The sequence below is a fragment of the Pedobacter sp. N36a genome (assembly GCF_014472395.1).
GTDB lineage: Bacteria > Bacteroidota > Bacteroidia > Sphingobacteriales > Sphingobacteriaceae > Pedobacter.
Genome location: NZ_JACSZW010000010.1, coordinates 1 through 57,671, shown reverse-complemented (window position 1 = coordinate 57,671; position 57,671 = coordinate 1). Strand labels below are relative to the sequence as shown.

48 protein-coding genes, 1 tRNA gene and 1 rRNA gene (1 of these 50 running past the window's edge) are annotated in these 57,671 nt (G+C 38.6%); 21 read left to right on the top strand and 29 right to left on the bottom strand.

Annotation, left to right across the window (positions count from 1 at the left end; translation table 11 throughout):
- The 7 genes from bshC to H9X96_RS18255 all read right to left on the bottom strand — a co-directional run.
- Window positions 1-1,077: the 5' portion of a bacillithiol biosynthesis cysteine-adding enzyme BshC gene (gene bshC, locus H9X96_RS18285; RefSeq protein WP_187667665.1), read on the bottom strand. 513 nt of this gene lie to the left of the window's left edge; 1,077 of the gene's 1,590 nt are visible here — the first part of the coding sequence; the start codon lies at window positions 1,075-1,077; its stop codon lies beyond the left edge, outside the window.
- 46 nt (window positions 1,078-1,123) lie between these two features.
- Window positions 1,124-2,458, bottom strand: a complete 1,335-nt coding sequence (rimO, locus tag H9X96_RS18280; RefSeq protein WP_187667664.1) for a 30S ribosomal protein S12 methylthiotransferase RimO — start codon at window positions 2,456-2,458, stop codon at window positions 1,124-1,126.
- Between the two features lie 41 nt (window positions 2,459-2,499).
- Complete coding sequence (gene ftsY, locus H9X96_RS18275) at window positions 2,500-3,462, bottom strand: signal recognition particle-docking protein FtsY (protein ID WP_187667663.1); 963 nt, start codon at window positions 3,460-3,462, stop codon at window positions 2,500-2,502.
- Window positions 3,463-3,533: 71 nt separating this feature from the next.
- A complete protein-coding gene (locus tag H9X96_RS18270; protein WP_082461406.1) occupies window positions 3,534-3,692 on the bottom strand; it encodes a DUF4295 domain-containing protein in 159 nt (52 codons plus the stop codon).
- A gap of 38 nt (window positions 3,693-3,730) precedes the next feature.
- A complete protein-coding gene (gene rpmG / locus H9X96_RS18265) occupies window positions 3,731-3,913 on the bottom strand; it encodes a 50S ribosomal protein L33 (RefSeq protein ID WP_008242799.1) in 183 nt (60 codons plus the stop codon).
- 40 nt (window positions 3,914-3,953) lie between these two features.
- The gene (rpmB, locus tag H9X96_RS18260) at window positions 3,954-4,187 is read right to left on the bottom strand and encodes a 50S ribosomal protein L28 (RefSeq protein WP_039866682.1); all 234 of its coding nucleotides are present in this window, start codon (window positions 4,185-4,187) and stop codon (window positions 3,954-3,956) included.
- Window positions 4,188-4,373: 186 nt separating this feature from the next.
- A complete protein-coding gene (locus H9X96_RS18255; protein WP_187667662.1) occupies window positions 4,374-4,811 on the bottom strand; it encodes a hypothetical protein in 438 nt (145 codons plus the stop codon).
- Between the two features lie 413 nt (window positions 4,812-5,224).
- Between H9X96_RS18255 and acs the strand changes: the two genes are divergently transcribed.
- Window positions 5,225-7,117: an acetate--CoA ligase gene (gene acs / locus H9X96_RS18250; RefSeq protein ID WP_187667661.1), complete on the top strand. Its 1,893-nt coding sequence runs from the start codon at window positions 5,225-5,227 to the stop codon at window positions 7,115-7,117.
- Between the two features lie 82 nt (window positions 7,118-7,199).
- On the opposite strand, the gene H9X96_RS18245 is transcribed toward acs, so the two are convergent.
- Window positions 7,200-7,886: a hypothetical protein gene (locus tag H9X96_RS18245; protein ID WP_187667660.1), complete on the bottom strand. Its 687-nt coding sequence runs from the start codon at window positions 7,884-7,886 to the stop codon at window positions 7,200-7,202.
- Between the two features lie 141 nt (window positions 7,887-8,027).
- Here H9X96_RS18245 and H9X96_RS18240 point away from each other — a divergent pair, with 141 nt between their 5' ends.
- Complete coding sequence (locus H9X96_RS18240) at window positions 8,028-8,213, top strand: CsbD family protein (protein ID WP_062546955.1); 186 nt, start codon at window positions 8,028-8,030, stop codon at window positions 8,211-8,213.
- A gap of 70 nt (window positions 8,214-8,283) precedes the next feature.
- On the opposite strand, the gene H9X96_RS18235 is transcribed toward H9X96_RS18240, so the two are convergent.
- The 8 genes from H9X96_RS18235 to H9X96_RS18200 form a co-directional block, all read right to left on the bottom strand.
- On the bottom strand, window positions 8,284-10,164 hold the full coding sequence (locus tag H9X96_RS18235) for a SusD/RagB family nutrient-binding outer membrane lipoprotein (RefSeq protein WP_255431169.1): 1,881 nt from the start codon (window positions 10,162-10,164) through the stop codon (window positions 8,284-8,286).
- A gap of 68 nt (window positions 10,165-10,232) precedes the next feature.
- A complete protein-coding gene (locus H9X96_RS18230; RefSeq protein WP_187667658.1) occupies window positions 10,233-13,346 on the bottom strand; it encodes a SusC/RagA family TonB-linked outer membrane protein in 3,114 nt (1,037 codons plus the stop codon).
- 100 nt (window positions 13,347-13,446) lie between these two features.
- Complete coding sequence (locus tag H9X96_RS18225) at window positions 13,447-14,637, bottom strand: ROK family protein (RefSeq protein ID WP_255431168.1); 1,191 nt, start codon at window positions 14,635-14,637, stop codon at window positions 13,447-13,449.
- 210 nt (window positions 14,638-14,847) lie between these two features.
- A complete protein-coding gene (lepB, locus tag H9X96_RS18220; protein ID WP_187667657.1) occupies window positions 14,848-16,044 on the bottom strand; it encodes a signal peptidase I in 1,197 nt (398 codons plus the stop codon).
- A 6-nt stretch (window positions 16,045-16,050) separates the two neighbouring features.
- On the bottom strand, window positions 16,051-16,791 hold the full coding sequence (dapB, locus tag H9X96_RS18215; protein WP_187667656.1) for a 4-hydroxy-tetrahydrodipicolinate reductase: 741 nt from the start codon (window positions 16,789-16,791) through the stop codon (window positions 16,051-16,053).
- A gap of 48 nt (window positions 16,792-16,839) precedes the next feature.
- Window positions 16,840-17,547 (bottom strand): DUF5683 domain-containing protein, encoded by a 708-nt coding sequence (locus tag H9X96_RS18210; protein WP_187667655.1) that lies wholly within the window; start codon window positions 17,545-17,547, stop codon window positions 16,840-16,842.
- The gene (locus H9X96_RS18205; protein ID WP_062546948.1) at window positions 17,547-18,467 is read right to left on the bottom strand and encodes a ParB/RepB/Spo0J family partition protein; all 921 of its coding nucleotides are present in this window, start codon (window positions 18,465-18,467) and stop codon (window positions 17,547-17,549) included. Before H9X96_RS18205 ends, H9X96_RS18210 begins: the two co-directional genes overlap by 1 nt.
- 10 nt (window positions 18,468-18,477) lie before the next feature.
- Window positions 18,478-19,281 (bottom strand): ParA family protein, encoded by an 804-nt coding sequence (locus tag H9X96_RS18200; protein WP_062546947.1) that lies wholly within the window; start codon window positions 19,279-19,281, stop codon window positions 18,478-18,480.
- 184 nt (window positions 19,282-19,465) lie between these two features.
- Between H9X96_RS18200 and H9X96_RS18195 the strand changes: the two genes are divergently transcribed.
- Window positions 19,466-19,987 carry an NADPH-dependent FMN reductase gene (locus H9X96_RS18195; RefSeq protein WP_187667654.1) on the top strand — a complete coding sequence of 174 codons (522 nt, stop codon included), beginning with the start codon at window positions 19,466-19,468 and terminating at the stop codon, window positions 19,985-19,987.
- A gap of 5 nt (window positions 19,988-19,992) precedes the next feature.
- Here the strand turns inward: H9X96_RS18195 and H9X96_RS18190 are convergent, their stop codons facing one another.
- Window positions 19,993-20,448 carry a hypothetical protein gene (locus tag H9X96_RS18190; protein WP_187667653.1) on the bottom strand — a complete coding sequence of 152 codons (456 nt, stop codon included), beginning with the start codon at window positions 20,446-20,448 and terminating at the stop codon, window positions 19,993-19,995.
- Window positions 20,449-20,493: 45 nt separating this feature from the next.
- On the opposite strand from H9X96_RS18190, the gene H9X96_RS18185 reads away from it, so the two are divergent.
- Window positions 20,494-22,125: an ABC transporter substrate-binding protein gene (locus H9X96_RS18185; protein ID WP_187667652.1), complete on the top strand. Its 1,632-nt coding sequence runs from the start codon at window positions 20,494-20,496 to the stop codon at window positions 22,123-22,125.
- Between the two features lie 61 nt (window positions 22,126-22,186).
- Here H9X96_RS18185 and H9X96_RS18180 read toward each other — a convergent pair whose 3' ends face one another.
- From H9X96_RS18180 to H9X96_RS18165, 4 genes are all read right to left on the bottom strand, one after another.
- Complete coding sequence (locus H9X96_RS18180) at window positions 22,187-24,640, bottom strand: TonB-dependent receptor domain-containing protein (RefSeq protein WP_255431167.1); 2,454 nt, start codon at window positions 24,638-24,640, stop codon at window positions 22,187-22,189.
- 427 nt (window positions 24,641-25,067) lie between these two features.
- Window positions 25,068-27,875 carry a leucine--tRNA ligase gene (leuS, locus tag H9X96_RS18175; protein ID WP_187667651.1) on the bottom strand — a complete coding sequence of 936 codons (2,808 nt, stop codon included), beginning with the start codon at window positions 27,873-27,875 and terminating at the stop codon, window positions 25,068-25,070.
- 128 nt (window positions 27,876-28,003) lie between these two features.
- On the bottom strand, window positions 28,004-29,275 hold the full coding sequence (locus H9X96_RS18170; RefSeq protein ID WP_187667650.1) for a chloride channel protein: 1,272 nt from the start codon (window positions 29,273-29,275) through the stop codon (window positions 28,004-28,006).
- A 121-nt stretch (window positions 29,276-29,396) separates the two neighbouring features.
- Window positions 29,397-29,813: a lipocalin family protein gene (locus tag H9X96_RS18165; protein ID WP_187667649.1), complete on the bottom strand. Its 417-nt coding sequence runs from the start codon at window positions 29,811-29,813 to the stop codon at window positions 29,397-29,399.
- A gap of 340 nt (window positions 29,814-30,153) precedes the next feature.
- Here H9X96_RS18165 and H9X96_RS18160 point away from each other — a divergent pair, with 340 nt between their 5' ends.
- The 8 genes from H9X96_RS18160 to H9X96_RS22970 all read left to right on the top strand — a co-directional run bounded on the left by H9X96_RS18160 (window position 30,154) and on the right by H9X96_RS22970 (window position 39,105).
- On the top strand, window positions 30,154-31,032 hold the full coding sequence (locus H9X96_RS18160; protein ID WP_062546940.1) for an ABC transporter permease: 879 nt from the start codon (window positions 30,154-30,156) through the stop codon (window positions 31,030-31,032).
- The gene (locus tag H9X96_RS18155) at window positions 31,032-31,256 is read left to right on the top strand and encodes a DUF3098 domain-containing protein (protein WP_187667648.1); all 225 of its coding nucleotides are present in this window, start codon (window positions 31,032-31,034) and stop codon (window positions 31,254-31,256) included. Before H9X96_RS18160 ends, H9X96_RS18155 begins: the two co-directional genes overlap by 1 nt.
- A 9-nt stretch (window positions 31,257-31,265) precedes the next feature.
- Entirely contained in the window at window positions 31,266-32,057 is a 792-nt protein-coding gene (locus H9X96_RS18150; protein ID WP_187667647.1) for an undecaprenyl-diphosphate phosphatase, read from the top strand.
- 156 nt (window positions 32,058-32,213) lie between these two features.
- On the top strand, window positions 32,214-32,966 hold the full coding sequence (truB, locus tag H9X96_RS18145; protein ID WP_187667646.1) for a tRNA pseudouridine(55) synthase TruB: 753 nt from the start codon (window positions 32,214-32,216) through the stop codon (window positions 32,964-32,966).
- Between the two features lie 6 nt (window positions 32,967-32,972).
- Window positions 32,973-33,839 (top strand): YitT family protein, encoded by an 867-nt coding sequence (locus tag H9X96_RS18140; protein ID WP_187667645.1) that lies wholly within the window; start codon window positions 32,973-32,975, stop codon window positions 33,837-33,839.
- Window positions 33,840-33,977: 138 nt separating this feature from the next.
- Window positions 33,978-34,913: a bifunctional riboflavin kinase/FAD synthetase gene (locus H9X96_RS18135; protein WP_187667644.1), complete on the top strand. Its 936-nt coding sequence runs from the start codon at window positions 33,978-33,980 to the stop codon at window positions 34,911-34,913.
- Window positions 34,914-35,394: 481 nt separating this feature from the next.
- Complete coding sequence (locus H9X96_RS18130) at window positions 35,395-37,620, top strand: cation:proton antiporter (RefSeq protein ID WP_187667643.1); 2,226 nt, start codon at window positions 35,395-35,397, stop codon at window positions 37,618-37,620.
- 327 nt (window positions 37,621-37,947) lie between these two features.
- Window positions 37,948-39,105, top strand: a complete 1,158-nt coding sequence (locus H9X96_RS22970) for a DUF2157 domain-containing protein (RefSeq protein ID WP_255431166.1) — start codon at window positions 37,948-37,950, stop codon at window positions 39,103-39,105.
- Between the two features lie 77 nt (window positions 39,106-39,182).
- Here the strand turns inward: H9X96_RS22970 and H9X96_RS18115 are convergent, their stop codons facing one another.
- Window positions 39,183-39,767, bottom strand: a complete 585-nt coding sequence (locus H9X96_RS18115) for a lysine transporter LysE (protein ID WP_255431165.1) — start codon at window positions 39,765-39,767, stop codon at window positions 39,183-39,185.
- 53 nt (window positions 39,768-39,820) lie between these two features.
- A complete protein-coding gene (uvrA, locus tag H9X96_RS18110) occupies window positions 39,821-42,622 on the bottom strand; it encodes an excinuclease ABC subunit UvrA (RefSeq protein WP_187667641.1) in 2,802 nt (933 codons plus the stop codon).
- A gap of 257 nt (window positions 42,623-42,879) precedes the next feature.
- Between uvrA and H9X96_RS18105 the strand changes: the two genes are divergently transcribed.
- The 4 genes from H9X96_RS18105 (at window position 42,880) to recA (ending at window position 45,860) form a co-directional block, all read left to right on the top strand.
- Window positions 42,880-43,455, top strand: a complete 576-nt coding sequence (locus H9X96_RS18105; protein WP_187667640.1) for an RNA polymerase sigma factor — start codon at window positions 42,880-42,882, stop codon at window positions 43,453-43,455.
- A gap of 287 nt (window positions 43,456-43,742) precedes the next feature.
- On the top strand, window positions 43,743-43,892 hold the full coding sequence (locus H9X96_RS18100; RefSeq protein ID WP_187667639.1) for a hypothetical protein: 150 nt from the start codon (window positions 43,743-43,745) through the stop codon (window positions 43,890-43,892).
- Between the two features lie 145 nt (window positions 43,893-44,037).
- The gene (gene nth / locus H9X96_RS18095) at window positions 44,038-44,706 is read left to right on the top strand and encodes an endonuclease III (protein WP_187667638.1); all 669 of its coding nucleotides are present in this window, start codon (window positions 44,038-44,040) and stop codon (window positions 44,704-44,706) included.
- 131 nt (window positions 44,707-44,837) lie between these two features.
- Window positions 44,838-45,860 (top strand): recombinase RecA, encoded by a 1,023-nt coding sequence (recA, locus tag H9X96_RS18090; RefSeq protein WP_062546926.1) that lies wholly within the window; start codon window positions 44,838-44,840, stop codon window positions 45,858-45,860.
- A 102-nt stretch (window positions 45,861-45,962) separates the two neighbouring features.
- Here recA and H9X96_RS18085 read toward each other — a convergent pair whose 3' ends face one another.
- Window positions 45,963-46,145 carry a hypothetical protein gene (locus H9X96_RS18085; protein ID WP_062546925.1) on the bottom strand — a complete coding sequence of 61 codons (183 nt, stop codon included), beginning with the start codon at window positions 46,143-46,145 and terminating at the stop codon, window positions 45,963-45,965.
- Window positions 46,146-46,162: 17 nt separating this feature from the next.
- A complete protein-coding gene (gene tsaD, locus H9X96_RS18080; RefSeq protein WP_187667637.1) occupies window positions 46,163-47,164 on the bottom strand; it encodes a tRNA (adenosine(37)-N6)-threonylcarbamoyltransferase complex transferase subunit TsaD in 1,002 nt (333 codons plus the stop codon).
- 119 nt (window positions 47,165-47,283) lie between these two features.
- Between tsaD and H9X96_RS23130 the strand changes: the two genes are divergently transcribed.
- The gene (locus H9X96_RS23130) at window positions 47,284-51,660 is read left to right on the top strand and encodes a translocation/assembly module TamB domain-containing protein (RefSeq protein WP_370576756.1); all 4,377 of its coding nucleotides are present in this window, start codon (window positions 47,284-47,286) and stop codon (window positions 51,658-51,660) included.
- 4 nt (window positions 51,661-51,664) lie between these two features.
- Here the strand turns inward: H9X96_RS23130 and H9X96_RS18070 are convergent, their stop codons facing one another.
- The 3 genes from H9X96_RS18070 to H9X96_RS18060 form a co-directional block, all read right to left on the bottom strand.
- Window positions 51,665-52,876, bottom strand: coding sequence for a bifunctional 3,4-dihydroxy-2-butanone-4-phosphate synthase/GTP cyclohydrolase II (locus H9X96_RS18070; protein ID WP_187667635.1), 1,212 nt, complete (start codon window positions 52,874-52,876; stop codon window positions 51,665-51,667).
- A gap of 156 nt (window positions 52,877-53,032) precedes the next feature.
- Window positions 53,033-54,472: an LptF/LptG family permease gene (locus tag H9X96_RS18065; protein ID WP_187667634.1), complete on the bottom strand. Its 1,440-nt coding sequence runs from the start codon at window positions 54,470-54,472 to the stop codon at window positions 53,033-53,035.
- 30 nt (window positions 54,473-54,502) lie between these two features.
- The gene (locus tag H9X96_RS18060; protein ID WP_187667633.1) at window positions 54,503-54,883 is read right to left on the bottom strand and encodes an START-like domain-containing protein; all 381 of its coding nucleotides are present in this window, start codon (window positions 54,881-54,883) and stop codon (window positions 54,503-54,505) included.
- Window positions 54,884-54,988: 105 nt separating this feature from the next.
- Between H9X96_RS18060 and H9X96_RS18055 the strand changes: the two genes are divergently transcribed.
- The 4 genes from H9X96_RS18055 to H9X96_RS22945 all read left to right on the top strand — a co-directional run bounded on the left by H9X96_RS18055 (window position 54,989) and on the right by H9X96_RS22945 (window position 57,549).
- A tRNA-Met gene (locus H9X96_RS18055) sits at window positions 54,989-55,062 on the top strand.
- Window positions 55,063-56,710: 1,648 nt separating this feature from the next.
- Window positions 56,711-56,953 carry a transposase gene (locus tag H9X96_RS22960; RefSeq protein WP_370576758.1) on the top strand — a complete coding sequence of 81 codons (243 nt, stop codon included), beginning with the start codon at window positions 56,711-56,713 and terminating at the stop codon, window positions 56,951-56,953.
- Window positions 56,937-57,110, top strand: coding sequence for a hypothetical protein (locus H9X96_RS22955; RefSeq protein ID WP_255431164.1), 174 nt, complete (start codon window positions 56,937-56,939; stop codon window positions 57,108-57,110). Before H9X96_RS22960 ends, H9X96_RS22955 begins: the two co-directional genes overlap by 17 nt.
- Before the next feature lie 154 nt (window positions 57,111-57,264).
- Entirely contained in the window at window positions 57,265-57,549 is a 285-nt protein-coding gene (locus H9X96_RS22945) for a transposase (protein WP_370576755.1), read from the top strand.
- Between the two features lies 1 nt (window position 57,550).
- Here H9X96_RS22945 and rrf read toward each other — a convergent pair.
- Window positions 57,551-57,662, bottom strand: a 5S ribosomal RNA gene (rrf, locus tag H9X96_RS18040).
- Window positions 57,663-57,671: the final 9 nt, after the last annotated feature.

Here is a 57,671-nt window from a genome sequence, read left to right as displayed (position 1 = left end):
ATAATAATCGAAATTTGATTTTAGCTGTAACCAGTAGGTCAGCTCTGCACCTCCGCCAATATAAGCCAGATTTGGCAGAATCACTTCCTGATATACCGGGCGCATCACTACATTCGGACTAAAGCGTTCAGGAAAGTCATTGATTTCTTTTTTTAATTCATCAAGGCTGAACTGGATGTCAGTATTCATGACTTTAAACACTTCCTCTTCTTCTACAATACGTTCCCTTAACTGGTCTGTCATGTAAAAGAAGTTAATTTCTCTAGGGTTTACCTGAGTTTTATAACCCTTGCTTTCTAAAGCGGCATTGCTTTCAGAAATATGTTTAAAGCTATGCTGACCAATAATATCGGCTTCGATAATAAGCGCGAATTGCTTTTTAAGCGCAGGTTCATCCGCATCTACGCAAACCAATCCATACTTTCCAAATAAGCCATTGACCAGTTCTCTGGTGGCATCAGAAAGTTTTTCATGTGTTCCATATGCCTTTTCTACCAATTCAGCCAATTGCAAGCCATTCTCGGTAATGCCGAGGTAACCTTTATAAGCCAATAAGGTTTCTGTGATGTCTTTGGTACTTAATCTTCCCGTTGCTCCGGCTGCATTTTTATTCCAGCTGAGCTTCCTATCCTCGATTTTCACATGGTTGATCTCTTCAAAATCATGGTCTTCGGTAGCCATCCAATAAACGGGTACGAAGTTTTCATTCGGAAACTTCTCCTTTAACTCTTTTGCAAGGTTAATGGCCGTTACGATCTTATAAATGAAATAAAGAGGACCGGTAAAGATATTAAGCTGATGACCGGTGGTAATGGTATAAGTCCGGTCATCAGCTAGAAGTTGTATATTTTCTTCCACTAAAGCGGGTGCTTCAATGGTGGTATATTGCTTTTTCAGAACCTCAGTCAATACAGACCTATTTCCTTTAAAATCGCGATTAGCGATGGCTTTAGCAAAGCCTTCGAAATCTGGCGTGTACTTATAAAAAGCACTTAACTGGTCCTTTCCGTCGATGTAATCCAGTACAGCGGTGGAGAAGGCATTGGTTTCCTGGTAAGAGATGTATTTGGCCTGCATTGCTACGAATTTAAGTTAATAAACCAGAAGTCAATACATCACAAATTTATTTTACAATTTGTCCATATAGATCGAAATCCTCAGCTCTGTCAATCTTCACATTTACGAAGCTTCCATTAGCAGCATAACCTGTTTTAGCATCAATTAAAACCTCATTATCAACCTCAGGAGAGTCAAATTCAGTTCTTCCAATAAAGAAATCACCTTCTTTTCTATCTACCAATACTTTATAGGTATGACCGATTTTTTCCTGATTGATTTCATAAGAAATCCCTTGCTGTAATTCCATGATGGCATCTACACGCTCCTGTTTTACTTCTGCAGGTACATCATCAACCAGGTCATGGGCATGAGTTTTTTCTTCATGAGAATAAGTGAAACAACCTAATCTATCGAATCTGGTATCTTCCACCCAGCTTAGCATCTCTTCGAAATCTGCTTCTGTTTCGCCTGGATAACCACAAATTAAAGTAGTACGCATAGCGATATTAGGCACTTTATCTCTGATTTGGTTCACAATATCAATGGTTTTTTGTTTCGTAATACCACGACGCATAGATTTCAGCATGTTATCTGTGATGTGCTGTAAAGGCATATCCAGGTATTTACAGATGTTATCACGTTCGTTCATTGCATCTAAAATCTCCATTGGGAAACCTGAAGGATAAGCATATTGCAGCCTGATCCATTCGATTCCATTGACATCAGAAAGACGTCTTAACAATTCATCCAGATTACGTTTTCCGTAAATGTCTAAACCGTAATAAGTCAGATCCTGTGCAATCAGAATTAATTCTTTTGTCCCATTAGCTGCTAAAATTTTTGCTTCATTTACCAGTTCATTCATATCTCTGGAAACGTGTTTTCCACGCATCAAAGGAATGGCACAGAAAGAGCATGGGCGGTTACAGCCTTCTGCAATTTTAAAATAAGCGAAATGAGAAGGAGTGGTCAATAACCTTTCTCCAATCAGTTCATGCTTATAATTTGCACCTAATGAATGTAAGATATTGTTTAGATCGTTGGTACCAAAGAAAGCATCTACATTGGTGATTTCTGATTCCAGCTCTGGTTTGTACCTTTCAGATAGACATCCGGTTACAATCACCTTGGAAATCTTACCAGCCTCTTTCAGCTCACTATATTGTAAAATCGTATCAATAGATTCTTGCTTGGCATTATCGATAAAACCGCAGGTATTGATGACTACAATATCATCTTTCCCCATTTTATCGGATTCATGGACCACATCCATGCTATTGCCACGAAGCTGCCCCATCAAAACTTCTGAATCGTAAAGGTTTTTAGAACAACCCAAAGTAATTACATTGATTTTAGGTTTTTTAACGGGAATGATTTTAGATGTGGTTTTTGTATTCATGATTTTTTATTTGGAGTAGAATTCTTCTGCTGAACTAAAAACTAGTTAAACAAGCTGTCTACAAATGCTTTTTTGTCAAATAATTGCAGGTCATTTACGCTTTCGCCAACGCCTATATATTTTACTGGGATTTTAAACTGATCAGAAATCCCAATCACGACACCACCTTTAGCGGTACCATCCAGTTTGGTAATGGCCAATGCATTTACGTCGGTCGCCTCAGTAAACTGTTTGCATTGTTCAAAGGCATTTTGTCCTGTTGAACCATCCAATACCAATAATATTTCATGCGGTGCATTAGGAATTACCTTTTCCATCACATGTTTGATTTTGCCCAATTCATTCATCAGGCCGATTTTATTGTGTAAACGTCCGGCAGTATCAATGATCACTACATCTTCGCCATTGGCAACTGCCGACTGCAAAGTATCGTAAGCTACAGAGGCAGGATCGGAACCCATTGCCTGTGCCACTACTCTTACGCCAACACGTTCTCCCCAAAGTTTGATCTGTTCTACTGCGGCTGCTCTGAAGGTATCGGCTGCACCTAAAACTACACTTAGCCCTTCAGCTTTCAGTTTATGGGCGAGTTTGCCAATAGTCGTAGTTTTACCTACCCCATTTACACCAACTACCATGATCACATAAGGCTTATGCTGTCCATATTCAAACTTACGGAAGTCATTGCTGTTGTTTTCAGAAAGCATCAATTGTATCTCATCGCGTAGCAAACGGTGCAGTTCTGAGGTGGATAAATACTTGTCTTTAGCTACACGAGCTTGAATACGGTCAATAATTTTTAGGGTGGTGGTTACACCAACATCGGAAGTCACTAAAACTTCCTCAAGACTATCGAGCACATCATCATCTACTGTCGACTTCCCCGCAACGGCCTTCGTGATTTTACTCAAAAAGCCCTCTTTAGTTTTCTCTAAACCCTTGTCTAGAGCTTCCTGCGCTTCGGGAGCAGTTTCCTTTTTCTTGAAAAAATCGAATAAACCCATACAATGTCTAATTAAACAAAAAAAGCCCTCCCATTTAAAAGGGACGGCTTTAATATAATTAAATATTAAAATTATTTTTTGGATGCAATAGCATCTTGAACGTGATCGTTGTGAACAATAACTTCTTTGAAAGAATATGCACCTGTTCTAGGTGATTTAGTCATCGTAATAACTTTCGAATATTCTTTACCTTTTCCCGTTTTAAGGGTTGCAACTACCTTTTTTGCCATGATCTAAATAGATTGTATTTAGTTAAATACTAAATGTATTACTTAATTTCTTTATGTACAGTTACCTTTTTCAAAACTGGATTGAATTTTTTCAATTCTAATCTCTCAGTAGTGTTTTTACGGTTTTTAGTAGAGATATATCTAGACATACCAGGCATGCCACTAGTTTTATGCTCCGTACACTCTAGAATAACTTGTACTCTGTTACCTTTTTTTGCCATTTTATTAATCTTAAGGTCGATTCACATCAACCAATGTTATTTACAAATATCCTTTTTTCATGAAGCGATTGATCGCCTCAGTAATACCAATTTTATTAATGGTTTTGATAGCTGAAGTAGAAACTTTCAGGGTTATCCAACGATCCTCATCAGGAATATAAAATTTCTGAAGTTGTAAGTTGGGATAAAACTTACGCTTAGTTTTAACGTTTGAGTGAGAAACATTAAAACCTGTCATTGCCATTTTTCCGGTTAAATCACAAACTCTAGACATGCCTTTAAATATAGTGTTAATTATGTTTTCTTAATTTTTTTAAGAGTGTGCAAATATCAATAAAATATTTGTAATCATCAAGTAGGTATCTAAAATATTTTGAATTTATTTACAGCGTGTTACGGACTGCTGCCCAGATCCCTACCCTGGATGCTCTCGGGGTGCAATATACAACATTTCTACGGATTACGAAGCGACAGATTCTTCTAAATCACCCAATAGGTTTTCAAATTGTAAGACATATCTCCGCAAATCGTTCATATAATGGATCAGTTCAGGCTTTTCCTCAGTTCCCAATTGCTGTAACCAAACTGTTTTATATTCTTCTAAATGGTATAATGTTGGTGTTACACCATAAGCCGGTTGAAAAGTATGAAGTTCAGGATGCAGTACTTCATGTAAAATCAATTCATTTAACCCTGGAAGCGCGATGGCTTTCATCATCGATACAATCCTCAGCGGAATCCGTACTTCATAGATTTCTTTCAAGGCTGCTCTCATTTCCTGATGCGCAGACTTATGCGGATCGAGATTCCATTTTAAGGATTCCGTCTGGTAATGTTGGTTCGCCAGTTCCGCCCTTCTTAACGTCCCTGAAATCTGATCGTACAACTGTTTGCTCATATCTGACAGGTTAGATAAGGAATAGACAATTGAAATCGCCTTTAGTTTAAAAATAGTGGAACAAATTTCATATCCTATAATGTAACTATTATATATACCTATTTTTTCAAAAATAGGTAGTTCATGGGAAAGTCACCGCCGACCAGCAATCAACCCCCGCCATACCGACAGTAAATCAATAGCTTAACTCACAATTCCAGCAATTAAATGCCTACATTTAATGAATTACGCAAAGCTTTGCGTTCAGACTTAAAATTTCCCATTACATCTTCAATAAATTACAATAAAAGCATCAATATTCCGCCTTTCTTACAAAAATCACATAAAAAACAAGTCTAAAACATCATATTAAAATTTTGACAAGAACCGAATAAAGTTATATTTGAGTTTTAGTTGTTGACATAAACCAAATCATGCAAATTAATTCGATTGAAGAGTATCAAGAAACTTATAAGTTGAGCGTGGACCAACCTGAACAATTCTGGGCAGGGATCGCTGATAATTTCTTGTGGAGAAAGAAATGGGATAAAGTACTATCCTGGAACTTCTCAGAACCAAACATCAAATGGTTCGAGGGCGCTAAATTAAACATCACAGAAAACTGTCTAGACCGTCATCTGGCAGAAAATGGGGATAAACCAGCCATTATCTGGGAGCCTAACGACCCAACAAAAGACAGCATTACCTTAAGTTATAAAATACTGCATGAGCAAGTTTGCCGCTTCGCAAACGTGCTGAAGAAGAATGGTGTTAAAAAAGGCGACCGTGTCTGTATTTACATGCCAATGGTGCCGGAACTTGCCGTTGCCGTATTGGCCTGTGCCCGTATTGGTGCAGTACACTCCGTAGTTTTTGGTGGATTTTCTGCCAAATCTATTGCCGACAGGATCAATGACGCGGAATGTAAGGTCGTGATCACTGCTGATGGTGCATTCAGAGGAAACAAGCAGATTCAATTGAAAGAAGTAATTGATGATGCCCTGATCGGATGTCCAACCGTAGAACGTGTGATCGTTTTAACCCATACCAGAACACCAGTATCCATGCTGAAAGGCCGCGACATCTGGTGGGAAGATGAAATTAAGCTAGTAGACACCAACTGTCCGGCAGAAGAAATGGATGCCGAAGATCTGTTGTTCATCTTATATACTTCCGGCTCTACCGGTAAACCAAAAGGTGTAGTACATACCATTGGCGGTTATATGGTCTATGCGGGATATACTTTCTCTAACGTATTTAATTACCAGAAAGACGAAGTATTTTTCTGTACTGCTGACATTGGCTGGATCACCGGTCACTCTTACATCGTGTATGGCCCGCTTTCTCAAGGTGCAACCACGCTGATGTTTGAAGGTATCCCTACTTATCCAGATGCTTCCAGAATGTGGCAGGTGGTAGAAAAACATAAAGTAAATATCTTATATACTGCGCCAACGGCGATCCGTTCTTTGATGAGCTTCGGACTAGAGCCTTTAAACGGCATCGACATGAGTTCTCTTCGCGTATTGGGCTCCGTAGGAGAACCCATCAATGAGGAAGCATGGCATTGGTTTGATGAAAACATTGGAAAAAAAGAATGTCCGATTGTAGATACCTGGTGGCAAACAGAAACTGGTGGCATCATGATCTCTCCTATTGCGTTCGTAACCCCAACAAAACCTAGTTTCGCTACCTTACCATTACCGGGTATTCAACCGATCCTAGTGGATGAAAACGGAAAAGAAATTGAAGGAAATGGTGTGAATGGTAACCTTTGTATCAAATTTCCATGGCCAGGGATGCTCAGAACCACTTATGGTGATCATGAGCGCTGTAAACTGACTTATTTCTCTACTTATGAAAACCTTTACTTTACTGGTGATGGCTGCTTAAGAGATGAAGATGGTTATTATAGAATCACGGGCAGAGTAGATGACGTGATCAACGTATCCGGTCACCGTATTGGCACTGCGGAAGTTGAAAACGCCATCAATATGCACGCAGGTGTAGTGGAAAGTGCAGTAGTCGGCTTCCCGCATGAGGTAAAAGGACAAGGTATCTATGCTTTTGTTATTTTCCCTAATATCCACAATGATGCAGATCTTACCCGTAAAGACATCTTACAAACCGTAACCCGTGTAATTGGTGCCATTGCTAAACCCGATAAAATTCTTTTTGTAAGCGGATTACCTAAAACAAGATCAGGTAAAATCATGCGACGCATTTTAAGAAAAATCGCGGAAGGCGACATCAGCAATCTTGGAGACATCAGCACCTTGCTGGATCCAGCCGTTGTAGATGAGATCGTCGAAAAATCTCAGAAATAACCACCTCGGTCTTAAAAAATAACCTATTCAAAAGGCCAGCTTAGAAAAAAATCTAAGCTGGCCTTTTTTTAAGTTAAATATGCTACTGAGTGGAGGAAGCTCCAAAAGACAATTTATCTATTTCAGTCACGTTAAAATGCTGCTTATACCAATTGTTCAGCGCTTCAGTTTTGAACTTTTGCTGGCTGTTCACCCCTTTGATCAATTTTTTCGCTGAAGTACTGCCATCTATGCCTTCCCTGGCCTCGAAAAGCACATAATCCACTAAGATCTTATCTTGTGGTTTAGGTGCCTTAAAGGCCAGCATTTTCCCGTCTTTTCCTATAATAAATGGAACAACAGTAGATCCTTCTAAGTCCGACAGGAATTTTTCGGAAGCTCCGCTTTTAACCAGAAAACACTGATCTGTCCCCGGCTTTTTCTTTTCAAAATCCAGCCATGATTTTTCATTTGATCCAATAAATAAATCTACAAACACCACATCCGGATAAGGAGCGAAACGCGCTTTCAGGTCATTGTAATTTTTATCATGCGGGGGGCGACTGCTCGTATCTGCCCAGGTATACAAGTAAACGGTCTTCCCGGCATACAGGTCTGCGAAAGACTGCACTTTTCCCTTTTTATCTATCAGCTGGAAGGAAGATACGTTCATATCAATATGATCGTCGTAATGCTTGACTACCTTTTTAACGAGTCCTTTGATCATCATCGTACAGGACGTTTGGGTCATACATGTGGTAAATAAGAGTAAATAAATGAGTTTTTTCATCAGGTTGTGGTGTTTAGTGGTCAGGAAATTTCTATACAGAAGATGATCGAAAAGCCCAAAAGGTTACATAAAATCAAACAAATATTTTTTGCAGCTGTTCTTTAGGTATCTATTTATTGTTAATCATTAAAAAAAAGAGTTATGGATAAGTTGGAATTAAAAGGAAAATGGAACGAAGTTAAAGGAAAAGTAAAACAAGCTTACGCCGATTTAACCGACGACGATTTGAAGTACGAAGAAGGTAAAGAAGATGAAATGTATGGAAAATTACAGCAGAAAACAGGCAAGACCCGCGATGAACTGGTGACCTGGATAAAATCATTATAACGAATATCCGTGAACACAAAAAAACCCTGCAGATCTAAGATCTGCAGGGTTTTTCAGTATTAAGGTTGGCTTATTTTTTGGCCCACCATAATGGAGTCAACACTTCATCAGGTCCACCTAAAGCAGTTACTGCCTGTTGGTAACCAGGTTTGTTAGTCGTTTGCAAACTTGAAGGATATCTCAAGCGTTGAGGGAAGAACTTAACGTTACTTGTCATATAATTACCGCTGTTTAAAGCCGGTAAGTTAGGCAATACATTTTCGATCGCTGGATTTTCGAAGAAAGGTAATCCTAAACGTCTTTGATCATTCCAAGCTTCTAGTGGAAGCCAAGGTGTTTGCGCAATAAATTTCTGCGTAATGATTTTTGTTAAGCGGTCATTTTTAACTGCACCATTTTTATACAGGTTATTTACCGGGTACAAAACGTTAGCAACTCCTGCTTCATTTGTGTATCCATTAATGTAATTCATAGCATGGCTTGCAGGAGGTTCTGTGATGTGATCCCAATTTACTGATGTACCTACTCTATTGAAGTCCTCAGATGTCAAGTAATTACCAACTGAGTTGCTTACACCCCAATACTCAAAACTAGCTCGGATACCAGCCTCATATGCAGACTTTCCACCCATTGGTGTTGCCCATCCACGCTCAGCTGCTTCAGCCAATAGGAAATAGGTTTCCCATGGTGCAAAGAAAATACGTTTGCTGGTACTTGCTCTAAATTGGTTAGACAGACGCGGCATCGTACCTTCATAGGCTCTCACCTCATTTTTTGTTCCTTTTGCACCCCAGTCGCCAGTATTGGAAGCATTCCAGGTATTTTTAGCATCAATTGTTTTTACCACTGTATTTGTGGCACTCATTAGATTTCTGGTGGTCGTTTTAGCATCAGTAGTCCAGGAAGGATAGGAGTTAAAATTAGCATTAGAGAAATCGCCTGGAATGATAAACGTTTTATAAGCACGTGGATCAATTACATTTGGAAGACCATCAAACCAATATCCGGCAGATGGGTTATTAGTTTTAGAGGTAAAGTGATCATCAAATTTTAAGCCCAGGTAATCTGCAGGTTTAATCGCTGATAAATAACTTGCGCCAAGCTGAGTTTCTGTTTTAATCCCACCAAGGCCTAAATAAATATTATTTAAAGATGCAGAGATAAATTGTGGGTTCCATTCTCTACTCATTACGCCAGTAAGGTCATCCCATCCTGGTCTCTCTGCTACCTGGAAAGTCTCATCAGTTACTTTAATGAAATCACTTCCTGCTGCTGCCAGTTCAAATTCAGTTTTAGCTTTTTCAGCATCTACTTCAGATAACCTCATCGCTAAACGCATACGCATAGAGTTTGCATACTTTCTCCATTTTGCATAATCGTAGGCATATGCAGGATCCAGTTTTTTCAATGCATCCGTATTTGCAACAGCTACATCAAGCTTGGTACTCGCTTCTTTTAATTCAGTCAACAGGTAATAATAGATGGTTTTTACATCGGAGAATTCAGGGTTAGTCCCACTAAAGGCCTTAACAGGAATTGGTCCAAAATTATCTGTCATTTCACTCATTAAGTAAGCTCTCCAGATTCTTGCCACCTGTATCAGATTAGGGGTATAAGCTTTTGCTGTTCCTTTTGCAATTTGCTCCTCACCAATTTGGATTGCGGTGTTGGCACTATTTAACCATACAGCGACCTTATCATAATACGCGCTGGTCCAGCCATCATTATAAGAGCCTGAAGAAAGCCCACCATTACTATGCTGATGCCCTGCAGTTTTCCAGTAAAGGATAAATGAACGCTCTGCTATATCAGGGTTCATCTGGGCACCAATAATAGAGCCATTAATGAAATATTCAGTTTGTACCTGATCACCTGTCGCGGCGACAGGGCTTACATTGATTTGTTCGAATTTTTTACATGATGCGAATAACAAGGTTGTTGTTAAAAGCATACATGAGGTTTTTATAATTGTTTTCATCAGAATCTTGATTTATAAAGGAAATGTCCTTTGTTAAAAAATTAGAAGCCCAGTGTTAAGTTAAATAAAAATGTCCGTGTCGTTGGTGCACTGAAATTTTCAAATCCAGTAGCATTGCTACCTGTTGCGTATACAGACTCCGGGTCAACACCATTCATATCACCTGAAATTAACCATACATTATTGCAGGAAACACCAATTTTTGCGCGTTGAAGAGGTGTTTTAGCTAAGAATTTAGCTGGAAAAGAATAATTTAACTGAACATTTCTTAAACGAATGTTAGTTGCATTATAAATATTTTCTTCCCCAATTCCAAGGTTTCCATAGCTATGAACTTTAGCCCAATATCTTTCAGGAGTTACTGCAGTGCTATTCTGAACATATTGACCACTACCATTTAAGATTACACCATTCACTACCATATTTTCTCTTAAACCATTAGGAGCTGTAACTGCTGAAGTTCCGTTTTCCTGCATTGCAGCATTAGTTCCAGAAAAAATTTGACCGCCGAAACGCGCGTCTACAAGGAATGACAATCCAAATCCTTTATAAGCAAAACTATTGGTAAAGCCCAGTAAAGCATTTGCCTGCTGATTACCTAATCTTGTTTTTTGCGCACCTCTTTGAGGCAAACCGTCTGCGTCAAGAATTAATTGACCATTAAAAGGGCTGGCCGCATCTTCTACTCTAAGGTATTTGCTGCCATAAATCTCTCCGAATTTTTGATTGGTCACTGCTAAAACAAATACATCATCATAACCACCTAGACCATATTCACTAATATCAGGAGTTAAAGCTTTAACGGTATTGTTATTTCTAGAGAAATTCAGCAACATATTCCAATTCAAACCATCTTGATTTGACATCACTCTGGCATCTACCATAGCCTCAAATCCAGTATTCTGAATATCACCAGCATTTACCCTTTTTTTCTGATAACCACTTAGTGGATCCAAGCCTATCTCCAATAATTGTCTGGTTGCATTTGATTTATAATAAGCAATATCGAAGCCAAATTTGCTATCGAAAAACCTCATCTCTGCACCTACTTCAAATGCTTTAATCAGCTCACTTCTAACATTAGGATCGTTTAAAACTTTATCTCTCGAAGCCACCGTATTTCCATTCGGATCCTTACTGATTACATAAGTATTATATAGCTGATAAGCACCTAAATCATTCCCTACTTCAGCATAAGAAGCTCTAAGTTTACCATAGCTCATCCAGGACGGCAATGTACCTCCTGCTTTAGTAATCATGTCAGAAAAAACGAATGAAGTACTCACCGATGGATAGAAATAAGAACGGTTGTTGTTGTTCAAAGTACTAGTCCAGTCATTTCTAAAGGTCACATCCAGGAATAAATACTGATCCCAATTAAGCTGTCCTGATCCATAGATCGAGTTGATTTTTTTTCTACTGAAATCTTCGTTTACAGTTGGATTGTTTACACCGTTGTTTAGCGAGAAAAAGTCTGGCACAACAAATTCACCTGAGCTTGCACTTATACCAGAACGTTTACTAGACATTAAGTTTCCACCCAAAGTCAGCACACCACCGAATTTGCTAAATAAATTATCTTGTTTAGCAGTGATTAAGGTACTGAAATTGGTTTCCTGGAAGGTGTTCTTACCTGTACTGTATCTTCCTGTAGACACGATCGGACTACCCCCATAAACCTTAGCCTCCGTGTTGGTCGTATACAAATCAGCACCACCTTTTACTTCCGCAGTTAACCAGTTATTGAATTGATATTTTAATGATCCGTTCATTAAGAAACGATCTCTAATATCCTGATTCAAGTTATATTGACGTGCCCAGTAAGGGTTAATCTGATTTCCTCCACCGTACCACAACATGGTGCCATCTGCTCTTTTCGCATCGCTAAAGTCGCGAATATCGATTGATCTTGGCAAGTTATAAATTGCAGCAAAAGCATTTTCACTTCTTGAACCCAATAAAGGCCTGTTTTCTGCGTTGGTATTGCTGTACTGAACTTTAGTATCTGTTGTCCAACGGTCGTCCTTTCCAAATTTACTCACAGCTCTTGCCGTTAAATTTGTTTTGGTCAATTTAACGCCAGGAATAATACTTTTATCATCTGCACGATTTAAGGACGTATATACAGACGTTCCTTTAAATTGCTGCTGGAATGAAATCCCGTTATTTAATGAAATCCCATTTTGAAAATAATTCCCGATGTTATCAAAGCTTTGAAGTGGTGCTTGTTCAGCATTCCATTTTGTAACCATTTGACCTTCGATTTTAGGTCCCCAGCTTCCATTTGAGATATTTTTAAAAATACTATTTTCACCTTGTCCGAATGAACTTTGCAAATCAGGGCCGGTCAATATACTTTCAATTCCTAAAGAGGAAGTTACTGTGATTCCCAGGCCAGTTTGCGCTTTTCCTGATTTTGTGGTAATTAAGATGACTCCGTTACCTGCTCTTGATCCATAAAGTGCCGAAGCTGAAGGTCCCTTAAGCACCGACATACTTTCGATGTCTTCCGGATTGATATCGGCTAAACCGTTACCCATATCCAAACCAGGATTAGAAAAATCGTTGTTTTTAGCACCTGTGAAATTTTCCATTGGCACACCGTCTACCACAATTAGAGGTTGGTTATCACCAGTCAGTGAGTTGTTACCCCTTAACGTAATTTTAGATGAACCAGCCGGACCACTACTAGAACGGGTAATTTGTAAACCAGCCACCTTACCTGACAATGCGTTTACAAGATTCGGTTCTCTAGCTTCTACCAAAGATTCTCCTTTAATTTCCTGCATGGCATATCCTAAAGATTTCTTTTCTCTTTTAATACCCAAAGCAGTAACGACTACCTCATTTAATTTGTTCTCATCGTCCTGAAGAACGACATTATGATTTGCCGAATTCCCGACATTTACCTCTTTTGAGCTTAAGCCAATAGAAGAGAACACTAATGTAGCACCTGGCTTAACAGTAATGCTGAACTTTCCATCTGCATTAGTTGAAGTTCCATTTTTAGAGCCCTTTTCTGTGACACTTACACCAGGGATGGGCGACCCTGATTTTTCCGTTACCGTTCCGGTAACCTTTTGTTGCGCATAAGCAGTTATTGTTATTACGCTTAATAACAAAACGGCCATACACTTTAAGTACATCTGTTTCATCTTGTAAAGATTTAATTGTTAAAATTTGGTTAATTATTGATACTCCTGTTGCATTTAAAAGCTTTTAGCTTATCCCTAGACTAAAAAACTCTATTATATATTAATTAAAATTACAGTTCTCGATAACGAGTGTTGCAGCTCCCAAAAGCCCGGAATCAGCATTCAATTCTGATACTCTAATTTCCGTCTGTTCTGCGAGTCTTGGAATACAAAACTCATGAATGGCCTGTTGAATTGGCGCCATCATCATTTTTCCTGCTAATGCGCCTCTTCCGCCCAATACAATTAATTCTGGATTGATAATGTGAATTAAGGTGGCGAGTCCTTTTCCGATAAGGAAAGCGGCATCTGCCAGAATAGACACAGCTAAAGGATCCCCTGCTTTAGCTGCTTCCAAAAAATGATCTCCATGTAATTTACTATCGTCCAAGAAAAGTTGTTCCAAACTGGAACTCACTCCTTCGGCAATTTGAGTTTTTGCTCTTTCCACCAATACCAATAAAGAGGTATCTACTTCCAGGCATCCACGTTTCCCACAAGAGCACAATTTATTGCTCTGTGACAATGGAATGTGACTGAATTCTCCAGCATAACCGCTATGTCCTCTAAACAAGCTCCCATTGATGATCATCCCCAAACCAATTCCCCAACCGATGTTGACTACCATAACATCTTTCAAGTTCTTACCTGCACCGAATTTCAATTCGGATAATGCGATCATACTTGAATCATTGTCGATGAATACAGGCAAGCCCAATTCTTTAATTAAATGTTTGTTTAAACTTCTCTCTCCTTCAACTTTAAAGAAGCTGTGATTTATGCCTTCTGCTGCATTTACAAAACCTGGCATACCAATACCCACCCCAAGTATCTGTTCAATAGGAATTCCGGAACGGGAGATGTAGTCTTTCAGAAACTTGATTAAAGTTTGAGTAATTGCCGGACCTTCTTTAAGGGGTAGCTTGAACAATTCAGGTTCCGTACGAGCATGATTCAATAAATCGTAAATGACCACCTGAGTAACCAATTGATCCATGGCAACGGCCACAATATATCTTTGCTTATCCTGATTTAAAAGGAAGGTTAATGCTCTTCTGCCTCCGGTTGACGGGGCCAGTCCATGTTCTAAAATATATCCGTCTTCTACCAGGTCATTCACCACATTGGTGATTAACGGTAGACTTTTATGCGTCAAGTGACTTAGTTCAGTAAGTGTTAACATCTTACTGTAATACAAATGCTTGATCACATCGGTCCTTAACTGATGATATTTTTTTACGCTGGCAGTCAAAGTTATTAGTTTAGTTAATCAAACTTAAAATATTTTATTCTAAAACCAGCATACTTATTAAATTATTTTTAAAGTAACATGTACTTATACACAAAAGATGGAAACGTATGTTCGCTTTAGCGCTTTAAAGAGCTATTTATGCCAAGAAAGAATAAAATAAAAAACGGCTGATGCAATGCATCAGCCGTCCATAAAAATAGCTTAGTAAAATTAGTTGATTCCTCTGAACAACCTATTCCATCTGATCTTACTAAAGAATGATCCGTTAGTATCATAGCTCATCCAGATGAACAATGCTTTTCCTACGATATGATCTTCCGGTACAAAGCCCCAGTAACGGGAATCCGCAGATCTATGGCGGTTATCACCCATCATCCAGTAGTAATCCATTTTGAAAGTATAGCTATCCGCAGCAACGCCATTGATCAACCATCCTTTACCAGATTTCTCTACTTTATTTCCTTCATAAATACGAATGCTTCTTTCATAAAGCGGCATCGTTACACTATCCAATTTAACCGTCCAGCCCCTTTTAGGAATAATGATTGGACCGAAATTATCGACGTTCCAATCTCTGTTCTGATCAAAAGGAAAAATGTCCGGATCTCTTTTACCTGCAGGCTCTGTAATCTCTTTCACCGACTGTACAAAATCCAGTTTGCGCACCTTATCCAACATTTCAGCAGTACCTGTAAACTGGTAATTATTTTGACCGATCGCAGAAATTTCCTCAGAAACATTAAATCCGATATCTTCAAACACCTTAAAGTTCACATCTGAAGTTTTAAAAACTACCTCATAAGAAATCTGTCCAGTGTTTTTTAGTGGATCAGCCTTGCCATTCAGGTAAACCAAACCGCTTTTCATGCTGATGGTATCACCGGCAATTCCAATACATCTTTTGATATAATTCTCTCTTTTATCTACAGGTCTGCTCACAATGGTAAACTGGCTATTCACCTGTTTCCATCCTAAAGAACGCACCAGTTGGTAGTAATCCTGATCCTGATATTCTACAGCGACCGTATCTCCTTGCGGATAATTAAATACCACTACGTCATTTCTTTTAATGTCAGAAAGACCAGGTAACCTACGGAATTTCCATTGTACGCCATCCCAATACGCTTTAGTCCCAGTAATTGGCATCGTATGGTGGGCGAAAGGAAAGGCAACTGGTGTCATCGGAATCCTTGCACCATAATTCACTTTACTCACGAATAAGAAATCGCCAACTAAAAGCGACCTTTCCATCGAGGCGGTAGGAATAGTATAGGCTTCAATGAAAAACACCCTGATGATGGTGGCTGCTATTACCGCAAATAAAATGGCATCGAACCATTCACGGCTTTTAGTCTTTTTCTTACCTGGCTTGGCATCTTTATTCTTTTGCCAGAATTTCCAATTCATACTTTTCTATTTAAAATTAAATATATCGGCTATGTTATAAAAGCCTTGTTTATTTTGCAACCACTCCGCTGCAACTATAGCACCCAAAGCAAAACCAGCACGGTTATGTGCGGTATGTTTAATCTCAATGTCGTCCACTTCAGAACTATACACTACGGTATGTGTTCCAGGAACATGTTCAATACGGTGTGATTCAATCAGCACCTGGTCTTTTTTAATCACATCCTCAAAAGGAGTACCTACCAATTCATTTACCCATTCTTTCTTACTGTCTAAGGCATCAATAATCCCTTCGGCAATTGTCATGGCGGTTCCGCTTGGCGAATCCAGCTTCTGAGTATGGTGAATCTCTTCTACCTGTACATCATAAGCAGGGAAGTTATTCATTACTTTCGCTAAAACCTGATTGATATGGAAAAATATATTTACCCCAATACTGAAGTTTGACCCATAAAGCAGCGTATTGTTACTGGCTAAACATTCATCTTTTACTTCCTGCAATTGTCCGTACCATCCTGTTGAACCTACTACAATAGGTACATTGGCTTCAAAACAACGGTAAATATTTCCTATTGTGGCATCTGGAATACTAAAATCTATGGCTACATCTGCTTTAGACAGGTTAGCTACGTTAAGGTCATCCAGATTGGATGAGTTGATTTTCAAAACCACTTCGTGGCCTCTTTCCAGGGCAAAACGTTCAATAATCTGACCCATTTTACCATAACCCAATAGTGCTATTTTCATTTTTTCTTGGTTCAATTAATAATTTTATGCTGTTATCCTCCGGGTCAATTAAAAACGGACGGCTAATTTAATTCCTGGTACGGGTAGGTTTAATCCATTGATGCTATTGCTACCGTACATGCTGCTGTTGTTTATCATTGTGGGAGCCAACTTCACAGATACATCACCTACATCAAAATATTTTAGTCGGGCATCCACATAAGCATCAACGATATTTAAAAGATACAAACCCACAAAAGAGAACAGAATCACATCTTTATTCCTTCTATAGGTATCTTTTGCAGTCACCAGATTTTGATCACTTACTGCCGCATACCTTTTATCTTTCTCTACATCAGGCTTTACAAGGCCCGCTGGTGGAATCCCACCATTTGCTTTCACGATATCATCATAGGCTTTGATCTTTGCCCTGGTCTGTAATTCTGTAAGAAAGATGTGGTAATTCTTATTGTTATCAATATAAGAAAGGGTCAGTAAAGTTGCGCCGGTATAAATACCCGCCACTTTTAACCCGCGATACAAGTTAAAACCGCTTCTGATCTGTCCCAGACCTGGTAACATGGCAGAACGCAGCATGGCCTGCCGACCGGCAATTTTGCCAGGATTTATATATTTAGGCTTTAAAGTATCTGTTTTACTTTTAACCGGAGCTGCCACTGCAGCGGTACTGTCTTTTTTTAGCGGTGTCACGTCCTGAGCTTTCACTACAACCGCAGCAAAAAACAAGAATCCTGACAAAAGAAAAGCCTTTGACATTACCAATCCAATAATTCTAAAATTCTGCTCAGGTCGTCTTCCGACATAAAAGGAATTTCAATTGCACCTTTACCATTCTCTCCCACTTTCAATTTCACTTTCGTTGAGAATTTTGTAGCGAGGTCTTTCTGCAATTTTTGGTATTCAAAAGACACCCCATTAGATTGTTTAGGACGCTTCGCATTCAGGTCTAAACTATTGATACCCCTCACCAACTCTTCCACTTTCCTTACAGAAAGTCCTTTATCCAGGATTTCGTGGTGAATGTAAAGTTGTTTTTCGACATCTTCTACATTGATCAATGCGCGGGCATGACCCATAGATATTTTCTGATCCCTGATCGAGATTTGAATCGATGGAGGCAATTTCAGCAGCCTTAAGTAATTGGTCACCGTAGTCCGGTTTTTACCCACACGTTCGCCCAGCTGGTCTTGTTTTAAGTTACATTCTTCCAGCATTCTTTGGAAAGACAGTGCCACTTCAATTGCATTCAGGTTTTCACGTTGAATGTTCTCAATTAAGGCCATTTCCAGCATTTGCTGATCATTGGCATTGCGCACATAAGCAGGGATTTCCGTCAGGCCAGCCAGCTTGGAAGCCCTTAACCTGCGTTCACCTGAAATCAGCTGGAAACGATTTCCTGCCTGCTTTCTAACGGTGATTGGCTGAATCAGACCCTGCACCTTAATCGACTCAGAAAGTTCAATTAAAGCAACCTGATCAAACTCCGTACGCGGTTGGTAAGGATTGGTATCAATATCAGAGATCTTGATGTGCCCAATAGCGCTGTTGTTGCTATTTTCCTGCCTGTTTTCGCTTACAGGATTGACTCCGTTTTTCGGTGGATTCACCGAATCGCTGTCATCTAAAAGCGCACTTAATCCTTTACCTAAACCTGTTTTTCGCTGAAAAGATGTCATTAAAATAGTTTTATATAATTGCTTTATTTACATCCTGCACTTCCGTCACCAATCCGTTTTTACGGACGATTTCGCGTGCCAGGTTCAAATAGTTGATCGCCCCTTTACAGTTGGCATCATGCATGATCACAGATATACCGTAACTCGGCGCCTCACTCAGGCGTGTATTTCTTTGAATAATGGTTTCAAAAACTAAGTCCTGGAAATGCGTTCTCACTTCTTCTACCACCTGGTTTGACAAGCGTAAACGCACGTCATACATTGTCAGTAAAATCCCCTCAATTTCCAATTCCGGATTCAGGCGGTTTTGAACAATCTTAATGGTGTTCAGTAGCTTACCCAATCCTTCCAATGCAAAATACTCACATTGAACCGGAATAATTACCGAATCCGCAGCAGTTAGCGCATTGATGGTAATTAAACCTAATGATGGAGAACAATCCACGATGATAAAATCGTACTGATCCTTTACCTTCTCCAGCACTGCTTTCATTTTATATTCCCTATTATTGAGATTGATCATCTCAATTTCCGCTCCGACCAGGTCGATATGCGCCGGCAGCAGGTCTAAATTAGGGGTTTCTGTTTTTTGAATGGCATCCATCGGTTCGATATCATTGATGATACACTCGTAGATGCTATTTTTAATACTTCTCGGATCAAAGCCGATACCTGAGGTGGAGTTAGCCTGCGGATCTGCGTCAACCAGTAAAGTTCTGTATTCCAGTACGGCTAAACTTGCGGCTAAGTTTATAGATGAAGTCGTTTTACCTACACCACCTTTTTGATTTGCCAATGCAATAATTTTACTCATTTATCTTTCTAATAATTACCAATTATTTACTGAAGGCTTGTTGTTACCCGATTTAAATCTATAAAAAATGCTATTTTTGTATTGATTTAGGCACATTTTAACGATTAGCTAAGATACAAACAATTTGACACTTACCGCATAGCGCCAATATAGTGTTTTACACATCTTATTAACAATTTTTCACATGATCACCATCATCTCTGGAACCAATAGACCTGGAAGTAATACGCTGAAAGTATCAAAATATTATCAAAAAGTCCTGGCAGAAAAAGGATTAGTAGCCGAGCTCCTCAGCCTGGAACAATTACCAGACAATCTGATCGCTTCCGACCTGTACGGAAAGCGAAGTCCGGAGTTTGAAGCCATCCAGGAAATGATGACCAAAACCAGTAAATTTTTGTTCGTCATCCCGGAATACAATGGGAGTTTCCCAGGTGTGCTAAAAACTTTCATTGATGCCTGTCAGTTTCCAGACAGTTTCTATGATAAAAAAGCCGCTTTAGTAGGCCTTTCTTCTGGGAAATATGGAAATATCCGGGGCATCGATCATTTCGGTGGGGTTTGCAGTTACCTTCACTTAAATGTACTGCCATTAAGGATCCACATTTCCATTATTAAAACCGAGCTGAATGAGCTGGATGAGATTTTCAAGGAAGACACCTTAAAATTCACCAACCAGCAAATGGATAAGTTTATCACGTTTTAATCCGGTTATACACCGAAACTGCTCCAGCTCTTGCCTTCATTGCCGAAAACAAAATAACCTGGATATAACATTTCTGCAATGTCTTCCAGTAAGGCAACCCACTCTTCGGGAGTAGCAGCCGCCGCAGCCTGATCGTCTAATAAATATACCCTGTTGTATTCTACAGCAGGCCATTCTTTTTGAAGCAAAGAAGGAACCACACCCATCATCCCCAGCATACTTGCGCCTTGTTCCACATAGATGATCACTCTTGCCTGAGTCATATCCGCCTGTAAAATACCTCCAGCATCATTAATTACGCCTTCCAGATCACAGTTTAAATGATTTTCGGTATCCAGACAGGCAACAGATACCTTCTCCATAAATTTTATTTTATGCTGGACAAGATCCACACGCTCCTGAAGCATTTCATTGAGCACTTCATCTTCCACCTTATTTATAACCGCATTTAAAAAAGACATATTGTTTTATTTATTACTTTGTGCAAAATTAGTATTCCTACACCGATGCGTCGTATTATCAGCCATATTTTTTACGGATTATTACTGTTTGTCCTCACAGCATGCGGCAGAAAGGCCGAAGAGCAGGAAAAAAAAGTGTTCCATATCAATCTGGACCAAAACCTGACTTCCCTGGATCCTGCCTTTGCCCGCAACCAGAATGCACTATGGATGGTGAACCAGGTTTTCAATGGCCTGGTTCAAATCGACAGTGTATTGAACACCATACCCTGCATTGCGAAAAGCTGGGATATCGCTGATGATGGCTTGAGCTATATTTTTCATTTGAGAGATGATGTCTATTTCCATGACGATCCTACGTTTGCTGGAGGAAAAGGTAGAAAAGTAGTCGCAGATGATTTTGCCTATAGCTTTTACAGATTGATAGATCCCAAAGTGGCCTCCTCCGGAAGCTGGATTTTTAGTGACAAAGTCAAAGACCAGCACAGTTTTATCGCGCTCAACGACTCTACTTTTCAAATTAAACTGACCAAGCCCTTCCCTCCTTTTCTGAGTCTGCTGACCGCCCAATATGCCTCAGTAGTGCCCAAAGAGGTGGTAGAACATTATGGAAAAGACTTTCGGAACCATCCGATCGGAACCGGACCCTTTAAATTTAAATACTGGAAAGAAGATGAGATACTGGTGCTCCTAAAAAATGAAAAGTATTGGGAAAAAGACAATGGCCATCAGCTGCCTTATCTAGATGCGGTAAAAGTTACTTTTATCAGCGATAAGCAAAGCGCCTTCATGAATTTCATTAAAAAAGACCTTGATTTTTTTGATAAAGTTGATGGAAGCTATCGTGACGATATCCTCAGTAAAAGCGGAAATATGACCCGCAAATACAAAGGAAAGTTTCAAATGATCAAAAGTCCGTACCTCTGCACTGAGTACCTCGGATTTTTGGTAGATACTGCTAAAAGCATTTCAAAAAACTCTCCGGTAAAGTATTTAAAAGTACGGCAGGCGATCAATTATGCGATCGACAAGCCCAAGCTGATCAAATACCTTAGAAATAGTATTGGTATTCCAGCTACCGCAGGTTTTATGCCCCAGGGCATGCCTGGTTTCGACAGCACCGTGGTAAAAGGATACCATTACGAACCTGAAAAAGCTGCCCGGTTATTGGCAGAAGCTGGTTTCCCGAATGGAAAAGGAATGCCAACAATTACCCTGAGCACTTCTACCACTTATAAAGACCTGATGGAATTTATACAAGGTGAATTGGCTGCAATTGGTATTAAAGTAAAAGTAGATGCCAATCCGAATGCCAGTTTAAGGGATATGATGTCCAAAAATGCGGTCAACTTTTTCCGGGGATCCTGGATTGCAGATTATGGCGATGCCGAGAATTACCTTGCGGTATTTTATTCAAAAAACAAAGTACCTAATGGTCCAAACTATACTGGATATTTCAATAAAGACTACGACAAATTATTTGAAAGCAGTTATTATGAAAGTGATCCACAGAAAAGATATAAACTTTATCAAAAGATGGACAGTATGGTAATGACCTACGCGAACATAGTACCGATCCTCTATGATCAGTCTTTGGTGATGCTGCAGAATAACATTAGCGGATATCCTTCGAATCCTTTAAATCTGATGATTTTAAAACGGGTGAAAAAGCAATAAAAAAAGACCTTTCCGTTTTTCAGGGAAAGGTCTTCTTATGTTATGATCAAAATGTTTTGCCTTAATTTTGAACGCCTCCCATTCCACCTTGTTCTTCTTTCTTCACATCATCATTCTTCACTCCTTTTTTAGGCTGCGTGAATTTCAGTTTACCAAATTTATAGCTGAAATTGATCCCAAAAGAACGCAATGGATAATGGATATTGGTAGATTGCTCGTAGTTTGCTCCTTTATTCACCGTATTGATGACTAAATCACGACTGAAAGGGTTCAAGACATTCAGTCCAATGCTGGCTTGTTTCTTCATGATCTCTTTTTTCAGTGCCGCACCATAGAAATACATTGCATCTGTTTTACCCTGGAAAGTTCTTTTTGGCGAATTGATGACTCCCCAAATTTCCGTATTCCAGCCGCCTGGCAAGGTATAAGCAGAACGTCCAAAGACCGTATAATTTACAAATGTTCCGGTATTTATGTTACTGGATGAGTTGTTTACTTCATAGGTATTCAGCCCCAGGTTTGTCATTAAAGTCCATTTTGGCTTAGGATTATAACTTGCAAAAACATTCATTCCATAAGACTGACTTCTACCAATATTCAGGTAAGTAGTCAAAAACCTTTGGCCTGTCGCCGCTGTTCCATCGATAGGCAAAATGGCACTTTCAATCACATTCTCAGTTGTGCGGTAAAAAACAGAAGCATTGATCACCGATCCTTTAATAAAGGTAGAGTAGCCAAATTCCATATTATGGGTCAATTCAGGATCTAATTCCGGATTACCACGTAAGGTATTGTATGGGTCACTTTTATTTTCAAATGGATTCAAATAAAATAAACTTGGACGTTGAATCCTTTTGTTATAACTCAATTTGATGGTACTTCCACCTTTTAAAGCTTGTGACAAAATCAAACTCGGAAACAGGTTGGTATAGTCATTACCGAATTTGTCTTTATGACCAGAAACTGCATTGATATTGGTATACTCACCTCTTACCCCTGCTTTAGCAGTGATTTTCTTAGTCAGCTTGAAACCCAGCACTGCATAAGCTGAAGCTACATTCTGATCATAGTCGAAATCTTGAAGCGACTCCCCGTAGGTACTCAGGATATTTCTAAAAATCCCTTTCACACCCGTTTCAAGAATTGTCGTTTTACTGAATGGATACACGTAATCCGATTGCAGGGTATACTCATTGTTTTTTCCAGTATTCGCTCCTGCATCCACTATATCTGCAGGGATAACAGCCAGACCACCACCTGGAGGGGTAACCGCTTGCTCGTAAATAATTCTGTTGGTATAGTCGCTGGTATTTCTTCCGGTAGTCAGCTGTGCAGAAACACTAAACTCTTCTCCTTCTTTTTTACTCGTTTTGCGATAATCGATATTCCAATCCAAATTATTGAATCCCATATCCATATCTCTAATGTTTGTAGAAGGAACGCCATTCCTTAAAATTGCGGAACTTCCCGGCCCACCATTAGAGAATCTGTTGATCTTAACGGTACTGCTGATGTTATGGTAGTTATTAAAATCGTAATCTATGCCGGCACTTCCGTTATAGCCTATACGTGACCATTTTGAGAAGCCATCCTGAGATACGGTACTCAAACTCCCGTCAGGCAATGTAAAACTGTTCAGGGAACGTACCTGTGAGTTTTGAGCATAGGCATGGTTTACACCAAGACTTGTATTGAGCGATAAACGCCCAGTTTTTGCATTCAGGTTGAAAGCGCCATTGTTGGAACGAGTACCTACTGAAGCATTCACACTTCCACTGGTCCCTTCCGCAGATTTCTTTTTCGTGATGATATTGACGATACCGCCGGAACCCTCCGCATCATATTTTGCCGATGGACTAGTGATCACTTCTACACTTTTAATCTGCTCCGCAGGAATCATTTTTAAAGCATCAGCTACACTGTTTGCCATCGTTCCTGATGGTTTTCCATTGATCAACACGCGTACCGCACTTCCCCTCATTTGAAGGTTTCCGTTAACATCTACCGATAACATCGGAACTTTACGCATCACATCAGTTGCATCTCCACCTGCATTGGTGATGTCTTGCTCAGCATTGTAAACAATTTTATCCACTTTGTTTTCAATTAACGACTGCTGACCGGTGATGGCTACTTCTTTCAGGTTGCTTGCTGTTGGACTCAGGTAAATCGTTCCCACATTTAAATCCGGTTTTTCCGGAGTGGTTTTTACGGCCACAATTTTTGTTTTATAGCCCATGAATCCGATAGACAGTTTATAATCTTCCGGACTGATATTAGATAAGCTTAATTTCCCTCGCTCATCGGTTACCGCTCCATTAACGGATTTATTATCCTTGTTTTTAATTAAAGAAATGGTGGCATAGTCGATCGGTTTTTTGGTTAGAGAGTCCAGGATTAAGGCAGTTATCCTTCCCGTAACCATTTTTTTAGCAGTTCCCCCGCCCATTGGAAACTGAGCTTTTGCCCCAATTGTAAGGACTAGACCAAAAAATAAGAGTATCAGTTTTTTCATTTTAAATGTTAATTTTGAAGCTTGCAGATGAATCAGTTAGCCACTCGCATTCCGGTTTATTATTTAGTCTAACGAAGGTATCTATTGTTACAGTTCTGAACTATAGATTTTAGATTTTTGGCAATTATTTTACGGTCAATTGCATTTTTTGACCGGTGAAAAGAAATTCAAAAAAAAATCCACAGAAAAATCCGAAGGAAAAAAGTAAAGGAAACCTAAAATTCGACGATTAGGCTTTTATCCTTTCAGGGTTTTTAGAGGGTGCTATCAGGGGGCTGGTAGGGCCTTGTAGGGCCCAATGCCTCAGCAAGCCCGACCATCGGCGTAGCTAAAACTTCCCATAAACCCTGGTAAACACGAACACTATTAAAAAAAAAGCACTGAACATGATGCCCAGTGCCTTTTCATTCAAAATATGTTAGTCCGATTAGATCACAAGATTCACAATACGGCCTTTCACGATAATCACCTTTTTAGGTGTTTTACCTTCCAGGTATTTTTGCACCTGCTCATCCGCCAATACAATCTCTTCAATCTCTTTAGCTTCTAAAGTCAGGCTTAGATTAAGGTTCAACCTGGTTTTTCCATTGACGGATACCGGATAAGAGAACTCATCTTCTACCATATATGCAGGATTGAATTCCGGATATTTTGCATAAGATAAACTTCCTGCATCATGGCCCAGATTTGCCCAAAGTTCTTCACAGATATGAGGTGCGTAAGGAGAAAGTACCACTACCAGGTCTTCTAATACCTGACGATTTTTACATTTCAGTTCAGTCAGTTCATTCACCGCAATCATAAAACTGGAAACAGAAGTATTGAAAGAGAAACGTTCCACATCATCCTGCACTTTTTTAATGATTTTATGCAATGCTTTCAATTCTGCTTTTGCAGGAACTGAATCACTCACATTGAATACCCATGAATCATTATGAAATAATCTCCAGAATTTACGAAGGAATTTAAATACGCCTTCAATGCCATTGGTGTTCCATGGCTTGCTCTGCTCCAATGGTCCTAAAAACATTTCGTACATTCTCAAAGTATCAGCACCATAACTGGCGATCAATACATCAGGATTTACGACATTGAATTTAGATTTAGACATTTTCTCTACTTCTACACCACAAATGTATTTTCCATTTTCCAGGATAAACTCTGCATCCGCAAATTCTGGTCTGAATAATTTAAAAGCAGGAATATTTAAGACTTCATTTTCTACGATGTTCACATCAACGTGCAGCGGCGTAGTTTTATAATCTTTTCTTAGCCCGTAAGAAACCAAAGTGTTCGTTCCTTTTCCTTCTTCATCTACCACACGGTATACGAAGTTAGACCTTCCCTGAATCATACCCTGGTTGATCAGTTTTTTGAAAGGCTCTTCCGCTTTTACATGTCCAAGATCTTTCAGGAACTTATTCCAAAAACGACTGTACAATAAGTGGCCGGTAGCATGTTCTGCACCACCAATATATAAATCTACATCTTTCCAATATTCAATCGCTTCTTCTGAAGCAAAAGCGGATTGATTATTGGCGTCCATGTAGCGGTACCAGTACCAGCTGGAACCTGCCCAACCTGGCATGGTGCTCAATTCATATTCGTACTGATCATCGTAGCTCCAGTTTTCAGCTCTTCCCAATGGTGGTTCGCCGCTTTCTGTAGGTAAATATTTATCAATTTCAGGCAGCAATAAAGGCAATTCTTCTTCCTTGATCAGGTATGGCAATCCGTTTTTAAAGTATACTGGAATTGGCTCTCCCCAATAGCGCTGGCGACCAAAGATCGCATCACGCATGCGGTAATTAATTTTAGCTTTTCCTACGCCTTCTGCTTCTAACCAATTATTCAAGGTTTCTGTAGCCTCCGCGTAAGTCATTCCGTTGATGAAACCAGAGTTGATGTATTGACCTTCTTTGGTTGAATCTGCCTGTGTTTCGATGTCTTTCTGACCATCTAAGATCTGCACAATTGGCAAATTGAAGTGGGTTGCAAATAACCAGTCGCGCTGATCACCGCTAGGCACACCCATTACAGCACCCGTTCCATACCCTGCCAGGACGTAATCTGCGATCCACAATTGTACGCGTTCGCCGCTTACGGGATTGATCACATACGAACCTGTAAATGCACCGGAAACGGTTTTTACATCAGACATACGGTCTAACTCAGACTTCTTCTTGGTTTGACGAATATAGTTATTGACCCCATCCAATTGTTCTGGCTTGGTCAAAGCAATCACCAATTCATGCTCTGGCGCCAGCACCAGGTAAGATACACCAAAAATAGTGTCTACACGGGTGGTGAATACTTCAATATAATCCTGACTTAATCCGGTTAGCGATTCGGCCCCTTCGATTTTAAAGCGAACGCTTGCACCCACACTTTTCCCAATCCAGTTGCGCTGCATTTCCTTTACCGGTTCTGGCCAGTCGATGGTATTTAAGCCTTGCAGCAATCGCTCTGCATACGCAGAAATACGCATACTCCACTGCATCATTTTCTTTTGCTCTACCGGATGGCCCCCACGTTCTGAGTAACCACCGATCACCTCATCATTTGCCAATACTGTTCCCAATGCCGGGCACCAGTTTACAGTACTTTCCCTAAGATAAGTTAAGCGGTATTTTAGCAGTTCTTCCTGTTTTTGTTCCGGGGTCATTGTGGCCCAGTCACTCGGCTGGAAAGACTTCGTATCTTCATCGCACACTGCTTTTACATCAGCGCTGCCTGAAGCATTAAATTTTTCTATTAAGCTGGTGATGTCTTCTGCACGATCAGTTTCCTTGTTGTACCAAGAATTGAACAACTGCATAAAGATCCACTGTGTCCATTTATAATATTCAGGATCACTGGTCCGCACTTCTTTACTCCAATCAAAAGAGAAACCGATCTGATCTAATTGTCTTCTATAGGTATTGATATTGGTTTCCGTAGTTAATGCAGGATGCTGACCGGTTTGAATCGCGTATTGTTCTGCTGGCAAACCGAAAGAATCATATCCCATGGGATGCAATACATTGTATCCTTTTAACCTTTTATACCTGGTAAATATATCGGAGGCAATATAACCGAGTGGGTGACCCACATGTAAACCTGCTCCCGAAGGGTAAGGAAACATATCCAGTACGTAAAACTTAGGTTTCGCAGACTGATCTTCTGCTTTAAACGTTTGATTTTTAGCCCAAAACTCTTGCCACTTTTGTTCTATTTCTTTAAATTGATAATCCATTACAGCTTTGCCTTATATCCTTATATATAGCGCGAAAATAAGGAAATAAAGGTTGGATTAGAAACCCTTTCTAAAATAGGTCCTTTAGCGGCTCCGTTTTGAAGGATTTATGAGCCGGATTGCTGTTCTTAAATCCCCAGTCTGCCAAAAAGTAAGTGTTTAGGGCTTTTATTTTCAGGCGCATTGTAGATACTATGGTGTCCAGAGGCTAGAAAAGCAATTACACAGGCAATGGCGACGTACCATCCGCAGGAAATACCAAACAATTCAAAAGCCATGATACAGCAGGCAATCGGTGTTTTTGCCGCTCCAGCGAATACGGCTACGAACCCCATTCCGGCAAGCAGGCCGACTGGTAAAGGCAGAAAAATAGAAAGCGCACTGCCAAGTGTGGCACCGATAAAAAACAATGGGGTCACCTCTCCGCCTTTAAATCCGGCGGCAAGTGTGATGGCGGTAAGGAATATTTTCCAGGCGAAATCGGTTGTCTGCGAGGCTTGTTGAAAAGCATCCACAATAACAGGAATTCCTAATCCTATGTATTTATGAGTGTCGAGCAGCAGCACAATTCCAAGCACGATAAAACCTCCAACAACCGGACGAATGGCCGGGAATTTTATTCTTTTGAAAATTGAGGAGAACAAATCAGTAATCCTGACAAAGGAAACTGCAGCAATGCTGAAAGCAAGGCCAGCCACCATACTATAAAAAATACCCATCATAGAAATCTTAGGCACAAGGCTGATCTGGTAATGGGTATGTCCTACCCCCCATAGGCCGGTGACATCAGCTCCAATAAATGCGGCTGCAATGGCAGGGAATATAGATTTCTGAGGAATTTTCCCCATCAGTAATACTTCAATTCCAAACACAGCACCTGCCCATGGCGTACCAAAAACGGAAGCAAAACCAGCACTTAAGCCTGCAATCAGCAGGATTTTCCGGTCGGAAGGGCTCAGTTGAAAAGGTTGATGTAATTGGTCGGCGGTTGCAGCAGCCATTTGTAAAGCCGTCCCTTCCCTTCCTGCAGAACCACCAAATAAGTGGGTGATGATCGTGCCAAACAACACTAACGGTGTCATTTTAAATGGGATTACATCTTTAGGATTGTGGATCGTATCAAAAATCAGGTTATTTCCTCTTTCTACACCTTTTCCTCTATGGAAATATATGAAGCCAATAAAAAAACCGGCTACTGGCAGCAGATAGATCATCTGAGGATGACTGTTCCTGAAATCAGTGGCTAAATTTAAAAGGCTAAGAAACAAGGCAGAAAGTGTTCCCGCAGCAGTTCCCACCAAAATACTGAGTATGGTCCATTTTAACAGGTAACAAAAAATGGTATTCTGGTTAAGAAATCTGGGTATGGATCCTAAAAAATTTCTGTTGATTTCCGTCATATACCAGCCCTGAGGTTTCAAATTGGAAGGCTTCAGGCAAATATAAAAAAAAAGCCGCCCATATTGTTTTTGAAAACAAAAGGGCAGCGTTTAGCGAATAGGGATGCTATTGTCTTTAATTTTATCTGCTTAAGTAGTATTTTCTGACTTCTTTAGGACTGGAACCTTCAACAGTAGAAGTGAATTCAAACTTATTGTCGGTAATGGTATTCACTACACTTTTGAGAATTTTCCCGGACAAGGATAGGTTCAGGTCGTCATTTGCCAGGGTTGCATAGGTTCCAAGTGTCCGCTGAGCCCCAATGCTCACTTCCACCTGGTCATTATCGTCATTTCGGAATTCGAAGAAATCGGCTGGAATGCCGGTATAGGTCGTCATTGCTGTTCCTTCAATAGTGGTTTCTACTTTGGAGACCTGCCATTTGCCTTCTATTTTCTTTTTTAACGACCTTTCTGCTCCGGTTTCCTTTTTACATCCGGTAGCGATCCCTGCCATGAAAAATAGCAGCATTGCAGCAAAAGTAAGTTGTTTCTTCATAAGTGTTTGTGTTGTTTTCAATTGATTTTACTAAATAGAGTTGGATTGATTTTTATTGGTTTTCAGGATTAATCCGAAGCGCAGCATAGTGCTGATTATGGTATTCCATCTTGTGACCAACACGAAAATAACGCTGAAAAATCGCTTTTGGTACAAAAATGTTACACAAGAATTACGTAGACTAATGTTTGTTCCTTAAAATTGAATGGATATCCCTGGTGTTCTAAACTATTTTGAGCGATCAGACGTTGTAGTTTTAAAGATTAAAAAGGGATAAAGGCTATAATTTTAAATTAGTTGCTTATATTTTTTTATTTTCGCACAACATAAAAACACATACATGGAAGAATTTGAAGTTAGCGATGCTTCTAAGAAGACAAAAACCATTTATATTTCTACGATTTTCAGTATAGCTTTGGTGCTATTGATGCTGGGTATGCTGGGTTTGATTTTAGTACATGCAAAAAATCTTTCCAACTACGTTAAAGAGAATATCGTATTGAACATCATTGTGGATGAAGGGGCAAAAGAAGCGGATGTTTTAACTTTCCAAAAGGAGTTGAATGCCAATCCAGCGATCAAAAACACACAATATGTGAATAAAGAGATGGCGGCAAAAAATCTGACGACCGATCTGGGTGAGGATTTCGTAAACTTTTTAGGATATAATCCACTACTTTCTACTGTGGATGTTTATTTGAAAGCAGATTATGCCAATAATAAAAGTATTGACGCACTAAAAGCAAGTATTGCAAAAAATCCGGTGGTTAAAGAAGTGATTTATCAGAGCTCTTTAATTGATATGGTCAATAAAAATATCAATACCATTGGTTTGATTATCCTTGCTTTTGCAGCCATCTTATTGGTTATTTCTATTGCTTTAATTAACAATACCATTCGTCTGGCCATTTATTCGCAGCGCTTTTTAATAAAAAGTATGCAATTGGTAGGCGCTACCAGAAACTTTATCCGCAAGCCTTTCATTCTATTGGCGGCATTACATGGTTTAATCGCCGCATTTATAGCCATTTTAATTCTGTTAGGTATTTTGTATTATGCGCAAAGAGAGATTCCTGAAATCATTATTCTAAGAAACTATACAGAATTTGGTATTGTATTGCTGAGCTTAGTAGGCGTTGGTATCTTTATTACCGCCATCAGCACTGCGTTTGCAGTCAGCAAATATTTACGTTTAAAAATTTACGACCTTTATAACTAATGACAGAGAAAAAAACAGCTCCTGTAAATCAGGAAAGCAAATCTGAACTTGTTTTTACAAAAAAGAACTATCAATTGCTGTTGATCAGCATCGCAATTGTAGTATTGGGCTTTATCTTAATGATGGGTACCACTGATATTTACGACTTCAGAAAAACCACTTTAGCACCAATGACGGTGTTATTTGGATTTGCCTTTGGAGTTTATGCCATTCTAAAAAAATAATCTGCCTCTATGAACTATTTACAGGCCCTTATCCTCGCTATTATAGAGGGCTTAACGGAGTTTTTGCCAGTTTCTTCTACCGGCCACATGGTGATTGCCAGTGCAGTAATGGGAATTGGACATGATGAATTTGTGAAACTATTTGAAGTTGCGATACAGCTGGGTGCAATTTTAGCCGTTGTAGTGCTGTATTGGAAGAAGTTTTTTGACTTCAGCAAATGGCAGTTTTATGTGAAACTCCTGATCGCTGTCATCCCTGCCTTAGGTTTTGGCTATTTATTGAATGATTTTATTGATGATAAACTGGGAAGCCCGATCTTTATCGCGGTGATCTTGTTGTTAGGTGGTATCGTGCTGCTCTTTATCGATAAAATGTTTAAAAATCCGGAGATTGATCATGAAGCTGACATCACGAATATGTCTGCCTTTAAAATTGGTTGTTTCCAGGTATTGGCAGTCGTCTTTCCAGGATTAAGCAGAAGTGCAGCCACTATTATCGGTGGTATGCAGCAGAGATTAACCAGACATGCAGCTGCAGAATTCTCCTTCTTTTTAGCCGTTCCTACCATGTGCGCAGCCACAGGTTATAAGCTTTTAAAAGGTGCTCATTTGTTAAATGGGGAAAACATCAAGCTTTTGCTTTTTGGTAACGTAATTGCTTTTATTGTAGCGATCATTGCGATAAAATCATTCATTGGATTTTTATCAAAACACGGATTCCGCATTTTTGGTTATTACAGGATTATTATTGGAGTGGTTATTCTCGCGCTTTATTTCTCGGGCATTGACCTGGCAATTTAATCCGTGTTTGATAAACAGGTTTTTCATTTGAAAACACCTTGTGTCGAACAAAAGACCAAGACAAAGCAGGTTGACCAGCTTCTTCTCATTCGAAGATCTTGACCAACCGAACAAATTATTACAAAGAAAACGTATTAAAAAATAGCGTGTATTGCAATGACAGAGAGTGAAAATAACTTAAATACGAAGACCTTTCCAGACTTTAATTTTGCTGAAGGTGAGTTGTTACTGATCAACAAACCTTATCAGTGGACCAGCTTTGATGTAGTTGGAAAAATTAGAAACTCGCTAAAACCTTTAAAAGTGAAAGTGGGTCATGCAGGTACATTGGATCCTCTGGCTACAGGATTACTAATCCTTTGCACCGGAAAATTAACCAAGCAAATTGATACTTTTCAAGCTGAAGATAAAGAGTACACAGGGACCATGATCCTGGGTGCTTCTACTCCGTCTTTCGATATGGAGACAGTTGTAGATCAGGAATACCCGATAGAGAGCTTAACTGAAGCGGCAATTTGTGCCGCTACTGCACCTTTTACAGGTGATATTCAGCAATACCCACCGGCACATTCTGCCGTAAAAGTAAATGGTGAGCGCCTATACGTAAAAGCACGTCGCGGTGAAGAAACAGAACTTCGTTTGCGTTTTGTGACGGTTTCTGAATTTGAAATTACGCGGATTGCACTTCCGGAAGTTGACTTTAGGATTGTTTGCAGTAAGGGAACCTATATCAGGTCGCTGATCTCCGATTTTGGAAAACACTTAAACAATGGTGCTTATTTATCTGCCCTAACACGTACACGCAGCGGAAACTTCTCTTTAGAAAACGCATACGAAGTGGCAGATTTAGTAGCTCACTTACGTAGTAAAAAAGAATTACCGGCCGCTCCAGTAGCGCCACAAATCTAATATGTGATGCAAAGCCACTTTAAAAGTAAAAATGCAAGGTCCTTAAAAGATTTCTTACTGATTACTTGTGGCGTAGTGTCTGCTTGTTTTGGCTTGAAAAGTTTTTTGATCCCCAATGATTTCATTGATGGTGGGGTTACAGGTATTTCTCTTTTGATCAGTACGCTAACCGGTTGGAAACTCTCCTATCTGATTGTACTGATCAATGTTCCTTTTATTCTTCTAGGTTACAAGCAGATCGGAAAAGTATTTGCCTTAAAAACTGCACTGGCGATTACCGCACTGGCAATTTTCCTGGTAGTACTGCCTTTCCAACCGGTTACCCATGTTCCATTGCTGATCGCCTTTTTTGGTGGTTTCTTTCTTGGAGGAGGAATCGGGATGGCCATGCGAGGTGGCTGCGTGATTGATGGCACAGAGGTGCTAGCCTTGTACATCAGTAGAAACAGCATGCTCACCGTAGGAAATATCATCCTGATCTTAAACATCATCATATTTTCCTTTGCCGCGATATTCCTGGGTATGGAAACGGCCATGTATGCGATTTTAACATACCTATCAGCCACCAATACCATTGACTTTGTAGTAAATGGCCTGGAGCAATATACGGGCGTCACCATCATTTCTGATAAGAGTGATGAAATTAAAGAATACATTATTGAAACCATGAAACGCGGCGTTACCATTTACAAAGGCGAAGGCGGTTATGGCGAAAAAAAAGAAATAGACATTTTATATACAGTGCTGACGAAACTGGAAATGGGAAAACTGCAAACAGAAATCAGGAACATAGATCCGGATGCTTTTGTAGTCCAGCAGCAGATTGCAGACATTAAGGGTGGAGTAGTATTGAAACGCCAGTCTTTACATTAACTCACCTACGGCCATACCCGAAATAGACTCAAAAAGGCACCTTCAAAAAGATGACGCCTCTTTATTAAAGAAAATACCATAGTAAACCAGAACCATCAATTAAACTTGCAGCAAAAACAACAATCATAAAACAAGCTGATGAAAACATACCACCATCTTTCTGAGTTTAGAAAATTAGATAACGCCGTTGCCACGATAGGAACTTTCGACGGAGTCCATTATGGACATCAGAAAATCATCAAAAGACTTTGTGAACTGGCAAAATCTACTGGTGGCGAGAGTGTAATCCTAACCTTTTTCCCGCATCCAAGAATGATCATCGATCCTGAAAATCAGGATTTGAAACTCATCAACACGATAGAGGAGAAAATAAAGATACTTTCGGAATTGGGCGTTGATCATTTGATCATCACTCCTTTTACCAGGGATTTTTCCAACCTTAGTCCTGCGGACTACATTAAAAACATTTTAGTAGATACAATAGGCATTAAACAGCTGATTGTAGGTTACGACCATCGCTTTGGGAAAGACCGCAAAGGTGGTTTGCAGGAGCTTGAAATGTTATCCAAGCAATTCGACTATAAAATTGAAGAAATCGCGGAACAGGATGTGGATGATGTAGGGGTAAGCTCTACGAAAATCAGAAAAGCATTGCTGAATGGTGAAGTGGCCTTGGCTGCAAATTATTTAGGCTATAATTTTTCTATCCATGGCCGGGTAATTAAAGGCGATAAAATCGGCAGGACGATTGGTTTTCCAACAGCCAATATCTTTCTCGAAGAAACTTATAAACTGATCCCTTCCGACGGGATTTACGCGGTTACCATTGATATGGGCAGCGAATCTTATAAAGGAATGGCCTATATCGGCCAGCGCCCAACTATTAACGGCATGACCAGAAATATTGAAGTCAACATTTTTGATTTCAATAAAGAGATCTATGGTCAATATATCACGATGACTTTCCTGGAGTTTTTACGTCATGATGTGAAATTTACAGGATTAGAAACGCTTAAAATTCAGCTTCATCAGGATAAACTAGACACCTTAGCTTATTTTGAAAAAACGAAGTAATCCGCATTTAAAAGCCTTTTTACTCGAAAAAAAGGCTTTTTTTTGCTATATTTACGGCAATGAGGTTTTTATTATCTGCTATATTTTTCTTTTTCAGCCAGGTAATTTCCTTGCAAACTGCACAAGGAAAAGGTGTCCATCAGGTGAACCCTTATGTGAGCAAATCAAATTTCAGCACAAAAAAACACTATTTCAATCCACTTTCTAAAGCACGTACTTCTTTAAAGAAGGTCTTTTTTGAGGGCATTTCCTATATCAGTCATCCGACACAAAAACAATCCTACACGCCCTGGTTCTTTCTAAGGAATACAGATAAAACTTTATATATTCCACTGGTTGTTAACAGAACGTATCACGTATTTCAGAATTTTGGATATGCATATATTTTCAATTTTCTATATCCTAAACATGTTTTTTGGTAGCTAAATATTGTCGAAATCCCATCGATATTATTTTATAACTTTAAAAAAACACATTTTCTATGATACATTTACCCGTATTAATCACCGACTTAGGTTTAATACTTGCCGCAGCTGCGATCACTACCCTATTATTTAAAAAAATAAAACAGCCACTGGTGTTGGGATACATTCTTGCCGGACTTCTGGTTGGCCCACATATCAATTTTATTCCTACCGTTACCGACAATGCCAGCATCACAATCTGGGCAGAAATCGGGGTGATCTTCTTACTTTTTAGCTTAGGACTGGAGTTCAGTTTCAAAAAGCTGGTCAAAGTGGGTGGTTCCGCTTCCATTACGGCAATTGTGGAAGTCGTATTTATGCTCTTGATTGGTTTTGCCGCTGGTAAGGTCATGGGCTGGTCTACGATGGACAGTATCTTTCTCGGAGGTATTCTTTCTGTCTCTTCTACAACGATCATTATACGTGCATTTGAAGAGCTTGGCGTAAAACATAAGAAGTTCGCCGGACTGGTTTTCGGGGTACTGATTGTAGAAGACTTAGTGGCTATTTTATTATTAGTATTGCTATCTACCCTAGCCGTGAGTCAGCAGTTTGCAGGTGCAGACATGCTGATCTCTATTCTAAAACTTAGTTTCTTCCTGATTTTATGGTTCATTGGGGGTATTTTCTTAGTACCTACTTTCCTAAAAGCAACAAAGAAATTAATGAATGATGAGACGATGCTGATTGTCTCTATTGCTTTGTGTTTATTAATGGTATTACTGGCCGTTAAAGTGGGTTTCTCTCCTGCCCTTGGTGCCTTTATCATGGGTTCCATCCTGGCAGAAACAACGCAGGCAGAACGTATAGAACACCTGACGAAGTCTGTAAAAGATCTTTTTGCAGCGATATTTTTCGTATCCGTAGGGATGATGATCGATCCAAGTATCCTGATCGATTATGCAGTACCAATTTTTGTGATTACCATCGCTACGATCTTAGGAAAGTTCCTGAGTTCAGGCATGGGCGCCTTACTTTCCGGTCAGCCTTTAAAAACTTCTGTACAAACAGGTTTAAGTTTAGCACAAATCGGAGAGTTTTCATTTATTATCGCCACGCTGGGTTTAACACTAAAAGTGACCAGTGATTTCCTATACCCTATCGCGGTAGCAGTATCTGCAATCACTACTTTTACCACGCCTTATTTAATTCAGGCTTCTGAACCTTTTTACAATTTCCTTGAACGTACACTACCTAAAAGATGGGTGGAAGCCATCAATAGATATAGCTCAAGTACCGCTGGTATTACCACAATGAGCGACTGGAAAGTCCTCTTGAAATCTTATACTTTTAATACGATTATTCACTCGGTAATCATTATTGCCATCGTTTTTCTGGGTTCAAAATACCTACAGCCTTTTATTACAAAAAACATCATCAACGGTCATAATGGAATTATCATCAGCTTAATCCTGACATTGATCCTCATGACGCCTTTCTTGTGGGCATTGGCGATTAGAAAAATAGAGAAAAAAGCCTACTCTCATTTATGGCTGAATAAAAAATATACTCGTGGTCCACTGGTGGCTTTAGAGGTACTGAGAATTTCATTGGCGCTGTTCTTCGTTGGCTTCCTGATTTATCAATTCTATAGCAATTGGATTGCTGTAGTGGTGGCCATTGCACTAATTATTCTGGGAATGTTTATTTTCTCCAGAAAACTCCAGGGATTCTATAATAAGATGGAAAGCAGATTCCTATTGAATCTGAATGCCCGTGAAAAGCAAAATGAACAACCAGAGATTTTGCCTTGGGATACCCACCTTGCCGAATTAGTGGTCGCTCCAGAATCAGAATTGGTCGGAAAAACATTGATCGAATTGTCAATAAGGGAAAAATACGGGATCAATATTGCCTTGATTGAGCGTGGAAAAATCATGATTCCAACGCCAGGAAGAGACGAAAGATTGTACCCGAATGACAAGGTATTGGTGATCGGTACAGATGATCAGCTGGCTGCCATCAAGCCAATGTTTGAAGGCGCAAAAGAAGAGCTGCTGGAAGAATCACATTTCCCTAAAAAAGATATGACACTACAAAAAATTGTGATTAACAGCAGTTCTCCGGTTTATGGCCAGAGTATCCGCAGTTCCGGAATCCGAGAAAAAACACAGGGATTGGTTGTCGGCGTAGAACGAAAAGGAGAAAGGATATTAAATCCGGATTCTAATTTGGTCTTCGATAATGAAGATATTGTATGGATTGTTGGTAACAGCAGGAAAGTACCTGAACTTTTCAGTTAAACCTTAAATCTATCTTCGGTGCCAAATTCTCCGCATGAATAGCCTCAAAATTTAGATTGCCCAGCCCCCAAAAGTCGAATAATTTTGGGGGCCTTTTATTTGTCGGCTATAGAAAAAAATGGGTTGATAAAGAGGTTTGCCTTAAACTTTCTACTTATTCGATGAATCAAAAAACCTATGCCTGGATTACGGTGTTTATATTTTAACGCATAATGATGCGAATAAAGTAGTTTTCCTTAAAAAAGGAATTAATAGAGATCATGAGACGATAAATCATATATAAGCTTAATTTAGGACTATGCTTTTAAAAATCACAACTACATTTGAATGAAAATAGACGCTGAAAAAAGTGAATTTTTAGAGGAGATGCTGGAACATTGGCAGGAACAAAAACTATTGAGTTCCGCAGATGTAGAAAAGCTGCGCAGCAGCTACGAAACCAAACATTTTGACTGGAGAAGGTTGGCTCAATATTCGTTTTGGATTGCAATGGCTTGTGGGGTCATTTCCCTTGGCGCATTATTGGTAGACAATAAAGTGCTCAAATATCTGGAAAGCTTGTATCAGACTTCTGATGGTGTGATCAGTTTGCTTTCTGCAATTGCTGCAGGCTATTTGTATTACCTTAGTTTCAAAAGAAAAAAAACGAAGTCGCAGGAAGTATTTAGCAATGAAGCATTGGTCTTTACTGCCGTGATGCTCACCGCCAACGCCATCGCTTATTTAGGAAAGGCGATTCATGCCGGCGGCACACATTTTTCATTACTACTCCTTATTGCCCTAGCCATCTATGGTATTCTCGCTTATGTTTTTCAATCCAGACTGATTTGGGCATTTGCGTTGATTTCTCTTGGCGCCTGGTTTGGGACAGAAAGCGGTTACCTATCCAGAGGAAACTGGTACTTTATAGGCATGAACTATCCCTTACGTTTTGTATGTTTTGGCTTAGTGCTCACCGCATCTTCTTTCCTAATGAAAGGTTCTTCCAGACCAGTCAAAAGCTTTTCTTTATTCCGCAGAAGAACACTTTCAGAAACCAGCTCATCAGAAAGCACTACAGCACCTGAGCCTATAAAAGAATCAGCAGCAATCATCACTTCTGATAGAAGTCTGGGCCACTTTTTCCAGATCACTTACATTATAGGCATGATGTATCTTTTCTTCTCATTATGGCTGCTTTCTGTATTTGGAAATTTCGGAACATTAGAGGAATGGTATGGCGTAAAACAGCTGAGCTTATTCTATTGGGCGATAGTTTCTGCTGCAGCCTGTGTCATTAGCATATTTATCGGCTTAAAATACAGAGATGACATTGCAAGGGAATTCGGTATTACTTTTCTTTTCATCAATCTTTATACCCGATATTTCGAATATTTCTGGGACAGCTGGCATAAAGCACTTTTCTTTTGTGTGCTTGCAGCCTCCTTCTGGATCATCGGAAGAAAAGCAGAAAAGATATGGAACCTCGAATTTCTTAAGCAGTGAAGAAGCTGAATGTGCCCCCTAAAACCAATAGTTAATATTTGAAGCATACTTATTGGCTTCAAATGAAAAGTTCATTTCTATTTTTTGAAGCCGTAGATATAGATGATTTTCACAATGTGATAAGCAGATAATGCAAAAAACAGCAAGGCAATACCTTTGTTGACCACATAACTGCTTAACGTGAATTTCTCTTGTATATACTGTGCAAAACGCGCAAAACCATATAATGCTAAAGCAGCACCGATGCCTGATCCTATACTAAAAACCGTTAAAGAAAGATAACCAATGTCGATCCACTCTTTAGAGATCAGGTAAGTTCCAACAAATAACCAATAAGGAATTTGCATAGGATTTACCACCCCAAGCAGCATTCCATATTTAATACTGTCTTTTTTTGAATAATCGGCCTTCGGCATTTCTTTTCTTGATCTCCAGGTGATCAGCCCCAGAATTCCAAACATAAAGACCATCACCACATCAATCATACTGCCCAGTTGAATCTCACTGGAAAGCCATTGTACAAATCTCATCACCCCAAAAGTGAACAGAATCTCTATTGCAGAAAAGGCGCCAATAAAATAAAGTGCCTGTCTGATTCCTCGGGTAATCGTAATCTGAACTACTGTAAGGTTGATATTTCCCGGAGGAATGTATCCAACCATGTTCAAGATTATCCCTAAAAAGAGTGTTAAAAATAGCATGCGCGAAGATACAATTATTTCATGTGTGCTGATAAATACTTCGCAGTATATGATGAATTAGCGGATACCAAATCCTCTGGCGTACCTTCAAAAACAACATCACCTCCTTTATCACCACCTTCCGGACCAATGTCAATGATCCAATCTGCCGATTTAATCATGTCCATATTGTGCTCTATCACCAGGATGGTATTCCCTTGTTCAATCAAAGTATTCAAAGCGATCAGCAGTTTCTTAATATCGTGGAAATGCAAACCAGTTGTTGGTTCATCAAAGATGAATAGGGTCTTGTTGGCATTGTTCCCTTTGATCAAAAAAGAAGCAAGTTTGATCCGCTGTGCTTCTCCACCAGATAAGGTGTTTGAAGACTGTCCAAGATGCACATAGCCTAATCCTACCTCTACCAAGGGCTGTAGCTTTGTTAATATTTTTGGTTCTCCTTTGAAAAATGCAACGGCTTCATCAATGGTCATATCCAAAATATCCGCTACATTTTTCTCATTATAAGTAATGTCGAGTACCTGTTGTTTAAATCTTCTTCCTCCACAAGCTTCGCAAGGAAGATAAATGTCGGCCATGAATTGCATTTCAATTTTCACTTCTCCCTCTCCCTGACAAACATCACAGCGTCCACCTTCTACGTTGAAAGAGAATGCAGCAGGCTTTAATCCAGCAGCTTTCGAAGCAGGCAAAGCTGAAAACAATGCCCTCACATCATCCCAAGCCTTTACATAGGTTACAGGATTGGATCTGGACGACCTTCCAATTGGATTCTGATCTACCATTTCTACCTGACTCACCAATTCATAATCCCCGTAAATCCCATCATATGAACCGGTTTGCTCTCCAGCATAATTGCCTATCGCCTTTTGTAAAGCAGGATATAAGATCTTTTTGATTAAACTGGTTTTCCCACTTCCAGAAACACCACTCACTACTGTGAAAACACCTAAAGGAAATTTCACATCAATGTTTTTTAGGTTATTTTCCCTAGCACCTTTAATCAGCACATGGTCTTTCCATGCTCTTCTCATTGTAGGAATTGCAATCTTTTCAGCTCCGGAAAGGTAACGTCCGGTAAGGCTGTTTTTATCTTTTATAATTTCGTTATAAGTCCCGCTGAATACCAAATGACCACCATGAGTTCCTGCTTCAGGACCTATATCTATAATATGGTCTGCAGCTTTCATCATTTCTTCTTCATGCTCAACCACCAAAACAGTGTTTCCAACATTTCTCAAGGAGATGAGCACTTCGATCAGTTTATGGGTATCTCTTGGGTGTAAACCGATACTTGGCTCATCCAAAACATAAATAGAACCAACCAAGCTACTTCCTAAAGAGGTGGCCAGGTTAATTCTTTGCGACTCACCACCTGATAAGGTGTTAGATAAGCGATTTAAGGTTAGATAGCCTAATCCTACGTTATTTAGGAACAAGATACGGCTGCTGATCTCTGCCAATAGTCGCTTTGCAATCTTGGTATCATTATCAGATAGTTTCAAATGATTGAAAAACTCAAGGATAGTTTCCAAAGGCATCAAAACTACATCAATAATTGACTTACCGTTGATCTTCACATAGGACGCATCTTTACGCAATCTTGATCCTTTACAGTCCGGACAAACCGTTTTTCCACGATATCGGGAGAGCATCACCCGGTATTGAATTTTAAAGGTCTGCTCTTCCAGTTCTTTAAAAAAGGCATCCAATCCAGCGAAATATTTGTTTCCCGTCCAGATTAACCTTTGCTGTTGTTCAGTAAGTTCATTAAAAGGACGGTGAATAGGGAAGTTAAATTTATCTGCGTTCTTGATGAGCTTATTCAGCCATTCGCGCATTTTTTCTCCTCGCCATGGGGCGATTGCACTATCATATAAGCTTTTACTCTTATCAGGAATCACAAGATCTTCATCAATTCCAATTACATTTCCGTAACCTTCGCATTTTTTACAAGCGCCATAAGGATTGTTGAAACTGAAGAAATTAGGGCTAGGCTCATCGAAACGAATGCCGTCCAATTCAAAACGATCACAGAAATGATTGGATTTCCCATCATGTTCTACATATAAATCACCTTTTCCTTCGAAAAAGCCTGTTTGCACAGAATCCGCCACACGGCTTAACGTTTCTTCCTCTGTATTCACTACAATCCTGTCGATTAGAATTCTCACCGTATCGGCATCCGACAGTTCAAAATCTTCAAATGAAGTATCCTCAAGAATACCTTCTATTTTCAAAATTTCTCCTTTATAAAAAATTCTAAGAAAACCTTTTTGCAGTAATACCGCCAGCTCTTCTTTAATAGACCTATTGTTGTGCGGAAACAATGGGCAGAAAATCGTAACGACACTTTCAGGCTCTAAACCAGAGATAAAATCAACCACTGTGCTTACCGTATCTTTTTTTACGATTTCTCCCGATACCGGTGAAAAGGTTTTGCCTATTCTGGAAAATAATAATTTCAGATAGTCGTAAATTTCTGTAGAAGTGCCTACTGTAGACCTCGGATTTGAAGTGATCACCTTTTGCTCAATCGCAATTGCCGGTGCTATACCTTTAATGTAATCTACATCCGGCTTGTTCATTCTACCCATAAATTGACGGGCATAAGAAGAAAGACTTTCTACATAACGTCTTTGACCTTCGGCATATAGCGTATCAAAAGCCAGGGATGATTTCCCTGAACCCGACATTCCGGTGATCACCACCAGTTTATTTTTAGGGATGGCTACGTCTATATTCTTCAGATTATGGACTCTGGCACCCTTTATGATTATATGTTGATGTGGATCTTTATCGATTTCGTTATTCATTGAATATGGATAGAATAGTGCTAAGATAACCCAAAAAAAGCAATATTGCCATTTTTGAGATGATGCAAAAATAAGGCCTTCGATCCGGTTTTAATTTTTTTTAACAGTTTTTCTATTGGATTCTAATAAAAAATTGGTTCTTTTGGGGAACTAACAGACAAACTAAACCACTAACTAACAGGAGAAAGATATCGATTAAAACATCTACTACGTATTTTATAGCAATTAGCAGGGAACTTATTAGTACGGATACTCCTATGAAATTAGAATTATATAGTGATCAGGACTTGGTGAAGTCATATCTTACCGGTGAAGAATCAGTTTTAGAAGAACTTCTCAAAAGACACAAGTCGAAAATATACACCTCCATCTATCTTTTAGTAAAAGATCAATACCTCGCCGAGGATATTTTTCAGGATGCTTTTATAAAGGTGATCAATACACTCAGATCTGGTCGTTACAATGAAGAAGGTAAATTTTTACCATGGGTGATGAGAATTGCACATAATCTCGTGATCGATTATTTTAGACGTGAAAAACGTGCACCAGTAATTACCAGTGCCGATGGTACAGATATCTTTAACTTGCTTCAGATCCATGAAGAAAGTGCAGAAGAAAAAATGCTGAGAGAACAAACACATTTTGACCTGCGTGCAATGATTCATTTATTGCCGGATGATCAGAAAGAAGTACTCATTATGCGCCATTATGCCGATCTAAGTTTTAAAGACATTGCAGAACTTACAGATGTGAGTATCAATACCGCTTTAGGAAGGATGCGCTATGCCCTGAGTAATCTTAGAAAAATGATGAAAGTGAAAGAAATTTCCTGATCTTTTTAAAAGGAGAAAAAGGGATGATCCATATTACAGATCGTTTAAGATGATTTGATCATCTTTGATAACACTGCGCAAAAGGACTGAAACTCGCGCTTTAGATCAGCAATGCTCCCCTTCTCAAAAAGCGGAGCTATTGACCGGAAAAGATGCAACAAACTAGTTACATAAAATTTAGTTTAGGTTAAAATAAATATATCACAATAACGTTTATATTAGTGAACGAACATATATTGTTGCTTATGATGGAAACTTTTACTTTTTTTAACACGTTAAATTGCTCATTGCAAAAGCAAGAAAAACCTGCTGCAGATGCAGTTATAGAACTCGACATGATGTTCTATGACCAAATTAGGCCTCAACTGGATGGCTTAAGGAAAAGTCCTTCTGATGAAACCATCGCGAAAATTTTAGCCTACTCCAGAGCCAAGTAATTTAGAAACGAACTGAAGCTGCCACTAAATCTGGCAGCTTTTTCATTTTAAAGGCTTTAGGACTTACTTAAGCCAATTTTATAGTCTGCTACTTTTTCCTGGGGATTTATGAATCCTTCCTAAGTTCTTCTCATTATATTTGCGAATGCTCAAAAAAGACCGGTACAAACTTTTTGTCGAACACTTTGCAACCAAACAGCCAAATGCTGAAACGGAACTACATTACAATAATCCATACCAATTATTAGTAGCTGTAATTCTTTCTGCTCAATGCACAGATAAACGAATCAATCAGGTAACACCTGCACTTTTTCAACGTTTTCCAAATGCAAAAGCCTTATCTGAGGTCACACCAGATATTGTGTTTGATTACATCAGAAGTGTGAGTTATCCGAATAATAAAGCAAAGCATCTGGTAGGAATGGCCCAAATGTTACTAAATGATTTTAATAATGTGGTTCCATCTGCTATTGATCAATTACAAAAAATGCCGGGTGTAGGTCGGAAAACTGCAAACGTGATCGCATCTGTCATTTATAATGCGCCTGCGATGGCTGTAGATACCCATGTTTATAGAGTTTCCAGGAGAATAGGCCTTTCTACAGGAAAAACGCCGCTCGCCGTAGAAAAGAATCTGGTAAAGAACCTACCTGAACACACCATTCATGTGGCTCACCATTGGTTAATTCTACATGGAAGGTATGTTTGTCTGGCCAGATCACCTAAATGCAGCATTTGTGAAATCACAAATATTTGTAAATATTTTCAACAAAATAATAAAAAAACTAAATTAATTAGCGACACAGAGGCTTGATCAAATAATAATAATTTTATTTCTTGCATTAGATTAAACAATCGTTATCTTTGCTAAGATAATTAGCATGTAAGTAAGGTTATTTGTTCTTCCAACGGTAATATTTTATCTTACTCCCAGAATTTAACAATATGAGCGTAAACGCAGACAAATTAAAAGCATTACAACTTACTTTAGATAAGTTAGAGAAGTCTTATGGTAAGGGTACCGTAATGAAATTAGGCGACAATGCTGTAGAGCCTATTGAATCTATTTCCACAGGATCGATCAGTTTAGACATTGCTTTAGGCATTGGTGGTGTTCCAAAAGGAAGAGTAATAGAAATATACGGTCCTGAATCGTCTGGTAAAACAACTTTAGCAACGCATATTATTGCAGAAGCGCAGAAAAAAGGTGGAATTGCTGCTTTTATCGATGCAGAACATGCATTTGATAAAAATTATGCGAAGAAATTAGGCGTTGATGTAGATAACCTATTGATCTCTCAACCAGATAATGGTGAACAGGCTTTAGAGATCGCTGATAACCTAATCAGATCAGGCGCTATTGATGTGATTGTAATTGACTCCGTGGCTGCATTGGTTCCAAAGGCAGAGATTGAAGGTGAAATGGGTGATTCTAAAATGGGATTACAAGCACGTTTAATGTCTCAGGCATTACGTAAACTAACCGGAACGATTGCTAAAACTGGATGTTGCTGTATCTTCATCAACCAATTACGTGAAAAAATTGGTGTGATGTTCGGGAACCCGGAAACTACTACTGGTGGTAATGCATTAAAATTCTACGCCTCAGTACGTTTGGATATCCGTAGAACTTCTCAGATTAAAGATTCAGATGAGGTTTCTGGAAATAGAGTAAAAGTAAAAATTGTAAAAAATAAAGTTGCTCCTCCATTCAGGATAGCGGAATTCGACATTATGTTTGGAGAAGGTATTTCTAAAGTAGGTGAAATTATCGACTTAGGTGTTGATTTCAATATCATTAAAAAAGCAGGTTCTTGGTTCTCTTATGGAGAAACTAAACTTGGTCAGGGAAGAGATGCGGTAAAACAATTACTATTGGATAACCCAGAATTATCTGAAGAAATTGAAGCAAAAATCAGAGCAGAAGTAACCGGCGACAAACTGGAGGAACTTCCTGCACAAGCATAAGACTACACGCCTTTAAAGACGTAACACAAAAAAAGGGCGATCATAATTGATCGCCCTTTTTTTGTGTTTATTTTCTAGATCTATCAAATGGATCTTGATTCACTACTGAAGTTTCATATATTTTGCATCAACGTAGATGGCTACAATGATCGCTACAATAATTGCAGCGAGCAAAACGGCTAAACCAAGGTAATTTTTCTGTTTATCTTGTTTTATCAACCAAATGATAAAAATGATGAAGGGAATCAGCATTAAGCCGAAAAAAATAAAACTCGTAGCACTCATAATTAGCTGTTCTTATATTAAAAATTCATTCTGGAAATAGGCGCAACATCTTGTCCCACAAAATCCGCTTTTAAGTATTTCTGATAACCAGCAATAGCAATCATTGCCGCATTATCAGTGCAATATTCGAAAGCTGGAATATAAACATTCCAACCTAAGTCCAGCGCCGTTTTTTGCAGTTCATCTCGTAAGCCACTGTTTGCAGAAACACCACCAGCAATCGCAATTTCTTTAATCCCATATTGCTGAGCAGCCTTCTTTAATTTGTTCAACAAAATATGAACAATACTATGTTGAACTGAAGCGCAAATATCATCTAAATGTTCCGATATAAAGTCAGGATTTTCCTTTTCTTGCTTTCGGATGAAATATAAGATCGAGGTCTTTAATCCGCTAAAACTAAAATCTAAATCTTTGATCTGAGGTTCTGGAAATTTAAATGCCAAAGGATTTCCTGATTTTGCATGACGATCAATCAATGGTCCACCAGGATATGGAAGGTTCAAAATTTTTGCAGTTTTATCAAACGCTTCTCCAGCTGCATCATCAAGCGTCTCTCCCACAATTTCCATATCAAAATAATCTTTAACCAACACAATCTGAGTGTGACCACCAGAAACTGTCAGACATATAAAAGGAAAAGCAGGTTTTGGATCATCAATAAAATGAGCCAAAATATGTGCATGCATGTGATTTACGGAAATTAATGGCAAATCTAACGCTAAAGCAAAAGATTTTGCAAATGAAACCCCAACCAACAATGAGCCTAATAAGCCAGGCCCACGGGTAAAAGCAACGGCATTTAGCTGCTTTTTGTCTACATTCGCATCAATTAAAGCTTGCTGTATAACAGGGACAATATTTTGTTGATGTACCCTTGAAGCAAGTTCAGGGATGACACCACCATAATTTTCATGAATTGTTTGGTTTGCAATAACATTGGCAGTAATTTTGCCGTTGTTACAAATAGCAACCGAAGTTTCATCACAAGAAGATTCTATAGCGAGGATTATTGGCACAATGATTATTATTATTAAGCTACAAAACTATTAAAAAACTATTAAAAATACTTCTTTGGTTTGTTGCATCAGTGTTATTACTAGTTGCGATTCTATTATTCGCGCTTCAATTCAAGCCTGTGCAGACTTTTGTCGCAAAAAAAGCAGCTGATTATTTATCTAAAGAGTTAAATACAACCATATCACTATCGGGAATTTACATCAAACCTTTTAAATCCCTTGTTCTAGAAAACCTACTGGTACTCGATCAACAAAAGGATACCCTCTTAAATACACCAAAATTTTTAGTTGATTTAAATCAGCTTTCTCTCAAAAAAAGAATTGTTGATGTCAATACGGTACAACTCAATAACGGCGCATTCTTCCTTAAAACCTATAAAGACGGAACCACAAATCTAGATTTTATCATAGATTACTTTGATTCTGGCGCCCCTAGTGTAAAAAAGAAAAAGCCTTTCAAACTTACTTTCGATCGGGTGATTCTTAACAACTTTGGTTTTAGGTATAAAAATTATAAGTACGACACGGTGATGAGAGGTGTAAATTTTGAAGATATCCAGCTCAGTAACCTGAATGGAATTCTTGAAAAATTAAACACTAAAGATCATATTCTTCAGGCAAACATCAAAAATCTAACATTTAAGGAAAAAAGTGGGTTTTACCTTAAAAACTTAACGACATTCGCTACAGTAGATTCCAATAAAATAGAGTTAGAGCGTTTGTTACTGGAAACCAATCATTCCAAGTTAAAGGACTATTTTAAAATGAGCTTTAGCCGATATAGGGACTTCAGAGACTATGTGAATAAAGTTAGAATGAAAGCCAGCTTTAAGGATAGCCATATTGCTTCCCGAGATGTATCTTACTTCACCTCTGAACTAGATCAGATGAATTTAGAGTTAGATGTAGACGGACAGATTACAGGCCTAGTGAAAAATCTGCGTGCCAAAAATCTAGCGATTAAAGCAGGAAAAGCAACTCACATTAAAGGAGATTTTGCACTTAAAGGTTTACCCGTTCTTAAGGAGACTTTCATGGACCTTAAAATTGAGATGGCAGGAACCAATAAAAAGGATTTGGACGATTTACTCACCAGTGTGACTGGAAAAAAGACTAAGAAAATTCCTGAAATTATCTCCAAATTTGGTAACGTCAATTTCAATGGTTCCTTTACTGGCTTCCAAAATGATTTTATCGCCTATGGCGAGTTTAAAACAAAAATTGGACGCCTGGTTTCTGACGTCAATATGAAAATCGATAAACAAGGTATTCCTTCCTATTCTGGTAATGTCAAAACTTATGATTTTGACCTCGGTGACCTAATCAACGAAAAGAGCTTGGGAAAAATTACTGCAGCGCTAAATGTCAAAGGCCGGGGAACAGAAATCAAAAATCTTACCGAACGATTGGATGGAGAAATTGACTACATTGATTTTAACAATTATAGGTATAGAAATATTGATATAGACGGAACTTTTGAGAAAAAGTATTTTGATGGCAGTGTGAAAGTTAATGACAAAAATCTTAACATGATTTTTGACGGTGGGGTAAACTTAAACGGAAAACTTCCAGAGTTTAATTTTAAAGCTAATATTAAAAATGCCAGACTAAAAGCATTGAAACTCTATAAAGATTCACTTCAAATTGATGCGATATTCAGCACCAATTTTACGGGGAATAATTTAGATAATATCCAGGGAAATCTGCTTTTACAACACGTTCAACTCAATAATGTTAAAGGTATATACCATATTGATTCCATCCAATTGAGCGCCAATGGAATGGGTAAAGACAGAAGCCTAGCTGTAAATTCAGATATCTTAGATGCAAGTATCAAGGGTCAATACGACCTAAATACACTTCCATCCTACTATAAAGCGCTTGCAAAAACATATATTCCATCATTAAAAGCGGATATAGTCAATTATAAAGACCAAATCTTCAAATTTGACCTTAAAATCAAAAAATTTGAACCCGTTGCTCAGCTCCTGGTACCCGGTCTGGAAATAGAGGATCAAGCTGTTTTTCTCGGAAACTTTGACTCACAAAAAAATGTAGCAACTATAAATGGGTTTGTAAAAAAACTTAAGTATAAAGGGATAGTAGTCAATAACATCATTGTCGATGAAAATACCTCTACAAATCAGTTACAGGCCATTATTACATCGGATCGTGTTGACCTTAACGATAGCTTGTATATCAAAAATGTGAATATTTCGAATATTCTTAGAAATGACAGCTTAAGTCTCAATGTCAAACTCGCAAATGCAGATGATGCCAATTCACTGGATTTAAACGGACTCGTTGAATTTGCGACAGACACTGTAGGTCGCATCACTATCTTACCTTCCATTTTGAAAATAAATAATGAAGATTGGAAAATTCAAGAGAAGGTTAGAATCAGCTTCCATGATGGGAAAACTCAAATTAGTAATTTTGACCTAAGTAACGGTCCGCAGTTATTAACCATAGATGGAATTCTGTCCAACGACCCCACAGACTTACTTCAAGTCGGATTTAATCAGTTTGACCTTAAAACACTAAATCCATTTGTAAAAACCCTGGGAGTCAAACTCGCCGGAAAATTAAATGGCGAAACAAAACTTTATCATGTCTTAAAATCTCCGAAAATTTCAGATGATATCACCATTGATTCCCTTAGTTTTAATGACACTTATATTGGACGTCTCACGGATACCTCTTCTTTTCATCAGGCGGAAAACGTGGCGAATATCTATACCAGTATCATGAGCCGCGATAAAGAAACCTTAAAAGCAACAGGAAGTCTAGACCTGGAGAAGAAAGAAATAGACCTGCATGTTAAACTGGATGAAACTGAAATGGCCGTATTAGAGCCGTTTGTTAAAAAGCTTGTTTCAAAATTAAAAGGAAATATTTCCGCAGATCTTGCCGTAAAAGGTCCTTTCGAAAAACCCGCTATCAATGGAGAAGTATCATTTGATAAAGGGAAAATGACGATCAATTATCTGCAAACTGCTTATACACTAAATGATCAGGTAACTATAGAAAATAGTGTAATTAAAGTGCATAACCTAAAGTTATTAGATGTAGATAATAATCAGGCCATTGCCAATGGTACTGTAGATTTAAATAATCTGGATAATCCTACCATTGATGCCGTTATTAAAGCGACAAACTTCATGGCACTAAATACTACAGAAAAAGACAATCCTGTTTATTATGGTCAGGCTTACGGTACAGGAACTTTCATTTTTAAAGGCCCAACTAATCGTATGTACATCGATATTGATGCAAAAACAGAGAAAGGAACTGTCTTTAATCTACCATTGAATAGCTCTGAGACAGTTTCAAGTAAGGATTTCATCACCTTTGTAAGTAAAGACACTACCAAAATAGTGAAAAAACAAAACAGTTTTGATGGACTTACCATGAATTTAAAACTGGATGTAGATCCTAATAGTGTCGCCAATATATTCACCAGCTTAGGCAACCTGAGCGGGCGAGGAAATGCAACCGACCTTACTTTAAAAATCAATAGTCAGGGTGATTTCGATATGACAGGAGACTACATCATTGAAAATGGTAGTTTTGATTTTACTGCTCAGGAAGTCATTAATAAAAAATTCAGTATAAGACAAGGTGGTACCATCCGATGGACGGGCAACCCAACCATGGCCCAAATCCAATTGAAAGCCATTTACTCCCTTAGAACGAGTCTAAGAGACTTATATACTGCTGCGAATAGAGATGGTAACAATAAGGATGAACGTGTATTAACGGAAGTAGAAATGGGCTTATCAGGTCTATTATTAAAGCCTGACATCAAACTGGATATCTTCTTTCCATCCAATCCGGCCATTAAAGAAGAAATGCAAGCTTACTTCAACGACGCAAACAACCTTAATCTACAAGCACTTAGCTTAATCATTAGAAGGAGTTTTGCCCCAGGAACAGGAAATGAAGACTTAGGAAAACAGTTAACCAGTGGAGTAACCAGTACAGCAACGGAGCTATTATTTAATCAGCTTAATAATGTACTATCTTCTTTGAATCTGGACTTTGTTGATTTTAATGTCCGCTCATTAACCGAAGCAAATGCTTCTTTCAGATTGTTTAATGATCGCGTGATCTTAAATGCAGGTATCGTAAACAGAGGAAGCACCAATGACCTGTCATTAAATGGATTCTCCAGAAATAATGTAGGCGGTGAGGTGGAGATTCTTGGTTTAATTAAGAAAGATGGAACTCTGGTTGGAAAACTATCCAATAAACCTCCTACGCAGCAAACCATCTTTACCACCTCAGGTATCAATCAAAATAACAATGTAACAGCATTGGGGCTGGTTTATACACAGCAATTTGATAGTTTTAGAGAGTTCTTGAAAAAGATCACTGGCCAGTACAAAAGGGATCAAAAGAAAAAAGCCCAGCATGGGGAAACCCCAAAAACCAGGCAATTAATTAATAAAGAGGCCATTCTTAATGAACAGCAAAAAAACAATCCGAAAAGATAACCGATTATCCCTTCATAATCTGATGTCCCATTTTATCACGTTTGGTTCTCAGATATTGCTCATTATGTACATTACTCTCAATTTCTATAGAAATATTCTCTAAAATTTCTAATCCATATCCAGTCAGACCGGCACGTTTTGTAGGATTATTTGACATCAACCTCATCTTTGAAATACCTTGAGCCCTTAGGATCTGCGCACCAACTCCATAGTCTCTCTCATCTCCTTTAAAACCTAATTTTATATTAGCTTCTACAGTATCAAATCCAGCATCCTGGAGATTGTACGATCTTAGTTTGTTAACTAGCCCAATGCCTCTTCCTTCTTGGTTCATGTATACAATAAGTCCTTTACCTTCCTTATCAATCATTTCCATTGCCTTATGTAATTGCGGGCCGCAATCACAGCGACAAGAGCCAAAAATATCCCCGGTAACACATGAACTATGGACTCTCACCATAACAGGTTCATCCTCCGTCCACTTTCCTTTACTTATTGCCAAATGCGTTGCACCGGTATCTAATTGCGTATAAGCCGTCATCTTGAAGTCTCCCCATTGAGTAGGAAGATTAACTGTTACCTCTTCTTGAATTAAACTTTCTTTACTCAATCTATAAGCAATAAGATCTTTTATTGAAATAATTTTGAGTTTATGCTGAGCAGCAATCTTTACAAGATCGGGTAGTCTGGCCATCTCACCATCCTCCTTCATAATTTCAACTAAAACACCAGCTGGTTCCATACCCGCCAGTCTTGCTAAATCAACTGAAGCTTCGGTATGACCTGACCTCCTTAATACTCCTCCATCTTTTGATCTCAAAGGAAAAATATGCCCTGGTTTACCTAATTCATCAGGGTTTGTATTTGGGTTGATCAATGCCTGTATGGTCTTTGATCTATCTGATGCAGAGATACCCGTAGTACAGCCGTAGCCGATTAAATCCACAGAAACAGTGAAATTTGTCTCATAAGCCGCTGTATTTTTACCAACCATGAGTTCCAAACCAAGTTCGTCACATCTCTCTTCTGTTAAAGCAGCACATATTAATCCTCTTCCATGGGTCGCCATAAAGTTAATTACTTCAGGTGTTGCATTTGCAGCAGCAGTCAGGAAGTCTCCTTCATTTTCTCTGTCCTCATCATCAACAACAATAACCACTTTACCAGCTTGTATTTCAGCAATAGCTTCATCTATTGCATTAAGTTTGATTTCCATTTTTTGAAATATATCTATGTACAAACACTAAGATTGCCTGCTTGTTTAACTATTAAGATTAAGTACAAAGTTACAACCTTCCTATTCAATATCCTTCGCTAAAATATCATAAATAAGTAATGAATATGAGCCATTATAATTTATAGTTAGCTGCCGTTATACCTTAGATTTTGATTTCTGTTTTTTCTTTTTAAAAAGGCCCGTTATCGATTGTTTAATCGCATTAATATCAAATAAGGCAGAATCAACAGTTGCTTTATAGGTCAGGAATGCCCCTACTGGAGACAATATAATAATCGCTAACCAGGGTCCAAAGAATGGAGCTAATGTACCTGTTATAGCAGATTTCTCCGCTACAGTAGCGATGATATGATAAATTAAAAAGAATACTATCGCCATCACCACTGGTAAACCTAGTCCTCCCTTTCTAATAATTGCACCCAACGGGGCACCAATGAAAAACAGGAGTAAGCATGATACAGCTAAAGTGAATTTCTTTTGATACTCAATTTCAACTTTTATAATATTACGAACCTTATCCGAATAATCAGCTAGTCTACCTGAAACAGTTTCCTTAATAGTTTTAGCCTGATCCAATGCAGATTGAATAGACCGCAACCGATCTCCAGCGGGCAAAACCTTCAATACAGGTCCTGTAACCTTCTTCTCAGCCACATTGACCTTAGTATAACCTTTCACATAGTTGTTCTGTTTAAAGTAGCTAGAGATGGTCATACCAGCAAACTTATTGATGCTATCTAATTCTTTTGTTAAAGAATCTTGCTTTTTGACTAATCCTTTTAGATTGAGCATTTGGGTGTTATTTCTAAAACCTTGCTCATCTGTACGGTTCATTTTAAAACTAGATATATCAAATTTTTGATCTGTTTCTTTGAATCGCATTCGAGTGAACTGTTGTCTTGGATTATATGAAGTATTTTCACCACTGGACTCTTCATATCTTACCCCATTTTTTAGCTTTAAAAGGAGATTCTTGTCGTCGCTAGCCATTTTACCTTCTTTCGCGATGATGATTTTTGCGATCCCACTATTACTCGTATGGTCATAAATCATCACCCCTTCCAGCGTAACGCCATCCTCTCCCTTTTTATCTACCCGAATGGAATACCCTGGAATACTATTATTGAATACACCCTCCTTAATTAGAAAAGATAGTTTCTTGTTTCGTATATCCCACAATAGAGAGCCAAATTTCAAATTGGCCTTTGGCAGCATCACGTCTGAAAATAGGAAGGAACCAATGGCTATAAATACAATCAATACCAATAAAGGCATCATTGCCTTTTGAAGTGATACCCCAGCTGATTTTATAGCGACCAACTCATAGTTCTCACCTAACGTTCCAAAAGTCATTATGGATGACAAAAGGATCGAAAGTGGAAGTGCCATGGAAACATTCGCAGCTGATGCATAGTACATCAGTTCCAGAATTACATACCATTCAAAACCCTTTCCAATTAAATCATCGACGTACTTAAATAAAAAGAACATCAATAAAATAAACATCACAATTAAAAATGTGACGAAAAATGGCCTAATAAATGCTTTGAGCAGAAGTAAATGAATCTTTTTCAATATGCAAAGGTAAACAAAGCAACTGAAAAATTATGCTCCAAGCACACTATGTAAATAGGTTATCTGGTTATCCCATATTAATGTGCGTTCTGCAAGTGTATCTTCCGTGGCAAAGTCTGTAATAGAAAGTGCAACATCGTTCGTTAATTCGTCTTGAACGATTTCCATTTCAAAATAACAATGCGGTTCATCATCCAGCCATTTAAATTTCACCAATTTATTCTCTTTAATACTTAAAAGCTTCGCTTTCTGTATTTCGTCATCCCATGTAAATGTATAAACCTGGTCACGGAAAATCACATCGTCGGCAAACCATTGAGACAAGCCATTTGGCTCGCTAATAAAGCTAAACAAAATTCGTGGGGATGATCTCAATTCGTATTCTAACGTAAACTTTTTCTTTTCTGACATCGATGGATCCTTACATTCTGAACTAATGGACAATTTTTTTTTTATTTATTTCTAAAGGAAAGTATTTTTTTCTATATTTGCAACTCTTTAGAAAAGAAGATCCCCGGCGGGGTAGCTCAGATGGTTAGAGCGCAGGATTCATAACCCTGAGGTCGGCAGTTCGATCCTGCTCCCCGCTACTGGTAAAAAGCTCACTGAAAAGTGAGCTTTTTTGCGTTTAAACCAGTTTGTTATCAGTTATTTAGGGAAATACGCTTTTCAATATCCCAAGATTTTTATTCAAAAAAGCACATTTTTTTACGCTTGATATGGGGCATATCATATGGTTAAATAAAGCTAAAATACCTAAAAAAAAACACTTCATTTACGTAAACCAAAAACATAAAATTTAAGCATTTTCAGGACACAAGTACGCTCTTTAGGTTAAAAATGAAATTTTTTTCTGATCATTTAATCCGTAAAAAGTCAATAATAACAAAAATATTGAGTGAAATTAGGGGGGAGTATTACCAGAATTTCGGTACTATTTAAAAATATTTTGATTCTTTTTTTTCACCTTAAACCTAAATCAACAAAACAGATCTTAATGGAACATTTTAAAACCATGATATAAGTTCAACCTCCTTGCAAAAAAAACGCTAATAATTGATTACGATTAAGTACCATGCCATTAACCGTTTATTTGAGTTGGTTTCGGATAAATTTAGCGCTTTTTAGGCATCAACAATCATCACACCCTTATAGATCATTTTATACTCCATACCGTCCTATTGATGAAGTTTATGCTGAAATCGTCTTTGTAACTGATTTCAATATACTTCCCATAGTTGAATAGCTACAGCTGGCTTGTCATACCCCATCTTCGTTCCAATTCTGGAATTTCCTATATAATCATACCCCGCTAAAATTTCCGTTATTTATAACAATGCAACCAATACTTACCGGCCGTCCTTTTTTGGCTGATATTTAAGATGAGTTCCATATAGATCTGCCTGTTATTTGACAATAATCAATATAAAAAAATTCTATTGAACCAATTTACCAATCTCGTGGAACTACTATTCCATTAAAACATGTCAAATGTTCTAGCAATGAAAACAAAATCGTGTCCATTAGCATCAAATTTAATCGTTGCAGAGCTCCAACAAGGCCGATAGGATAAATGGGTCAATCATAAAACCCGTGGAGAAGGGTTAAAAATATAGTTTTGAATTTTATACTTATGTCATCAGGTACTGCATCACTGCTCAGATTATTTCTGCCAGATTTTATACTAGAGAATTTCGAATTCAAGGGAGCTGTAGAAGATAGTGAGAGCTTTCAAAGCTAATTAGAAGAAATAAATACTCCTCCATCGGAATGGGATGGTATTAAGGTTTTATCCAAAATTTTTTTTCCTCAGATTGTGATTCAGAATTTCCCTGTTCTTGGGCACAAGGTGTTTTATCATATCAGACGACGAAGGTACCTTAATACAGAGACAGGTAAGGTGGTTTATCGGAATTGGACTTTAGTAGAAAGAGAACGGGAATGACAGGAGATTTCACGGCTTTTTTAAAAAAGCTCAATCGATACAGCCACCAGTAGTGTTGACACTATCAGTTCATTTTATGTTGGAAAGACCAAAAACCTGCTTCGCCAATAACGTGATTACCTCAATGACTTTAAAAGCTGGGACCAGAAATCTCAAGCGAAAAAATAGCTCTTATATCCGGAAAATCTCGGTGATCAACTTTCCATAGATGAAACCAGGCTGTCCCATGGTGAACCTTATATTATTCTTACTAATAAGGCAGCAAAGGGTAAGAAAGGCACTATTTTGTTGCTATTGTAGCAGGAACCAAGGAGGAAACTGTCATTTCAGTACTACAAAGGATCCCTGAAAGTACAAGAAAAAAAGTCACCGAAGTTACTCTTGATATGACAGGTAATATGGAACTGATTTACAAGCGTTGTTTTCCCAAAACAACAAGGGTAACCGATCGGTTTCATGTACAGAAACTAGCTACTGAGGCATTACAGGAGAGGCGGATTAAGCATAGAAGTGAAGGCTATGGATGTAGAAAATGAAGCCATAGAGCGCTCACTAAAAACAGGCTGTTCATTTCAATCGGAAATACTACACAATGGAGATACGATCAAGCAATTGCTAGCTCATGGCAGATGTGTCTTGTATAAAAAATTTTCGGCCTGGACAGATACCCCAAAGGATCGTGCTGAACTGTAATTCGGAATATTTCCAGATCTAAAAACGGCTTATGGACTTAGTATGGGGCGTAGTCACCTATTTGAAAACACAAAAGACAAAGTTTTTGCGCTAGCCAATCTAATTAAATGGCATAAAAAAGTAAGACAGGCGGGCTTTAAGACTTTTAATACAATTGCAAGATCAATACAAAACCATATTGAACTACTTTGATAATAGATCAACTAATGCTTCCGCAGAATCTTTCAACGCTAAAATAAAGGCATTCAGATCGCAACTCAGAGGTGTTAAAAATATTGAATTCTTCCCATTTAGACTAACTCAGCTGTATGCCGAAATTCAAAAAAAGAACCATTCCTCAACAAGTTTTGAGATTGTTCCAATAAAATCCAATGTTTGGAGGCATAAAAAAGGCTATATACAAGAAAAGCCTGTAGTTTTCACTACAGGCTTACTTTAAGATTTGGCACCGACCTACTCTCCCACGTGTTACCGCAGTACCATCGGCTCTGGCGGGCTTGACTTCTCTGTTCGGAATGGGAAGAGGTAGACACCGCCGATATAGGCACCTAAATATTTTTA

Bases quoted from the DNA above. Each gene is read 5' to 3' on its own strand.
- rimO (WP_187667664.1), bottom strand. From the start codon at position 2,458: ATGAATACAAAAACCACATCTAAAATCATTCCCGTTAAAAAACCTAAA.
- ftsY (WP_187667663.1), bottom strand. From the start codon at position 3,462: ATGGGTTTATTCGATTTTTTCAAGAAAAAGGAAACTGCTCCCGAAGCG.
- H9X96_RS18270 (WP_082461406.1), bottom strand. From the start codon at position 3,692: ATGGCAAAAAAGGTAGTTGCAACCCTTAAAACGGGAAAAGGTAAAGAA.
- rpmG (WP_008242799.1), bottom strand. From the start codon at position 3,913: ATGGCAAAAAAAGGTAACAGAGTACAAGTTATTCTAGAGTGTACGGAG.
- rpmB (WP_039866682.1), bottom strand. From the start codon at position 4,187: ATGTCTAGAGTTTGTGATTTAACCGGAAAAATGGCAATGACAGGTTTT.
- H9X96_RS18255 (WP_187667662.1), bottom strand. From the start codon at position 4,811: ATGAGCAAACAGTTGTACGATCAGATTTCAGGGACGTTAAGAAGGGCG.
- acs (WP_187667661.1), top strand. From the start codon at position 5,225: ATGCAAATTAATTCGATTGAAGAGTATCAAGAAACTTATAAGTTGAGC.
- H9X96_RS18245 (WP_187667660.1), bottom strand. From the start codon at position 7,886: ATGAAAAAACTCATTTATTTACTCTTATTTACCACATGTATGACCCAA.
- H9X96_RS18240 (WP_062546955.1), top strand. From the start codon at position 8,028: ATGGATAAGTTGGAATTAAAAGGAAAATGGAACGAAGTTAAAGGAAAA.
- H9X96_RS18235 (WP_255431169.1), bottom strand. From the start codon at position 10,164: ATGCTTTTAACAACAACCTTGTTATTCGCATCATGTAAAAAATTCGAA.
- H9X96_RS18230 (WP_187667658.1), bottom strand. From the start codon at position 13,346: ATGAAACAGATGTACTTAAAGTGTATGGCCGTTTTGTTATTAAGCGTA.
- lepB (WP_187667657.1), bottom strand. From the start codon at position 16,044: ATGAATTGGAAATTCTGGCAAAAGAATAAAGATGCCAAGCCAGGTAAG.
- dapB (WP_187667656.1), bottom strand. From the start codon at position 16,791: ATGAAAATAGCACTATTGGGTTATGGTAAAATGGGTCAGATTATTGAA.
- H9X96_RS18210 (WP_187667655.1), bottom strand. From the start codon at position 17,547: ATGTCAAAGGCTTTTCTTTTGTCAGGATTCTTGTTTTTTGCTGCGGTT.
- H9X96_RS18205 (WP_062546948.1), bottom strand. From the start codon at position 18,467: ATGACATCTTTTCAGCGAAAAACAGGTTTAGGTAAAGGATTAAGTGCG.
- H9X96_RS18200 (WP_062546947.1), bottom strand. From the start codon at position 19,281: ATGAGTAAAATTATTGCATTGGCAAATCAAAAAGGTGGTGTAGGTAAA.
- H9X96_RS18195 (WP_187667654.1), top strand. From the start codon at position 19,466: ATGATCACCATCATCTCTGGAACCAATAGACCTGGAAGTAATACGCTG.
- H9X96_RS18190 (WP_187667653.1), bottom strand. From the start codon at position 20,448: ATGTCTTTTTTAAATGCGGTTATAAATAAGGTGGAAGATGAAGTGCTC.
- H9X96_RS18185 (WP_187667652.1), top strand. From the start codon at position 20,494: ATGCGTCGTATTATCAGCCATATTTTTTACGGATTATTACTGTTTGTC.
- H9X96_RS18180 (WP_255431167.1), bottom strand. From the start codon at position 24,640: ATGAAAAAACTGATACTCTTATTTTTTGGTCTAGTCCTTACAATTGGG.
- leuS (WP_187667651.1), bottom strand. From the start codon at position 27,875: ATGGATTATCAATTTAAAGAAATAGAACAAAAGTGGCAAGAGTTTTGG.
- H9X96_RS18170 (WP_187667650.1), bottom strand. From the start codon at position 29,275: ATGACGGAAATCAACAGAAATTTTTTAGGATCCATACCCAGATTTCTT.
- H9X96_RS18165 (WP_187667649.1), bottom strand. From the start codon at position 29,813: ATGAAGAAACAACTTACTTTTGCTGCAATGCTGCTATTTTTCATGGCA.
- H9X96_RS18160 (WP_062546940.1), top strand. From the start codon at position 30,154: ATGGAAGAATTTGAAGTTAGCGATGCTTCTAAGAAGACAAAAACCATT.
- H9X96_RS18155 (WP_187667648.1), top strand. From the start codon at position 31,032: ATGACAGAGAAAAAAACAGCTCCTGTAAATCAGGAAAGCAAATCTGAA.
- H9X96_RS18150 (WP_187667647.1), top strand. From the start codon at position 31,266: ATGAACTATTTACAGGCCCTTATCCTCGCTATTATAGAGGGCTTAACG.
- truB (WP_187667646.1), top strand. From the start codon at position 32,214: ATGACAGAGAGTGAAAATAACTTAAATACGAAGACCTTTCCAGACTTT.
- H9X96_RS18140 (WP_187667645.1), top strand. From the start codon at position 32,973: ATGCAAAGCCACTTTAAAAGTAAAAATGCAAGGTCCTTAAAAGATTTC.
- H9X96_RS18135 (WP_187667644.1), top strand. From the start codon at position 33,978: ATGAAAACATACCACCATCTTTCTGAGTTTAGAAAATTAGATAACGCC.
- H9X96_RS18130 (WP_187667643.1), top strand. From the start codon at position 35,395: ATGATACATTTACCCGTATTAATCACCGACTTAGGTTTAATACTTGCC.
- H9X96_RS22970 (WP_255431166.1), top strand. From the start codon at position 37,948: ATGAAAATAGACGCTGAAAAAAGTGAATTTTTAGAGGAGATGCTGGAA.
- H9X96_RS18115 (WP_255431165.1), bottom strand. From the start codon at position 39,767: ATGGTTGGATACATTCCTCCGGGAAATATCAACCTTACAGTAGTTCAG.
- uvrA (WP_187667641.1), bottom strand. From the start codon at position 42,622: ATGAATAACGAAATCGATAAAGATCCACATCAACATATAATCATAAAG.
- H9X96_RS18105 (WP_187667640.1), top strand. From the start codon at position 42,880: ATGAAATTAGAATTATATAGTGATCAGGACTTGGTGAAGTCATATCTT.
- nth (WP_187667638.1), top strand. From the start codon at position 44,038: ATGCTCAAAAAAGACCGGTACAAACTTTTTGTCGAACACTTTGCAACC.
- recA (WP_062546926.1), top strand. From the start codon at position 44,838: ATGAGCGTAAACGCAGACAAATTAAAAGCATTACAACTTACTTTAGAT.
- H9X96_RS18085 (WP_062546925.1), bottom strand. From the start codon at position 46,145: ATGAGTGCTACGAGTTTTATTTTTTTCGGCTTAATGCTGATTCCCTTC.
- H9X96_RS18070 (WP_187667635.1), bottom strand. From the start codon at position 52,876: ATGGAAATCAAACTTAATGCAATAGATGAAGCTATTGCTGAAATACAA.
- H9X96_RS18060 (WP_187667633.1), bottom strand. From the start codon at position 54,883: ATGTCAGAAAAGAAAAAGTTTACGTTAGAATACGAATTGAGATCATCC.
- H9X96_RS22955 (WP_255431164.1), top strand. From the start codon at position 56,937: ATGGATGTAGAAAATGAAGCCATAGAGCGCTCACTAAAAACAGGCTGT.